Source organism: Bordetella trematum (genome assembly GCF_900078335.1).
GTDB classification, from domain to species: domain Bacteria; phylum Pseudomonadota; class Gammaproteobacteria; order Burkholderiales; family Burkholderiaceae_B; genus Bordetella; species Bordetella trematum.
Genome location: NZ_FKBR01000046.1, coordinates 219828 through 272983, shown reverse-complemented (window position 1 = coordinate 272983; position 53156 = coordinate 219828). Strand labels below are relative to the sequence as shown.

At 67.6% G+C, this 53156-nt stretch carries 61 protein-coding genes and 1 riboswitch (2 of these 62 cut by a window edge); of the genes, 42 read left to right on the top strand and 19 right to left on the bottom strand.

All coding sequences use genetic code 11. The features are described from left to right. The 6 genes from A7V84_RS18375 to clsB form a co-directional block, all read left to right on the top strand. Positions 1-406: the end of a putative Na+/H+ antiporter gene (locus A7V84_RS18375; protein WP_025514205.1), read on the top strand. Its footprint begins 863 nt before the window's first position; only the last 406 of its 1269 coding nucleotides appear in the window; the start codon falls outside the window, past its left edge; its stop codon occupies positions 404-406. A 167-nt stretch (positions 407-573) separates the two neighbouring features. Further along, positions 574-834, top strand: a complete 261-nt coding sequence (locus A7V84_RS18370) for an FmdB family zinc ribbon protein (RefSeq protein WP_025514203.1) — start codon at positions 574-576, stop codon at positions 832-834. Positions 835-837: 3 nt separating this feature from the next. Further along, positions 838-1473, top strand: coding sequence for a DUF502 domain-containing protein (locus tag A7V84_RS18365; RefSeq protein WP_025514200.1), 636 nt, complete (start codon positions 838-840; stop codon positions 1471-1473). A gap of 40 nt (positions 1474-1513) precedes the next feature. Continuing rightward, the gene (gene aspS, locus A7V84_RS18360; RefSeq protein ID WP_033535194.1) at positions 1514-3304 is read left to right on the top strand and encodes an aspartate--tRNA ligase; all 1791 of its coding nucleotides are present in this window, start codon (positions 1514-1516) and stop codon (positions 3302-3304) included. Between the two features lie 113 nt (positions 3305-3417). After that, complete coding sequence (locus A7V84_RS18355; protein WP_025514194.1) at positions 3418-4278, top strand: endonuclease/exonuclease/phosphatase family protein; 861 nt, start codon at positions 3418-3420, stop codon at positions 4276-4278. Continuing rightward, positions 4275-5462: a cardiolipin synthase ClsB gene (gene clsB / locus A7V84_RS18350; protein ID WP_033535193.1), complete on the top strand. Its 1188-nt coding sequence runs from the start codon at positions 4275-4277 to the stop codon at positions 5460-5462. Before A7V84_RS18355 ends, clsB begins: the two co-directional genes overlap by 4 nt. Here clsB and A7V84_RS18345 read toward each other — a convergent pair. From A7V84_RS18345 to A7V84_RS18330, 4 genes are all read right to left on the bottom strand, one after another. Beyond that, on the bottom strand, positions 5456-6334 hold the full coding sequence (locus tag A7V84_RS18345) for a DMT family transporter (protein WP_025514191.1): 879 nt from the start codon (positions 6332-6334) through the stop codon (positions 5456-5458). The two genes, clsB and A7V84_RS18345, sit on opposite strands and share 7 nt — an antisense overlap. 1 nt (position 6335) lies before the next feature. Further along, positions 6336-7772, bottom strand: a complete 1437-nt coding sequence (locus A7V84_RS18340; RefSeq protein ID WP_257792251.1) for an MFS transporter — start codon at positions 7770-7772, stop codon at positions 6336-6338. Positions 7773-7790: 18 nt separating this feature from the next. Next, entirely contained in the window at positions 7791-8360 is a 570-nt protein-coding gene (locus A7V84_RS18335; RefSeq protein ID WP_025514187.1) for an SRPBCC family protein, read from the bottom strand. A gap of 138 nt (positions 8361-8498) precedes the next feature. Continuing rightward, positions 8499-9749 (bottom strand): O-antigen ligase family protein, encoded by a 1251-nt coding sequence (locus A7V84_RS18330; RefSeq protein ID WP_033535224.1) that lies wholly within the window; start codon positions 9747-9749, stop codon positions 8499-8501. A 187-nt stretch (positions 9750-9936) separates the two neighbouring features. Here A7V84_RS18330 and rfbB point away from each other — a divergent pair, with 187 nt between their 5' ends. The 6 genes from rfbB to A7V84_RS18300 all read left to right on the top strand — a co-directional run bounded on the left by rfbB (position 9937) and on the right by A7V84_RS18300 (position 15743). Further along, positions 9937-10992: a dTDP-glucose 4,6-dehydratase gene (gene rfbB, locus A7V84_RS18325; protein WP_025514183.1), complete on the top strand. Its 1056-nt coding sequence runs from the start codon at positions 9937-9939 to the stop codon at positions 10990-10992. Further along, positions 10989-11894 carry a dTDP-4-dehydrorhamnose reductase gene (gene rfbD / locus A7V84_RS18320; protein ID WP_033535191.1) on the top strand — a complete coding sequence of 302 codons (906 nt, stop codon included), beginning with the start codon at positions 10989-10991 and terminating at the stop codon, positions 11892-11894. The genes rfbB and rfbD overlap by 4 nt, the downstream gene beginning before the upstream one ends. Next, entirely contained in the window at positions 11891-12772 is an 882-nt protein-coding gene (gene rfbA, locus A7V84_RS18315; protein WP_025514179.1) for a glucose-1-phosphate thymidylyltransferase RfbA, read from the top strand. The genes rfbD and rfbA overlap by 4 nt, the downstream gene beginning before the upstream one ends. Then, the gene (rfbC, locus tag A7V84_RS18310) at positions 12769-13371 is read left to right on the top strand and encodes a dTDP-4-dehydrorhamnose 3,5-epimerase (RefSeq protein ID WP_025514177.1); all 603 of its coding nucleotides are present in this window, start codon (positions 12769-12771) and stop codon (positions 13369-13371) included. Before rfbA ends, rfbC begins: the two co-directional genes overlap by 4 nt. A 63-nt stretch (positions 13372-13434) precedes the next feature. Then, positions 13435-14445, top strand: coding sequence for a lipopolysaccharide heptosyltransferase I (waaC, locus tag A7V84_RS18305; RefSeq protein ID WP_025514176.1), 1011 nt, complete (start codon positions 13435-13437; stop codon positions 14443-14445). Positions 14446-14459: 14 nt separating this feature from the next. Further along, a complete protein-coding gene (locus tag A7V84_RS18300) occupies positions 14460-15743 on the top strand; it encodes a 3-deoxy-D-manno-octulosonic acid transferase (protein ID WP_170283351.1) in 1284 nt (427 codons plus the stop codon). Here the strand turns inward: A7V84_RS18300 and A7V84_RS21535 are convergent. From A7V84_RS21535 to A7V84_RS18290, 3 genes are read right to left on the bottom strand one after another with little or no spacing between them, the layout of a single operon-like run. Further along, a complete protein-coding gene (locus A7V84_RS21535; RefSeq protein WP_162835208.1) occupies positions 15740-15898 on the bottom strand; it encodes a hypothetical protein in 159 nt (52 codons plus the stop codon). The two genes, A7V84_RS18300 and A7V84_RS21535, sit on opposite strands and share 4 nt — an antisense overlap. Positions 15899-15918: 20 nt before the next feature. After that, a complete protein-coding gene (locus A7V84_RS18295) occupies positions 15919-16710 on the bottom strand; it encodes a type III pantothenate kinase (RefSeq protein WP_025514172.1) in 792 nt (263 codons plus the stop codon). Beyond that, complete coding sequence (locus A7V84_RS18290; RefSeq protein ID WP_101604482.1) at positions 16707-17546, bottom strand: biotin--[acetyl-CoA-carboxylase] ligase; 840 nt, start codon at positions 17544-17546, stop codon at positions 16707-16709. The genes A7V84_RS18295 and A7V84_RS18290 overlap by 4 nt, the downstream gene beginning before the upstream one ends. 99 nt (positions 17547-17645) lie before the next feature. Here A7V84_RS18290 and A7V84_RS18285 point away from each other — a divergent pair, with 99 nt between their 5' ends. The 10 genes from A7V84_RS18285 to lipA all read left to right on the top strand — a co-directional run bounded on the left by A7V84_RS18285 (position 17646) and on the right by lipA (position 26230). Continuing rightward, positions 17646-18779, top strand: a complete 1134-nt coding sequence (locus tag A7V84_RS18285) for an MlaE family ABC transporter permease (protein ID WP_025514170.1) — start codon at positions 17646-17648, stop codon at positions 18777-18779. After that, on the top strand, positions 18779-19606 hold the full coding sequence (locus A7V84_RS18280) for an ABC transporter ATP-binding protein (protein WP_025514168.1): 828 nt from the start codon (positions 18779-18781) through the stop codon (positions 19604-19606). The genes A7V84_RS18285 and A7V84_RS18280 overlap by 1 nt, the downstream gene beginning before the upstream one ends. Further along, the gene (locus A7V84_RS18275; protein WP_025514166.1) at positions 19593-20519 is read left to right on the top strand and encodes an MlaD family protein; all 927 of its coding nucleotides are present in this window, start codon (positions 19593-19595) and stop codon (positions 20517-20519) included. Before A7V84_RS18280 ends, A7V84_RS18275 begins: the two co-directional genes overlap by 14 nt. Beyond that, positions 20516-21112, top strand: coding sequence for an ABC-type transport auxiliary lipoprotein family protein (locus tag A7V84_RS18270; RefSeq protein ID WP_170283353.1), 597 nt, complete (start codon positions 20516-20518; stop codon positions 21110-21112). Before A7V84_RS18275 ends, A7V84_RS18270 begins: the two co-directional genes overlap by 4 nt. Before the next feature lie 32 nt (positions 21113-21144). Beyond that, entirely contained in the window at positions 21145-21792 is a 648-nt protein-coding gene (locus tag A7V84_RS18265; protein ID WP_025514162.1) for an alpha/beta hydrolase, read from the top strand. Positions 21793-21939: 147 nt separating this feature from the next. After that, positions 21940-23202 carry a D-alanyl-D-alanine carboxypeptidase family protein gene (locus A7V84_RS18260; RefSeq protein WP_025514160.1) on the top strand — a complete coding sequence of 421 codons (1263 nt, stop codon included), beginning with the start codon at positions 21940-21942 and terminating at the stop codon, positions 23200-23202. Between the two features lie 106 nt (positions 23203-23308). After that, positions 23309-24175, top strand: a complete 867-nt coding sequence (locus A7V84_RS18255; protein ID WP_025514158.1) for a D-amino acid aminotransferase — start codon at positions 23309-23311, stop codon at positions 24173-24175. A 51-nt stretch (positions 24176-24226) separates the two neighbouring features. Then, complete coding sequence (locus A7V84_RS18250) at positions 24227-24502, top strand: YbeD family protein (RefSeq protein WP_025514156.1); 276 nt, start codon at positions 24227-24229, stop codon at positions 24500-24502. Between the two features lie 9 nt (positions 24503-24511). After that, positions 24512-25174 carry a lipoyl(octanoyl) transferase LipB gene (gene lipB, locus A7V84_RS18245; protein ID WP_063491715.1) on the top strand — a complete coding sequence of 221 codons (663 nt, stop codon included), beginning with the start codon at positions 24512-24514 and terminating at the stop codon, positions 25172-25174. A 57-nt stretch (positions 25175-25231) separates the two neighbouring features. After that, complete coding sequence (gene lipA, locus A7V84_RS18240; protein ID WP_025514153.1) at positions 25232-26230, top strand: lipoyl synthase; 999 nt, start codon at positions 25232-25234, stop codon at positions 26228-26230. A gap of 64 nt (positions 26231-26294) precedes the next feature. On the opposite strand, the gene A7V84_RS18235 is transcribed toward lipA, so the two are convergent. Continuing rightward, a complete protein-coding gene (locus A7V84_RS18235; RefSeq protein WP_025514150.1) occupies positions 26295-26858 on the bottom strand; it encodes a cob(I)yrinic acid a,c-diamide adenosyltransferase in 564 nt (187 codons plus the stop codon). Between the two features lie 201 nt (positions 26859-27059). Here A7V84_RS18235 and A7V84_RS18230 point away from each other — a divergent pair, with 201 nt between their 5' ends. Then, positions 27060-27365, top strand: a complete 306-nt coding sequence (locus A7V84_RS18230; protein ID WP_025514149.1) for a copper-binding protein — start codon at positions 27060-27062, stop codon at positions 27363-27365. Between the two features lie 67 nt (positions 27366-27432). On the opposite strand, the gene hslU is transcribed toward A7V84_RS18230, so the two are convergent. The 5 genes from hslU to A7V84_RS18205 form a co-directional block, all read right to left on the bottom strand. After that, positions 27433-28767, bottom strand: coding sequence for an ATP-dependent protease ATPase subunit HslU (gene hslU, locus A7V84_RS18225; protein ID WP_025514148.1), 1335 nt, complete (start codon positions 28765-28767; stop codon positions 27433-27435). 31 nt (positions 28768-28798) lie between these two features. Then, a complete protein-coding gene (gene hslV / locus A7V84_RS18220) occupies positions 28799-29338 on the bottom strand; it encodes an ATP-dependent protease subunit HslV (RefSeq protein ID WP_025514146.1) in 540 nt (179 codons plus the stop codon). 120 nt (positions 29339-29458) lie between these two features. After that, complete coding sequence (gene dksA / locus A7V84_RS18215) at positions 29459-29923, bottom strand: RNA polymerase-binding protein DksA (protein WP_025514143.1); 465 nt, start codon at positions 29921-29923, stop codon at positions 29459-29461. Positions 29924-30050: 127 nt separating this feature from the next. Continuing rightward, entirely contained in the window at positions 30051-31160 is a 1110-nt protein-coding gene (locus tag A7V84_RS18210; RefSeq protein ID WP_063491716.1) for a CobW family GTP-binding protein, read from the bottom strand. A 379-nt stretch (positions 31161-31539) separates the two neighbouring features. After that, positions 31540-32034, bottom strand: coding sequence for a Fur family transcriptional regulator (locus A7V84_RS18205; protein ID WP_025514138.1), 495 nt, complete (start codon positions 32032-32034; stop codon positions 31540-31542). A gap of 237 nt (positions 32035-32271) precedes the next feature. On the opposite strand from A7V84_RS18205, the gene A7V84_RS18200 reads away from it, so the two are divergent. The 6 genes from A7V84_RS18200 to A7V84_RS18175 all read left to right on the top strand — a co-directional run bounded on the left by A7V84_RS18200 (position 32272) and on the right by A7V84_RS18175 (position 38545). Then, positions 32272-32949 carry a metal ABC transporter ATP-binding protein gene (locus A7V84_RS18200; RefSeq protein ID WP_025514136.1) on the top strand — a complete coding sequence of 226 codons (678 nt, stop codon included), beginning with the start codon at positions 32272-32274 and terminating at the stop codon, positions 32947-32949. After that, entirely contained in the window at positions 32946-33827 is an 882-nt protein-coding gene (locus tag A7V84_RS18195) for a metal ABC transporter permease (protein ID WP_025514134.1), read from the top strand. Before A7V84_RS18200 ends, A7V84_RS18195 begins: the two co-directional genes overlap by 4 nt. 2 nt (positions 33828-33829) lie before the next feature. Continuing rightward, on the top strand, positions 33830-34828 hold the full coding sequence (locus A7V84_RS18190; RefSeq protein ID WP_063491717.1) for a metal ABC transporter solute-binding protein, Zn/Mn family: 999 nt from the start codon (positions 33830-33832) through the stop codon (positions 34826-34828). Positions 34829-34869: 41 nt separating this feature from the next. Next, the gene (locus tag A7V84_RS18185) at positions 34870-35454 is read left to right on the top strand and encodes a DUF1007 family protein (RefSeq protein WP_231886833.1); all 585 of its coding nucleotides are present in this window, start codon (positions 34870-34872) and stop codon (positions 35452-35454) included. An 11-nt stretch (positions 35455-35465) separates the two neighbouring features. Beyond that, positions 35466-36371, top strand: coding sequence for a nickel/cobalt transporter (locus A7V84_RS18180; protein WP_170283352.1), 906 nt, complete (start codon positions 35466-35468; stop codon positions 36369-36371). 107 nt (positions 36372-36478) lie between these two features. Next, the gene (locus A7V84_RS18175; protein ID WP_025514125.1) at positions 36479-38545 is read left to right on the top strand and encodes a TonB-dependent receptor domain-containing protein; all 2067 of its coding nucleotides are present in this window, start codon (positions 36479-36481) and stop codon (positions 38543-38545) included. A gap of 8 nt (positions 38546-38553) precedes the next feature. On the opposite strand, the gene xerC is transcribed toward A7V84_RS18175, so the two are convergent. From xerC to A7V84_RS18150, 5 genes are read right to left on the bottom strand one after another with little or no spacing between them, the layout of a single operon-like run. Then, positions 38554-39528: a tyrosine recombinase XerC gene (gene xerC, locus A7V84_RS18170; protein WP_025514123.1), complete on the bottom strand. Its 975-nt coding sequence runs from the start codon at positions 39526-39528 to the stop codon at positions 38554-38556. A 7-nt stretch (positions 39529-39535) separates the two neighbouring features. Continuing rightward, positions 39536-40201 carry a DUF484 family protein gene (locus A7V84_RS18165; RefSeq protein ID WP_033535179.1) on the bottom strand — a complete coding sequence of 222 codons (666 nt, stop codon included), beginning with the start codon at positions 40199-40201 and terminating at the stop codon, positions 39536-39538. A gap of 43 nt (positions 40202-40244) precedes the next feature. Further along, positions 40245-41141 carry a diaminopimelate epimerase gene (gene dapF / locus A7V84_RS18160; RefSeq protein WP_063491719.1) on the bottom strand — a complete coding sequence of 299 codons (897 nt, stop codon included), beginning with the start codon at positions 41139-41141 and terminating at the stop codon, positions 40245-40247. A 33-nt stretch (positions 41142-41174) separates the two neighbouring features. Then, on the bottom strand, positions 41175-42068 hold the full coding sequence (locus tag A7V84_RS18155) for a lysophospholipid acyltransferase family protein (RefSeq protein WP_025514120.1): 894 nt from the start codon (positions 42066-42068) through the stop codon (positions 41175-41177). Further along, the gene (locus A7V84_RS18150; RefSeq protein WP_063491720.1) at positions 42065-42913 is read right to left on the bottom strand and encodes a lysophospholipid acyltransferase family protein; all 849 of its coding nucleotides are present in this window, start codon (positions 42911-42913) and stop codon (positions 42065-42067) included. The genes A7V84_RS18155 and A7V84_RS18150 overlap by 4 nt, the downstream gene beginning before the upstream one ends. Before the next feature lie 279 nt (positions 42914-43192). On the opposite strand from A7V84_RS18150, the gene metK reads away from it, so the two are divergent. The 12 genes from metK (at position 43193) to A7V84_RS18090 (ending at position 51501) form a co-directional block, all read left to right on the top strand. Beyond that, the gene (gene metK, locus A7V84_RS18145) at positions 43193-44356 is read left to right on the top strand and encodes a methionine adenosyltransferase (protein ID WP_063491721.1); all 1164 of its coding nucleotides are present in this window, start codon (positions 43193-43195) and stop codon (positions 44354-44356) included. Positions 44357-44528: 172 nt separating this feature from the next. Then, entirely contained in the window at positions 44529-44753 is a 225-nt protein-coding gene (locus A7V84_RS18140; RefSeq protein WP_025514116.1) for a DUF1289 domain-containing protein, read from the top strand. Positions 44754-44820: 67 nt separating this feature from the next. After that, positions 44821-45864, top strand: a complete 1044-nt coding sequence (locus tag A7V84_RS18135) for a glycosyltransferase family 4 protein (protein WP_025514115.1) — start codon at positions 44821-44823, stop codon at positions 45862-45864. A 50-nt stretch (positions 45865-45914) separates the two neighbouring features. Continuing rightward, positions 45915-46023: riboswitch (S-adenosyl-L-homocysteine riboswitch) on the top strand. Positions 46024-46111: 88 nt separating this feature from the next. Further along, on the top strand, positions 46112-47533 hold the full coding sequence (gene ahcY, locus A7V84_RS18130) for an adenosylhomocysteinase (protein WP_063491722.1): 1422 nt from the start codon (positions 46112-46114) through the stop codon (positions 47531-47533). A gap of 54 nt (positions 47534-47587) precedes the next feature. Then, entirely contained in the window at positions 47588-47923 is a 336-nt protein-coding gene (locus tag A7V84_RS18125) for a phage holin family protein (protein ID WP_025514111.1), read from the top strand. Beyond that, a complete protein-coding gene (metF, locus tag A7V84_RS18120) occupies positions 47923-48765 on the top strand; it encodes a methylenetetrahydrofolate reductase [NAD(P)H] (protein WP_025514108.1) in 843 nt (280 codons plus the stop codon). The genes A7V84_RS18125 and metF overlap by 1 nt, the downstream gene beginning before the upstream one ends. A 199-nt stretch (positions 48766-48964) precedes the next feature. Further along, positions 48965-49276 carry a hypothetical protein gene (locus A7V84_RS21240; RefSeq protein WP_063491723.1) on the top strand — a complete coding sequence of 104 codons (312 nt, stop codon included), beginning with the start codon at positions 48965-48967 and terminating at the stop codon, positions 49274-49276. Beyond that, positions 49249-50055: an MbnB/TglH/ChrH family RiPP precursor modification enzyme gene (locus A7V84_RS18110; RefSeq protein ID WP_082832950.1), complete on the top strand. Its 807-nt coding sequence runs from the start codon at positions 49249-49251 to the stop codon at positions 50053-50055. The genes A7V84_RS21240 and A7V84_RS18110 overlap by 28 nt, the downstream gene beginning before the upstream one ends. Beyond that, positions 50028-50300, top strand: coding sequence for an HvfC/BufC N-terminal domain-containing protein (locus A7V84_RS18105; RefSeq protein WP_025514103.1), 273 nt, complete (start codon positions 50028-50030; stop codon positions 50298-50300). Before A7V84_RS18110 ends, A7V84_RS18105 begins: the two co-directional genes overlap by 28 nt. Beyond that, on the top strand, positions 50263-50739 hold the full coding sequence (locus A7V84_RS18100; protein WP_025514101.1) for a DoxX family protein: 477 nt from the start codon (positions 50263-50265) through the stop codon (positions 50737-50739). The genes A7V84_RS18105 and A7V84_RS18100 overlap by 38 nt, the downstream gene beginning before the upstream one ends. Then, positions 50732-51295 (top strand): sigma-70 family RNA polymerase sigma factor, encoded by a 564-nt coding sequence (locus A7V84_RS18095; RefSeq protein ID WP_063491724.1) that lies wholly within the window; start codon positions 50732-50734, stop codon positions 51293-51295. Before A7V84_RS18100 ends, A7V84_RS18095 begins: the two co-directional genes overlap by 8 nt. Beyond that, a complete protein-coding gene (locus A7V84_RS18090; RefSeq protein WP_025514097.1) occupies positions 51292-51501 on the top strand; it encodes a hypothetical protein in 210 nt (69 codons plus the stop codon). Before A7V84_RS18095 ends, A7V84_RS18090 begins: the two co-directional genes overlap by 4 nt. Here the strand turns inward: A7V84_RS18090 and A7V84_RS18085 are convergent. Then, entirely contained in the window at positions 51498-52178 is a 681-nt protein-coding gene (locus A7V84_RS18085; RefSeq protein ID WP_025514095.1) for a 5-formyltetrahydrofolate cyclo-ligase, read from the bottom strand. The genes A7V84_RS18090 and A7V84_RS18085 overlap by 4 nt on opposite strands. Positions 52179-52220: 42 nt before the next feature. Here A7V84_RS18085 and A7V84_RS18080 point away from each other — a divergent pair, with 42 nt between their 5' ends. Then, positions 52221-53156: the beginning of a lytic transglycosylase domain-containing protein gene (locus A7V84_RS18080; protein ID WP_115638916.1), read on the top strand. The gene runs 1182 nt beyond the window's last position; only the first 936 of its 2118 coding nucleotides appear in the window; it begins with the start codon at positions 52221-52223; the stop codon falls past the right edge of the window.

Sequence of the window (53156 nt, the reverse complement as noted above, 5' to 3'; positions counted from 1 at the left end):
CCAGAGTCGCCTGATGATCAAGGAAGGACTGATGGTGGGCTTCTTTCTGGCTGGCCTGGTGGTGCTGGGAGGCCTGCAGAAATGGTGGTTGCAGGATCTGCTGGGCGGTCTGCAGCCCATGGTGTTGTTCTGGGGCGCCACGGCGCTCACGGCCATTACCGACAATGCCGCGCTCACCTACCTGGGTTCGCTGGTCGAGGGCACCAGCGAAACATGGCGCTACATGCTGGTGGCCGGGGCCGTGACGGGCGGCGGTCTGACCGTCATCGCCAATGCTCCCAACCCGGCCGGATTCGCCATTCTCAAGAACCATTTCCCCGATGGCAGCATTTCGTCGGGCAGGCTGTTTCTGGCCGCGCTTGCGCCCACCCTGGTGGCCGCCACGCTGTTCCTGTTGCCGGGCTGAGGCGTCAGGCCGGGCGCTGCCCGGCCGCGCACGGCGGAGGCGGAGCAAAAAACCGCTAGAATTCAGTACTTTCCCGTAGTTTCCAGCTGTGCCCGACGGGTTTTCCGCACGTTGCGGGGGGCGCTCGGGCCGGTAGTACTGCCAGTCAGGCAGGGAGTTCTGATTTCATGCCTATTTACGCTTACAAGTGCGGCAGCTGTGGCCATGCCCAGGACGTGCTGCAAAAAATCTCCGATGCCCCGCTGACCGACTGTCCGGAATGCGGCAAGAGCACCTACAGCAAGCAGGTGACCGCCGCGGGCTTTCAGCTCAAGGGTTCGGGCTGGTATGTGACCGATTTCCGCAATAACGGCGGGGCCGCCGCCAAGCCGGCAGCCGAGCCGGCGCCGGCCAGCCCGGCGCCGGCGGCGCCTTCTACGCCTTCCTGATCCATGTTCAAGCGGTACTTCATCGCCGGCCTGCTGATCTGGGCGCCCCTGGCCATCACGGTCTGGGTCCTGGGTCTGCTGGTGACCACGTTCGAAGGATTCGTCCCCGGTTTTCTCTCGTCCGAAGCGCTGTTCGGCGTCGAGATCCCGGGATTCCGCTTCGTGCTGGTCATCGCGGTGGTGCTGCTGACCGGGGTGCTGGCCGCCAATCTGCTGGGCCGCAGCCTGATCGAACAATGGGAGCGCATCCTCGGACGTATCCCCCTGGTGCGCTCGATTTACAATTCAGTCAAACAGGTCAGCGATACGGTCCTGGCGCCCAACGGCCGGGCCTTCCGCCAGGCCGTGCTGATCCAGTATCCGCGCGTCGGCTCCTGGACCATCGCCTTCCTGACCGGAGCGCCGAACGGCGAAGTCGCGTCGTATCTGCCGGGTGAACACCTGAGCGTCTACGTCCCGACCACGCCCAATCCGACCTCGGGCTTTTTCCTGATGTTGCCGCGTGACCAGGTGATCAACCTGGACATGTCCGTCGACACGGCATTGAAGTACATCGTTTCCATGGGAGTGGTGACGCCGCCGGAGCAATCCGCGATGCGCCGCGACCCATCGCAAGCGGCGCCTCGCGCCGAACCGTAATTTTTAGACGCTCATAAGCCAAACAACGGAGTTATCCCGCATGCGTACCTGCTACACCGGCCAGGTTTGCCGTGACCATCTCGGCCAGACTGTCACCCTGTACGGCTGGGTGAACCGCCGCCGCGACCACGGCGGGGTGATTTTCATCGACCTGCGCGACCGCGCCGGCCTTGCCCAGATCGTCTTCGATCCGGACAATGCCCCGGCCTTCGCCACGGCCGAGCGTCTGCGCAACGAATTCTGCGTGCGCGTGACCGGTCTGGTGCGCGAGCGCCCGGCAGGCACCACCAACGCCGAGCTGGCCTCGGGCGAAATCGAAGTGCTGTGCCGCGAAGTCGAGATCCTGAACGCCTCGGTCACGCCGCCCTTCCAGCTGGATGATGACAACCTGTCGGAAACCACCCGCCTGACGCACCGCGTGCTGGACCTGCGCCGCCCGCAGATGCAGCGCAACCTCATGCTGCGCTACCGCGTCTCGATCGAGGTGCGCAAGTTCCTCGACGAGCTGGGCTTCATCGACATCGAAACCCCCATGCTCACCAAGAGCACGCCCGAAGGCGCGCGCGACTATCTCGTGCCCTCGCGCGTGAACGCCGGGCATTTCTTCGCGCTGCCGCAGTCGCCGCAGCTGTTCAAGCAGATGCTGATGGTGTCGGGCTTTGACCGCTACTACCAGATCACCAAGTGCTTCCGCGACGAAGACCTGCGCGCCGATCGCCAGCCGGAGTTCACCCAGATCGACTGCGAAACCTCCTTCCTGACCGAAGAAGAGATCCGCGCCGTCTTCGAGAGCATGATCCGCCACGTGTTCAAGGTGGTGCAGGACGTCGATCTCGACGAGACCTTCCCCATCATGAGCTGGACCGAAGCCATGGCGCGCTACGGCTCGGACAAGCCCGATCTGCGCGTGAACCTGGAGTTCACCGACGTGACCGACGTCATGCGCGACGTGGACTTCAAGGTGTTCGCCTCGGCCGCGACCACGCCGGGCAGCCGTGTGGTGGCCCTGCGCGTGCCGGGCGGCGCCGAGCTCTCGCGCAGCGAGATCGACAGCTATACCCAGTTCGTCGGTATCTATGGCGCCAAGGGGCTGGCCTACATCAAGGTCAACGAGGCCGGCCGCGGCCGCGAGGGCCTGCAGTCGCCCATCGTCAAGAACCTGCATGACGCCGCGCTGGCCGAACTGATCCAGCGCACCGGCGCCCAGGACGGTGACATCATCTTCTTCGGCGCCGACCGCGCCAAGATCGTCAACGACGCCATCGGCGCGCTGCGCGTGAAGATCGGCCACAGCGAATTCGGCAAGAAAGCCGGCCTGTTCACCGGCGGCTGGCGTCCGCTGTGGGTGGTCGACTTCCCGATGTTCGAGTACGACGAAGAAGACGATCGTTACGTTGCCGCCCACCACCCCTTCACCAGCCCCAAGGACGGCCACGAGGACTTCCTCGAAACCGATCCCAGCAAGGCCTATGCCAAGGCCTATGACATGGTGCTCAATGGCTGGGAGATCGGTGGCGGCTCGGTGCGTATCCATCGCGAGGAAGTGCAGAGCAAGGTGTTCCGCGCCCTCAAGATCGGCGCCGAGGAAGCGCGCGAGAAGTTCGGCTTCCTGCTCGATGCCTTGCAGTACGGCGCGCCGCCCCATGGCGGCATTGCCTTCGGTCTGGACCGCATCGTCACCATGATGACCGGCGCCGAGTCGATCCGCGATGTGATCGCCTTCCCCAAGACCCAGCGTGCGCAGTGTCTGCTCACGCAGGCGCCTTCGGCGGTGGACGAAAAGCAATTGCGCGAGCTGCATATCCGCCTGCGCAACGCCGAAGTGAAATGAAGTAAGCTGGGGCGTGGCGCCGCGTGAGGCGGCGCCACGACGGCCCCGGACCGCAGGAGGACCAAAGGCCGTGTCTGCTGGTACTCCTGACCAGATGAGGCGCCATCGGTTTCATGTCGCTTATTCGAGTCGTCAGCTACAACATTCATAAAGGGCGTTCCTCGCTGGGGCGCTACGAGTCCCTGAATGACCTGCGTCTCGGGCTGTATGGCCTGCGTCCGGACCTGGTCTTTCTGCAGGAAGTGCAGGGCCGCAACGAAAGCAGCTCTTTTTTGCATGCCCAGCATGAATCGCTGGGCGCGGCGCTGCGCCTGAATGTGGCCTATGGCCGCAATGCCGTGCGCACCGATACCGATCACGGCAACGCGCTGCTCTCGCGCTACACCATCCTGGACCACTACAACCAGGACATTTCCGATCACCGGCTGGAACAACGCGGTCTGCTGCATGCGCGCATCGACGTCAATGGCACCGAGGTCCATTGCCTGGTCGTGCACCTGGGGCTGTTTGCCAGCAGTCGTCAGCGTCAGATCCAGGCCCTGATCGATCGCATCCGGGAGACCGTGCCCGACGATGCTCCGCTGCTGATTGCGGGCGACTTCAATGACTGGGGCGACAAGCTCGCGCCGCTGTTCGTGCAGCAGCTCAGCCTCTACGAAGTGTTCTCGTATGCGCCACGCAGTTCGGGCGGCGAGTTGCCGCGCCTGCGCGACTCCATGCGCAAGCTCACCAATGTGTTGCGCGGCGTGCCGGGCAACGCGGCGGTCTTCGAGCGCAGCAACCAGCTGGGCATGGGCGGGGCCTATTGCCCGCTGCCGCCGCCGCGCACCTTCCCGGCCGTCTTCCCGTGGTTCCGCCTGGACCGCATCTATCAACGCGGCTTCGCGGTGCGCAGCGCGCGCGTGCTGCGCGGGCGTCAGTGGGCCAAGCTGTCCGACCACGCCCCCTTGCTGACGGAACTGGAGCTGCCGTGAGCGCCACGTCCGGCCGTCTGGCATGGACGGACGGCAATGCCATCGAGTTGCTGCATAACGGGGCGGAATTCTTCCCCGCCCTGTGTGCGGCCATCGAAGGCGCGCAGCACAGCATTCACCTCGAAACTTATATTTTCCGCCTGGATCGCAGCGGCCGGGTCGTGCTGCAGGCGCTGGAGCGGGCCGCACGCCGGGGAGTGCGGTTGCGGCTGGTGCTCGATGGTTTCGGCAGCGCCGCCAGCGCTGAGATGCTGGTGCAGCGTCTGCGCGCCGCCGGTGGCCAGTGCCGTATCTACCGGCCCGAGCCGAGCCGGTTGGGTTGGCTGAAATTCTCGCGCCGGCGGCTGCGCCGCCTGCATCGCAAGGTGGCGGTAGTGGATGGTCGCATCGCCTTCGTGGGCGGCATCAACATCGTCGATGACCACGACGACGCCGATCCGGCCCGGGTCGCGCCCCGGCTGGATTACGCGGTGCGTGTCGAAGGCCCGTTGGTGGCGCAGGCAAGGCAGGCCCAGGCCTCGCTGTGGTTGCGCCTGAACTGGGCGCGTCATCCCGGCCTCTGGCGCCACGGTCTGGGCCGACGCCATGCGGCGTCCGGCCAGGGGCCGTTGCGAGCGGCCCTGGTGCTGCGTGACAACCTGCGTTATCGCCGCACTTTCGAACGCATCTACCTGGCCGGCATCGACAATGCGCAGCGTGAGATCCTGATTGCCAATGCCTATTTCTTCCCCGGCCGGCGCTTTCGCGAGGCGCTGCTGCGGGCGGCCGCGCGCGGTCTGCGGGTGCGCCTGCTGCTGCAGGGCAAGCCGGATTACTACTTGCAGTATTTCGCCACCCGGGCGCTGTACGAGCCGCTATTGCAGGCCGGCATCGAGATCTACGAGTACATGCCGTCGGGCTTGCACGCCAAGGTGGCGGTGATCGACGGCATCGCCACCGTGGGGTCTTCCAACCTGGATCCCTTCAGTCTGCTGTTGGCGCGCGAAGCCAATGTCCTGGTCGACGATGCGGCCTTTGCGCAGCGCCTGCAGACCAGCCTGGAGCAGGTCATCGCCGAAGGCGGGCAGCGTGTGCGGGCCAGCGCCTACCGCCAGCGTGGCTGGTGGCGGCGTGCCGGCGATGCCCTGGCTTACCGGGCGTTGCGCCTGGCGGCGGCCCTGACCGGCCGGCGCGACGACTACTGACGCTTGCGGCGCGGGCCGACCAGACCGAGCGACAGGGCCGTGCCGGCCAGGATGACGGCCGCGCCCAGCAGCATATTGCGGCTGACCGACTCGCCCAGCAGGGTGGCGCCCCAGAAAACCCCGAAGATGGGCACCAGGAAGGTCACGCTCACGGCCGCCGTGGGGCCGATGGAGGCGATCAGGCGGAAAAAGGACACATACGCGATGCCGGTGCACAGCACGGCCAGCAGGATGGTGGCGCTCCAGGCCTGCCAGGACACCGGCTCAGCGGGCCAGCTCAGGATGGCCAGCGGCAGCAGCACGGCCGCCGCACCCAGCATGCTGCCGGTGGCGTTGGCCAGCGCATCCACCCCGGTCAGGTAGCGCTTGGTCCAGTTGGCCGCAATGCCGTAGCAAAGCGGCGCAGCGATGGCGGCCAGCACCGCCGGGCCGGTGCCGCCCTGCTGGAAATCCAGCTTGTTCCAGACCAGCACCACGATGCCCGAGAAGGCGATCATCAGACCCGCCGTGCGCAAGGCCGGCAGGCGATCGCGCAGCCACAGCCAGCCGATCACGGCGCCCCACACCGGGGTGACGGCGTTGGCCACCGACAGAAAGCCCGCGCCCAGCGACTGGGCCGCATAGGCATAGAGCAGAAAGGGCAGGGCGCTGTTGAAAACGCCCACACCCAGGATCGCCTTCCAGTGGCGCGCCATGACGCCCAGACGCCGGCGCGCGATGGCCAGCGGCAGCAGCACCAGGGCGGCCAGGCCCACGCGCAGCTCCATCAGCGCGGCCGGGCCGAACTCGGGTACGGCCAGGCGCATGAAAATGAAGGAGGCCCCCCACACGGCGGCCAGGCCCAGCAGTTCGAGCAGATCGCGACGTTGCATATCAGTTGCGGCGCGCCCGCCGGGTGACGACGTTCTTCATCTTGACCCGGTGGGCGATCACGGCCGCCGCCAGCGACAGGGCCACGCACAGCCCCAGGCCGATGCGTACGCCATGCAGCACCGAGGTGTGCGAGATGGCGATGCCCACCAGCGCGGTGCCGGCGGCGCTGCCGATGGCGCGCGTGGTCTGCACCAGGGCCGAGGCCACGCCCAGATCGCGCTGCTCGCTCAGCATCTGCATGAACAGCGTGAGGTTGGGCAGCAGAAAGCCCAGCGCCGTGCCATTGACGGCAAAGGCGAGCAAAATCCAGTACACCGAGGTGCCTTCGCCGATGGCCAGCACCATCAGCGAGCCCACCGCCAGCATCAGGCCGCCGAACACCATGAGACGCTGGGGCTCGGATTGTTTGGGGAAAAGCCGGCCGTTGATGATGCTGCCCAGGGAAATCGCGGCCACCAGGGGCGTGAGCAACAGGCCCGCCTCGCTGGGGCTGTAGTGCAGAACTTTCTGCAGCAGCAGCGGCGCGTAGAAAATCTGGATGAACATGGTCGCGCCGACCGCCACCGCCGCCAGGTTGAGCAGGCGGGGTTCGGCGCCGGACAGCACCCGCAGCGGGAAAATCGGCGAGGAGACGCGGCGCTCATAGGGCAGCAGACAGGCGATGGCGACCAGGCCGGCCAGCGCCAGCCCGGCGGCCAGCATGGGCTGGGCACGGTCGCCCGGCGCAAAGGCCAGCTCCATGGCGGCCAGCGGCGCGCCCACCACCACGATGAGCAGCAGCCCGCCCAGCCAGTCGATCTTGCGCCCCTGTGTATGCATGGGCCGGATGCGGGGGAAGTAACGCGCCAGCAGAAACAGCGCCACCAGGGCAGCGATGGGGGCGATGAAGAAGGCCGCGCGCCAGCCCAGCGCCTGTGTGGCTGCGCCACCCAGCACCGGGCCGATGCCGCTGGCCATGGCGAAGGCCGCCGACACCAGCGCCATCCAGCGCACCCGCTCGCGCGCATCCGGGAACAGGTCGGCCGGCGCAGCAAAGGCGGTCGCGGTCATCATGCCGCCGCCGATGCCCTGCAGGGTCCGGAAGGCGATCAACTGCTCCATGGATTGCGACAGGCCACAGGCGATCGAGCCCAGCGCCACCACGGATACCGAGATCAGCATGAGGGGTTTGCGGCCGAACAGGTCGCCCAGCCGGCCGAAGATTATGATGGAGGCGGCCATGGCCAGCAGGTAGCCGGTGCCGACCCAGGCATACAGCGGCATGCCGTTCAGGGCGACCGCCACGCGCGGCAAGGTGGTGCTGACGATGGTGGAGTCAAAGGCCACCAGGACGACGGTGGATGCGACACCGGCCATCGCCATCAGAAGATCGCGGCGAGACCGGCCAGTATCGTTTGATTCGTTTGTAGGAGATTCCTGGCTCATGCCGCGAAGAATATCATCGTCTGGCAGTGCTCATTTGAACAGTAGGTGATAGCTCACCAGCAGCGCAAGGACCAGCACCACCACCACCCATGACCAGCGCGAGGCGGCCAGGCCCTTGGCGGGCGGCTCGGGCGGCGGCGGAGGCGGAGCCTGGCGGGGCTGACGCGCCATGTGCTCGATGAAGCGGGAGAAGAACTTCTCGATGAGGCGTTGGCCGGCCTTGGTCAGGGCGGCCTCGCCGAGTGCGGCCAGCGGGCCGCCGGTCATCACGGCCAGGGTATAGGCCAGGCGCGTACCGTGGTCCTTGGGGGTCAGTTGCAATTGGGCGGTGCCGATGGCCATGCCGGCGGCGGCACCCTTGCCTTCGAACGCCAGGGCCAGGCTTTCGCCGGGCCGCAGATCCGAGAGCAGCACCTCGCCCTCGTATTCGGCCTCCAGGCCGGCGACCGTGGCGCGCACGGCGATCTCGTATTCGCGTTCGGCGATCTGGGTGACACGGACACAGCCCGGCAGGCAATCCTGCAGGACGGCTGGGTCAAGCAGGGCGTCCCAGGTCTGCTGCGGCGAGGACGGAATCCATTGGGCATCGGCAGTACGCATCGCGGTCTCCGGGCGATCCGTGCCCGCCGCCCCGTTCTGCGCGGGTGTGGCGCGGGCCGTGGAAGGCCGTGGCAAGGCCTGGCTGGCCTGCTTTCTGGCCTGTTTCCCGGCCTATTGTGCGCCCAAACCCGGTGGGTGTCACGGCATGGGCTGTTGCGCGGCGGCGGACCTGGGGTTGGACAGCGCGGCAAACAGGGCGATCAGCATGGCGTACAGGCCGACCGTGCGCATGCCCCGGAACATGTGTTCGCTCAGCCCGAAGATGGCGAAACCCAGGCAGACGCACAGGCCCATGGCGGCAGCGGCGCGCACCGGCTGGGGCCAGCGACGGTGCAGGCGGCGTGCAAATACCAGGCAGGGCAGCAGATAGAGCAGCAGCAGCGCCAGCCCGCCGGGCACGCCGTACTGGGCCAGCGCGTCGAGCATGTCGTTGTGAGGTTCGCCGAAGTTCTCGGCTACGTAGGCCGAGACCTGCCCTTCGGCGCTGCGTGCCTGGAGATGGGCAGGGAAACCGGTGGGCCAGCCCCCGGCGACCGGATGTTCGGCCAGCATGGCCCAGGCCGAACGCCAGAGCTGCAGGCGGATGCAGATCGACGTATCGGCCACGGGGTCGCGTTCGCATTCCTGGTACTGGGTCACGCCATCCTGGACGCGGTCGCGCAGGGCCGGGCTGAGCGAGCCCAGCGCCAGCAGACCCGCCAGGATCACGGTCAGCGCGCCGACCAGGCGCAGCGGCCGGCGGCTGGCGGCATAGACCACCAGCCCCAGCAGCACGAAGACCGGCAGGGCCAGCCAGCCGCTGCGGGTCTGGGTCAGGATGAAGGCCGCGAAGGTGATCAGCAGCGTCAGGCTCTTGAAGAGCGCTTCGGCGCGCCGGTAGGGCGTCAGGCGCCAGCTGAAGGAAAACAGGCTGATCATGGCGAACAGCAGCAGCAGGTTGCCGTAGCCGACCGCGTTGTACTCGGTGGTGACCGGACGCTCGCCCGGGTGGCGGATGATGAGGCTCACCAGCACGGCGGCACCGGCCCAGCCGGCAGCCAGCAGGCCCCACAGGGCATGTCGCAGGCGCTCGATGCCGCAGGCATGCAGCGCGGCCAGCAGCAGCGGCAGGCCCAGGGCCAGGCGCAGGCCGCGTTCGGCGCCGCTGCCGGGCCAGTCGCCATGCAGGGCCGCGCTCAGCAGCGTGGCCGCCAGCGGCAGGCTGGCCGCGATCCACAGGAGCCGGAAATCAGCCGGCCGTGGGCCGGGTTCGCGCGTGGCCAGCACGACGATGCTGCTGAGCAGCGCAAGATAGAAAGCCGCGCTGCCGCCGTTGGCGGTGGTCAGCAGCAGGGGAGGCATGGCGATGACCGACAGGATCAGCAGCCAGGAGCAGGCACGGTTCAACATGACGCGGGAGGAGGATTCGGAAAGGCGGGCAGGCGGCGCTGGCCAGCGGCCGCGCTGCCGCATTATAGGGAATCCGCCCCCCGTGGCGGGGCTGTCTTGGGGCCGTCCGGGGCCGGGCGGCCCGGCCGGACTGGCTACAATGTCTGGCGGCGGCCGCCCCGGTTGCCGCGTTGCGGTTCCTGCACTCATGAATATCCTGATCACTGGCGGCGCCGGCTTTATCGGTTCGGCCCTGGTGCGCCACCTCATCCGCGACACCTCGCATCGCGTGGTCAACGTCGACAAACTGACCTACGCCGGCAACCTGGCTTCCCTGGCCGAGTGTGCCGCGGATCCGCGCCATGTCCTGGAACCGATCGATATCTGCGATGCCGCCGCTTTGCAGGACGTTTTCGCACGCCACCGCCCTGACGCGGTCATCCACCTGGCGGCCGAGTCGCATGTGGATCGCTCGATCGACAACCCGCAGGCCTTCATTCAGACCAATCTGGTCGGCAGCTATACCGTGCTGGAAACCGCGCGCGCCTATTGGGCCGCATTGCCGCAGCAGGCCCAGGCGGCTTTCCGCCTGTTGCAGGTCTCGACCGACGAGGTGTTCGGCGACCTGGGCGAGCAGCCCGGGTGTTTCCACGAAACCAGCCCCTACGCGCCCAGTTCGCCATACGCCGCCAGCAAGGCCGGCGCCGATCATCTGGCGCGCGCCTGGCATCGCACCTATGGCCTGCCGGTCTTGCTCAGCCATGCGGGCAACAACTACGGTCCCTGTCAGTTTCCCGAGAAGCTGATTCCGCTGTCATTGCTGTCGGCGTTGCGCGGCCAACCCATCACGCTGTATGGCGCGGGCGATCAGGTGCGTGACTGGCTCTACGTGGAAGACCACGCCCGGGCCTTGTATCTCCTGCTGCGGCAAGGCCGGCCTGGCCAGCACTACAACGTGGGTGGCAATGCGCCGCTGCGCAATCTGGACGTGGTGGAGCAGCTGTGCGACATCCTGCAGCGTCTGCGGCCGGCCGCAAGCGGGCAGTACCGTGCGCTCATCACTCACGTGCCGGATCGCCCCGGGCATGACCGCCGTTATGCGCTGGACACCGCCAAGCTGGCCGGCGAACTGGGCTGGCGTGCCGCCGAGGACTTCGCCAGCGGGCTGGAGAAAACCGTGCGCTGGTATCTGGCGCATCCGCAGTGGGTGGCCGATGTGGAAAGCGGCGCCTATCGAGCCCGCTGGCTGGGGGCGGCCCCATGAAGCTGTTGTTGCTGGGCGCCCAGGGTCAGCTGGGTCAGGCCCTGGGCCGGGCCCTGGCGCCGCTGGGCGAGGTGGTGGCCCTGGGCCGCCAGCCCTGGCGGGGCCTGAGCGGCGACCTGGCCGACCCGGCTGCGCTGCAACGCACGGTGCGCGCCGTCGCGCCCGACGTGATCGTCAACGCCGCAGCCTATACCGCCGTGGATCGCGCCGAGCAGGAGCCTGAATCGGCCTGGCAGGTCAACGCCGAGGCGCCCGGGCTGCTGGCCCGCGAAATGCGCGCCAGCCGGGGGTGGCTGGTGCATTACTCGAGCGACTACGTCTTCGACGGCCAGGAAGGCGCGCCCTATGCCGAGGACAGTCCGGCCGCGCCGCTCAATCAGTATGGCCGCAGCAAGCTTGCCGGCGACGAGGCGGTGGCCGCCTCGGGGGCGCACCATCTGGTGCTGCGCAGCGGCTGGGTCTATGGCCTGCAAGGCGAGAATTTTCCGCGGACGGTGTTGCGCCTGGCTGCCAGCCAGCCCGTGTTGCGCATGGTCGACGATCAGGTGGGTGCGCCGACCGGCGCCGACCTGATCGCCGATGTGACGGCGCACGCCTTGCGCCGCCTGAGGCCCGGGCGGTCGGGCCTGTACCATCTGGCCGCCGGGGGGGCGGTATCGCGCCTTGACTATGCGCGCCATGTGGTCGCGCAGGCGCGCGCCCTGGGCCGGCCGCTGGGGCTGCGCGAGATCACGGCGGTGTCCAGCGCGTGCTATCCGACACCGGCCGTGCGCCCGCTGGACACCCGCCTGGATTGCGCGCGGCTGCAGGCCGTCTTCGGCCTGCGCCTGCCGCCCTGGCGCGAGGGCATCGACCGTTTGCTGCGCCAGTGGTGCGCCAGCCCTTGGGCGGACGCGCCATGACGCGCAAAGGCATCGTGCTGGCCGGGGGCAGCGGCAGCCGGCTCTACCCGGTGACGCTGGGCGTGTCCAAACAACTGCTGCCGGTGCATGACAAGCCCATGATTTATTACCCCCTGTCGGTGCTCATGCTGGCAGGCATCCGCGACATCCTGCTGATCTCCACGCCCGAAGATCTGCCGGCCTTTCGTCGCCTGCTGGGCGACGGTTCGGCGTTCGGGCTGGCCCTGAGCTATGCCGAGCAGCCGCAGCCGGACGGGCTGGCGCAGGCATTCCTGATCGGCCGCTCCTTCATCGGCGCCGACGATGTCTGCCTGATTCTGGGCGACAACCTGTTCTATGGCCAGCATTTCACCCCCCATCTGCAGGCCGCCATGCGGCGCCGCGAGGGCGCGACGGTGTTCGGCTACCGGGTGAGCGATCCGCAGCGTTACGGCGTGGTGGCCTTCGACGATTGCGGCCGCGCCATCGACATCGAGGAGAAACCCCGCCAGCCGCGCTCGAACTACGCGGTGACGGGGCTGTATTTCTATGACAACCAGGTGCTGGATATCGCGCGCGGGCTCAGGCCGTCGGCACGCGGCGAACTGGAGATCACCGACATCAATCGCCATTACCTGGCGCGCGGCGCGCTGACCGTCGAGCGTCTGGGGCGCGGCTTTGCCTGGCTTGATACCGGCACCCACGAAGCCTTGCTGGAGGCCGGACATTTCGTCAGCACCATCGAACAGCGCCAGGGTCTGAAGATCGCCTGTCTGGAAGAGATCGCCTACCACGCGGGCTGGATCGACGCTGCCCAGGTGGCCCGCCAGGCTGCCCGCCTGGCCCAGACCGGCTACGGCCAGTATCTGCTGCAACTGCTGCAGGAGCCTCTGCCATGAAATGCTTTGCCACTGATTTGCCCGGCGTGGTGCGCCTGGAACCCGAGGTGCTGGGTGACGCGCGGGGCTGGTTCATGGAGCGTTTTCGCCAGGACCGCTTCGAAGCGGGCCTGCGTGCCCTGGGTCTGCCGCCACCGCCGCCCTTCGTGCAGGACAATCATTCGCGTTCGGCCGCCGGCGTGCTGCGCGGCCTGCATTACCAGCTGCCGCCCCATGAGCAGGGCAAGCTGGTGAGCGTGCTGGCTGGCGCGATCTTCGATGTGGCGGTGGATATCCGTGCGGCCTCGCCCACCTTCGGGCAATGGACCGGCGTGCTGCTGTCGGCGGCCAACCGGCACAGCCTGTGGGTCCCGCCAGGCTTTGCGCATGGTTTCCTGGCCCTGGAAGAGGGCAGCGAGGTGCTCTACAAAGTCACTTCCTACTATGCCCCCGCCAGCGAGCGCTGCCTGCGCTGGGATGACCCGCAGTTGGCCATCGGCTGGCCGGCGCCTGCGCAGGAGATGTCGCCGCGTGACCGCCAGGCGCCCGGGCTGGCGCAGGCGCTGGCCGCCGGGCAGCTGCCCGGCCAGCGCGCCGATCCTCCGACTGCCGGGAGTTAAATGTTGTAAATTCCGGGGGTTTACACGAACCCGCGCCCGACATCCCGGGCGCCACCCGTTTTGATGCCTACACGCATATTGATCGTTCGCACGTCCTCGCTGGGTGATCTGGTGCACATGCTGCCCGCCATTTCGGATATCGCCCGCCATGTGCCGGACGCCGAGATCGATTGGATAGCGGAAGAAGCGTTCGCCGAGATCCCCGGCTGGCACCCGGCCGTGCGAAACGTCATCAAGGTGGCGCATCGCCGCTGGCGCAAGGCCTGGTGGTCCGAGTCCGTGCGCAAGGAACGTCACGCGCTGGCCGAGCGCTTGCGCAGCGAACCCTACGATATCGTGCTGGACATGCAGGGCCTGATGAAGTCGGCCTGGCTGGTGCGTCAGACGCGCGGGGTGCGCCACGGGCTGGACTGGCGTTCGGCGCGTGAACCGCTGGCCTCGCTGTTCTACAACGTGCGTCACCGGGTCGAGTTCTGGCAGCCGGCGGTCATCCGCCAGCGCAAGCTGGCCGCGCTGACCTTCGGCTACACCTATGCCGGCGCCCCCGATTTCGGCCTGCAGGCTTTCGCGCGGGCGGCCCAGGCCGATGCCTCGGCCTTGCCCGAGGAAGGGCGTCGCCTGCATCATCTGGCCAGCGACCGGGGCTATGCCGTGATCATGCCGTCGGCCAGCCGCGACGACAAACTCTGGCCCGAGGAGGACTGGCGCGCCGTGTTCCGGCGTCTGCAGGACGCCGGGTGCACCCTGCGGCTGCTGGCCGGCAATGAACAGGAGGCCGAGCGTGCCCGTCTGCTGGTGGCCGGCATGGAGGGCGTCGAAGTGCTGCCGCGCATGGATCTGAGCGCGGTGGCCCGCGTGTTGGCCGGTGCGCGCATGATGGTTGGCCTGGACAGCGGGCTGACCCATCTGTCGGCGGCGCTGGGTCGCCCGACCATCGGCATCTATCGCGCCTCCACGCCCGTACGCACGCCGCTGGTGGGGCCGAATTACACCGCCAGCCTGGGCGATCGCGGCGCTTCGCCTTCGCGCGAAGCCGTCATGGCCGCCGTCGAACAGGCGCTGGCCGCCTCCTGAGGTCGGGCCCGGCGATGCGGCGCGGCCTCTATACCGGATTGTTCTACGCGCTGGCGCCGCTGTTCTGGCTGGGCATGTGGCGGCGTTCGCGCCGGGTCCCCGGGCAATGGGAGGTGCTGGGCCGCGCGCGGTTCGGCCATCCTGACGGGCAGACCGGCGCCCCGGGCGCGGTCTGGGTCCATGCGGTCAGTCTGGGCGAGACACGGGCCGCCCAGCCCCTGGTCGATGCCCTGCTGGCCCGAGGTCTGCCGGTGCTGCTGACTCACATGACGGCCACCGGGCGCGCCGAAGGCGCACGCCTGTTTGCCGCCGCGCTGGCGCGCGGCCAGTTGCGCCAGGCCTGGTTGCCCTACGATTTTCCCGGCGCCGTGCGGCGCTTTCTGGACACCCATGCGCCGGCCTGCGGGCTGATCATCGAACGTGAGATCTGGCCCAATCTGCTGGCTGCCGCGCGTGCGCGCGGCCTGCCGATGGCATTGGTGAGCGCGCGCTTTTCGGCTGGTTCGTTGCGATTGTCGCTGCGCCTGGGACGTGTCATGCGCGAAGCGCTGGCCGGCCTGGACCGGGTGCTGGCCCAGACCGGGCGCGATGCCGTGCGTTTGCGCGAGGGCGGCGCGCAGGCGGTGCAGGTCACGGGCAATCTCAAATTCGACATCAGTCTGCCGCCGGCCTTGCTGGCGCAGGGGCGCGCCTGGCGCGCGGCGCTTGGCCGTCCGGTGGTGGCGATTGCCAGTACCCGGGAAGGCGAGGATGCCCTGTTTGCGCAGGCCATGCGGCAGCGGCCCGGCCCCCGCCCCCTGTATCTGCTGATCCCGCGTCATCCCCAGCGTTTCGAGTCGGCCTGCGAGCAGGTGCGCGACGCCGGGCTGCGGCTGGCCCGCCGCAGCGATTCCGTGGCGCAGGATCTGGCCGAGGTCGATGTGCTGGTGGGCGATACGCTGGGAGAGATGGCCTTCTATTACGCCGCTGCCGACGTCGCCATCATCGGCGGCAGCTTTGCGCCGCTGGGCGGGCAGAACCTGATCGAGGCCTGCGTGGCGGGCACGCCGGTCATCACCGGCCCGCACACCTTCAACTTTGAGCAAGCCACCCAGGATGCCATCGCCGCTGGCGCGGCCGAACGGGTGCAGAACGCCGAGCAGGCCCTGGCGCTGGCCGACCAATGGCTGGCCGATGCGGCCTTGCTCGATCAGCGCGCCCGGGCCGCGCTGGCCTGGACGGCGGATCATGCCGGCGCGGTCGAGCGCAGCCTGGATGCCCTGCAGGATTGGCTCGGCCCCTTGCGGCCGGGTGTCTAGGGCCGACCCGGCAGGGTGATGCGATCGGCCTGCAGGGTCTGCGCCAGGCGTTGCGTCTGGCGGCCCTCATCGACCGGACGCGGGCCCAGCCAGCCCTGGCCCAGGGCGTAGACCCACACATTGGCCAGTACGATCACCAGGAAGAGAATGCGCATCGGGAGTCTCGCTCGCGTTTTCAGGCCAACCCGCCGGCGGCCAGGGCGGCCAGTCCGTCGAGCACGGGGGAGTGCAGCGCCTGCGGCAGCGGCGCGGCGCGGCCGCCATCGGCCAGCCGGGGCAACAGCTGTTCGACCTCGGCGCGCACTTCGTGCCAGCCGCCGCCACAGACATACAGCGCGGGCGGTTGGCCGTAGCGTTCGCGCCCGGCCAGCCACTGGCGCACCAGGGCGCCGGCCTGGGCGGCGGCCACGCCACTGGTGATGGCTTCATGGGTGCCGGTCGGGAAGTCGGCCAGCGGCCCTTCGGCCAGGGGCAGGTTGGCGGTGCCGCGCGCCAGGGAGGCGCGCATCAGCGCCGCGCCGGGCAGGATCAGGCCGCCGATGAAGCAGTCGTCCGGCCCCAGCGTATCGAGCGTGGTGGCGGTGCCGAAGGAGGCCAGCAGGGCGGGTCCGTGGCCCTGGGGCAGGCGCGCCTTCAGGCCCAGCATGGCGGCCCAGCGGTCGGCGCCCAGCTGGGCCGGATCGCGGTAGGCGCAGGTCATGCCCAGGGCGTCGCGTTGCGGCTGGACCCAGTGCATCGGGCAGCCACTGGCCGCCAGGATGGCGGCGATGTCTTGGCCGCGCGCCTGGCCTGCTACATTGACGCCCAGCGCGCGGACCGGTTTGACGGCCAGCGTGGGCAGCCAGCGCGCCAGCGCCTGCAGATCGAGGTTGTCGAACGCCTCGGCCTGCGCCTCGCGGTGGCCGCTGAGCGGATCCAGCCAGCCGACTTTCAGGCGGCTGTTGCCGGAGTCGATGAGCAGAATCATGCCTGGGCCCGCACCGAGATCTCGCCGGCCGTGATGGCCACTGCGCCTTGCGGCCCCAGGACCTGCAGGCGGCCGAAGGCATCGACGCCGGCGGCCTGGCCGCTCAGGGTGATGGTGCCCCGGTCGATCACGTTGACGTTGCGTGCGGCCAGTGCGTCGGCCTGGGCATAGCGCTCGATAAAGGCGCCGAAGCCTGCGCTTTCGAGGTCGCTCATGGCCTGCTGCCAGGCCAGCGCCGAGGCCTGCACGATGTCGGCCACGTTGCTGACGTGCGCGCCGGGGTCCACCTGGGTCCAGTCGGCGATGTCGCGCTCCAGCGCGGCCGACAGCATGACGGCATCGCACAGGTTCACGCCCATGCCGATCACCACGGTATGCCCGTCGCCGTCCGGATTGCGGGTGGTCTCGGCCAGCACGCCGGCCAGCTTGGCGTCGCGCCATTGCACATCGTTGGGCCACTTCACGCCGATCCCGTCATTGCCGCTCAGGCGGCGCAGCGCCTCGCAGGCGGTCAGGCCGGCCAGGGGCGAGATGGCCGGCAGCTGGGCCGGCGGCAGGCGCACATCGAAGGCGCAGGAAAACATCAGGGCGGCCCCGCTTCGGTTCTTCCAGGGACGTCCGGCGCGTCCGCGGCCAGCTTCCTGCAGGTGCGCGCCCAGCAGCCAGGGTTTGGGCGTTCGTGTCTGGCGTACGCGCGCCAGCAGGTCGGCGTTGGTCGAACCGGTGCTCTCGACCCACTGGACATGGGTGAAGCCGGGCAAGCGATCCTGCAGGGCGCGCGCAAGGTCGGCGGGCGCGGGCAGATCGAGGGAAGCGGGGCGGGGCAGGGCGGACATGGGGCGAATTGTAGGGCACGGCTGCGGCAGGGCTTGTCGTGCGCGGCTCGTTTATGATGTACGGGCGCCGGATTGCGGCGTTTCCGTTTTTATCACCTTATGCATCAGCAATCACTGCCGGAGCGCGACTGCCAGGCGCCCGCCCTGCGCAGGGACGGCGAGGTGGTCAGCCTGGCCGGCGACTGGAGCCTGCAGGCCCTGGCGCTGCCGGGCGAGGTGCAGACCCGCCGGCGCGCCCTGGGGCAGGCGGGCGCTCAGGCTACCTGGGACCTGCGCAGCATTGAACGGCTCGACACCATTGGCGCCAATCTGCTGTGGCATGCCTGGGGAGAACAGCTGCCCGAGCGGCTGCGCCTGACCGACGGCCAGCGCGAGGTATTCCAGACGTTGCAGGCCAATGCCGGCGAAGCCCCGCCTGCGCCGCCGGCCAGGGATCTGCTGGGCCCGGTCCGCGCCATCGGTCAGGCCGTCTTCGATGCTTCCCACCATGGCCTGGCCATGATACGCATGCTGGGTCAGCTCATGCTGGACCTGGTCGGCCTGCTGTTGCGTCCGGCGCGCGGCCCCTGGCGTGAAATCTCGGCCCAGATCTATCGCAGCGGGGCGCAGGCGCTGGGCATCACTGCCCTGGTGGGTTTTCTGATCGGCGTGGTGCTGTCGTATCTGTCGGCCCAGCAGTTGCAGATCTTCGGGGCCGACCGTTTCATCGTGCGTCTGCTGGGCGTGTCCATCGTGCGCGAGCTGGGGCCGGTGCTGGCCGCCATCCTGGTGGCGGGCCGTTCCGGTTCGGCCATCACGGCCCAGATCGGCGTGATGCGCGTCACCCAGGAGCTCGATGCCATGGAAGTCATGGGCATCTCGCACAGTCAGCGGCTGATTCTGCCGCGCGTGCTGGCGCTGGCCGTGACCATGCCGCTGCTGGTGCTCTGGACCGACGCCATGGCGCTGATGGGCGGCATGCTGGCCGCCCAGATGCAGCTGGGCGTGTCCGCGCAATGGTTCATCGAGTCGCTGCCATCGGCCATCACGCTGACCAACTACTGGATAGGCCTGCTCAAGGGCATGACCTTCGGCGTGCTGATCGCACTGGTGGCCTGCCACTTCGGCCTGCGCATCAAGCCCGACACCGAAAGCCTGGGCCGCGGCACCACCACGTCGGTCGTGACGGCCATCACCGGCGTGATCCTGGTCGATGCCCTGTACGCGGTCATCTTCAGCCAGATGGGGATCTGATGACTCCGGACTCTTCCCCCGTCGAGACGCTGACCGTGCCGCCCGTCATTTCGGTGACCGGCCTGCGCACGGCTTTCGGCGACCACGTCGTGCATGACAATCTCAACCTGACCGTCTATCCCGGCGAAATTCTGGTGCTGGTGGGCGGCTCGGGCTCGGGCAAGACCGTGCTGCTGCGCCAGATCATCGGCCTGGCGCGCCCGGCGCGCGGCCAGGTGCGCATCCTGGGCCACGACCTGACCCAGCTGTCGATCCGCGAGCGCCAGCGCCTGTCCGAGCGCTGGGGCATGCTGTTTCAGGCCGGCGCGCTGTTCTCGGCGCTGACGGTGTTCGACAACGTGGCGTTGCCGCTGCGCGAGCTGCGCACCCTGCCCGAAGACCTCATCCAGGAGGTCGTCATGTGTCGCCTGGCCATGGTGGGCCTGAGCGCTCAGGATGCGCTCAAAAGCCCCTCCGACCTGTCGGGCGGCATGATCAAGCGGGTGGCGCTGGCGCGCGCCCTGGCGCTCGACCCGGAACTGCTGTTCCTGGACGAACCCACGGCCGGGCTGGATCCGGTGCGCTCGGATGAGTTCGTCGAGCTCATCCAGAGCCTGCACCGCCAGCTGGGCTTTACCGTCGTCATGGTCACCCATGACCTGGATACCCTGCTGGCGCTGGCCACCCGTGTGGCCGTGCTGGCCGAGAAACGCGTGATTGCCTGCGATACGGTCGAACATATTCTCAAGATCGACCACCCCTTCATTCATAGCTTTTTCCTTGGCGAGCGGGGCAGGCGCGCGCTGGGGGATCTCGCACCCAAGGAAACGGGTAATGGAAAATCGTAGTCATGCCTTGTTGGCGGGCCTCTTTACGCTGGTGCTGCTGGCGGCGGCCGCCCTGGTCGCCATCTGGGTGGGCCGCGACCGCGTGCCTTTGAAGCCCTATGTCATCGTCTCTTCCACGCCGGTCAGCGGCCTGACGGCGCAGTCTTCTGTGCGCTATCAGGGCGTGCCGGTGGGCAAGGTGCAGTCGCTGTCGCTCAACCCGGCGCGTCCGGGCGAGGTGCGCATCCGCATCGGCGTGGCGCCGGACACCCCGATTACCGCCTCCACCTGGGCGGAACTGGGCGTGCAGGGCGTCACCGGGCTGTCCAATATCGAATTGCGCGACGACGGCAGTTCGCGGCAGTTGCTGGTGGCCAGCAATGGCGAGCCCCCCGACATTCCCCTGCGCCCGGGGCTGTTCGATCGCCTGCAGGAGCGCGGCAACGCCCTGATCGAGAAATTCGAGTCCACCGCGAGCGAGTTGCATGCGCTGATGAGCCCGGCCAACGTCCAGGCGCTCAGCACCACCCTGCAGAACACCGCCGAGATCAGCGCCCAGCTCAAGGCCACCAGCGAGGCGCTTGGGCCGGCGCTGCGCAAGGTGGGGCCGCTGGTCGATTCGCTGGTGCAGAACTCCAACGACGTGTCGGTGCTGATGCGTTCGGCGCAGCAATCGCTGGCGCGTCTGAACGCCCCGGACGGCCCGCTGGCCACGGCGGGCGCCAGCCTGCAGGAAATCGCCCGCGCGGCCGCGCGTCTGGGCAGTGACACGCTGCCTGCCGTCAGCGGCATGGCGCACTCGGTCGATGAGGCCGCGCGCAGCGCGCAGTCGGTGCTGCGCCGCTTTGGCGAGACGCCGCAATCGGTTCTGTTTGGGCCTGCGCCGGTCGAGCCCGGCCCGGGCGAGCCCGGCTTTGCCGGCTTTAGGAGATAAGCATGAAGAAACTCTGCCTTGCGGCCGTGCTGGCCGTGGCTTTGGCGGGTTGCAGCGTGGGCCGGGTGGCGCCGCAGGCCGCGCGCTTTGATCTGGGCCCGGAGGCCGCCAGCAGTCAGACGCTGCCGGCGCGCGCGCCCATCGCACTGGTTTTCCGCGCCGCGCCCTCGCTGAGCGACACGGGCGTGATCTGGCGTCTGGCCGACAGCCCTGCGCCCAAGGCCTATGCCGGCTACCGCTGGAGCGAGCCCCCCGCCGCGCTGGTCGACCAGCGCCTGCAAGAACGCCTGTCGCGCGAAGGCGCCGTGCTCGCCAGCGCCGGCAGCGTGGCGCAAGCGCCCCAGCTGCAGGTCACGCTCAGCCGCTTCGAGCAGGTGTTCTCGCCCGATGGCGCGAGCAGCCAGGGGCAGGTAGTGCTGCAGGCCGTGTTGCTGCACGATGGCAAGGTGCTGGCCCAGCGGCGTTTTGCGCAGCAGGCCGATGCACCCAGCCAGGATGCCGCCGGCGGCGTGCAGGCGCTGCGCCGTGCCACGGACGCCGCCGCCGACGAGATCGCGGCCTGGCTGGCGACCGTCCTGCCGACAGGCGGTTAACATCGGGGTTTCGCGTTTTTCCAGGTAGGGTCATGTCCGCAAGCACTGAAGTCCAGGTTTTCTCCGGCGCCGCCGGCCGCATCGAATGCGCGCTGGACTATCCCGACGGTTCGCCGCGCGGCTGGGCGCTGCTGCTGCACCCGCATCCCCTGCATGGCGGGGCGCGCGACAACAAGGTGGTCACCACCATGGCGCGTGCCTGCGTGAATGCCGGCCTGGTGGCCGTGCGCCCCGACTTCCGTGGCGTGGGGGCTTCCGAGGGCGAATTCGACCGTGGTGTGGGTGAAACCGCCGATATGCTGGGCCTGATCCCGCAGTTGCGCGAGGCCTTGCCCGAACTGGCCGGCGCACCCTGGGTGCTGGGCGGCTTTTCCTTCGGCACGGCCGTGGCCGCGCAGGTCTACGCCACGCTGGCAGAGCAGCACGCCCAGCCCGATGCGCTCATGCTCATGGGCCCGGCGGTAGGGCGTTTCCAGTTCCGCGAGGTGGAGTTGCCCGAGAGCACCCTCATGGTCCATGGCGAGGTCGACGAGGTCGTCCCCCTGGCCGAGGCGCTTGACTGGGCGCGTCCGCGCGGCTTGCCCGTGGTGGTCATCCCGGGCGCGTCGCACTTCTTCCATGGCAAGCTGCTGACGCTGCGCGAACTGGTCAGCCAGCGGCTGGCGCTGACCCTGGCCTGAGCGCCGGGGTTGCATCGGGTTGCATGTTCGGCATCATCTGGGAACGATTGATGGCGGGCCCTGTCGGATACGCTGCCTATAATCTTTGACGAGCGCCGCGCGGGGGCCGTGCCCGCGGCCCACCGGCGCCTTTCTGAACTCTCGCCGATGAAACTCCTGCCTCCCTCCTCTCTTCCCGTCTCCTTTGTCGCGCCGCGCCGCGTGCTCTCCCATGCCGTGCTGGCGGCCATGCTGGCCTGGTCCTTGCCGGCCGCAGCACAGACGCCGGCTGCCGTGTCGCCTGCCACATCCATGGCCGCCGCGGGCAGTGCGGCGCCGGCGGTCGTGACGGTCGGCGAGCTGTCGTCGGTGCCGGCGCCCACCATTGCGGCGCGCGCCTGGATGACCATCGATGTCAACAGCGGCCAGGTACTGGCCGCATCGAATCCCGACCAGAAGGTCGAGCCGGCTTCGCTCACCAAGATCATGACCGCCTACGTGGTCTTCAACGCGCTGGACGAAAAGCGCCTGACCCTGGAGCAGCAGGTGCCGGTGTCGGAAACCGCCTGGCGCACGGGCGGCTCGCGCATGTTCATCGAGCCGCGCAAGCCCGTGACGGTCGACGAACTGATCCAGGGCATGATCGTGCAGTCCGGCAACGACGCCTCGGTGGCCCTGGCCGAAGCCGTGGGCGGCAGCGAAGCCTCGTTTGCCGCGCTCATGAACGAGCAGGCGCAGCGCCTGGGCATGAAGGACACGCACTTCATGAACGCCACCGGGTTGCCCAACCCGCAGCACGTGACCACGGTGCGCGATCTGGCGACGCTGGCGACCCACCTGGTCAGCGACCACCCCGAGTACTACCACTACTACAAGCAGAAAGAGTTCACCTACAACAAGATCACGCAGCCGAACCGCAATCGTCTGCTGTGGGCCGATCCCTCCGTGGACGGCATGAAGACCGGTCATACCGATTCGGCCGGCTATTGCCTGGTGTCCACCGGCCTGCGCGGCGATCGCCGCATCCTTACCGTGCTGGTGGGGGCCGACAGCGAAGCCACGCGCGCCGAAGAGAGCCTCAAGTTGCTGAACTGGAGCTTCCAGAACTTCGATACCGTCAAGCTCTACGATCAGAGCCAGCCGGGCCTGGAGGCGCGCGTCTGGGAAGGCACGATCGATAACGTCAAGCTGGGCCCGCCCAACCCCATCTGGCTGACCGTGCCGCGCGGCAAGGCGGCCGAGATCAAGCCGGTGGCCCAACGTACCGATCCGCTGGTCGCGCCGCTGGTCAAGGGCCAGCAGGTCGGCACCTTGTCGCTGACGCTGGACGGCAAGGTGCTGCGCACCGAGCCGCTGGTGGTGCTGGAAGACGTCGAGCGCGCCGGTTTCTTCGGTCGCATGGCCGATACGGTCAAGCGCTGGTTCGACTAAGGCGCGGGCCGCGGGTGTAAGCTATTGTCCGGCATGATGCGGCGCGGGCGTCGTCCGCGCCATCAGCCCATGCGGCAGGGGCCGCATGCGACTCGAGGAGCTGTGCATGATTCCGGGCATGCCGGGCGATAGCCTGGTGTATCTCAATGGTGAGTTCACCCGCGCCGACCAGGCCAAGATTTCGGTTCTGGACCGCGGTTTTATCTTTGGCGACGGCATCTATGAAGTCGTTCCCGTGTACCGGGGCAAGGCCTTTCGCATGGCCGAGCACCTGGACCGCCTGGAGCGCAGTCTGGCCGCCATCCGCATCGCGGCGCCGATGCCGCGCGCCGAACTGATCGCGATCATCGAGCGGCTGGTGGCGGCTTCGTCCTCGCCCACCTGCATGGTCTATCTGCAGATCACGCGCGGTGTCTACAAGCGCGACCACGCCTTCCCCGCCGAAGCCATCGCGCCGACCGTGTTCGCCATGGTCACGCCCATGGTGCCGCCCACGGAAAAACAGCGCGAAGAAGGCCTGGGCCTGGTGTCCATTCCCGATGAGCGCTGGCTGCATTGCGAAATCAAATCGGTGTCGCTGCTGGGCAATGTGCTGGCGCGTCAGCAGGCTGTCGATGCCGGCGTCGACGAAGTGGCCCAGTTCCGCGATGGCTTCCTGACCGAAGGCTCTTCGAGCAACGTCTGGGTGGTGCGCGACGGCAAACTGCTGGCGCCGCCCAAGAACCACCTTATCCTCGAAGGCATCCGCTATGGCCTGATGGCCGAACTGGCCCAGGCTGCCGGCGTGGCCTTTGAGTCGCGTCCGATTGCGCGCGCCGAGGTCGAAAGCGCCGACGAGATCATGATCACCTCGGCCACCAAGGAGGTGCTGCCGGTGACCCGTCTGGATGGCAAGCCGGTGGGCGATGGCCGCCCGGGGCCGGTGTATCGCAAGCTGCGCGCGGGTTATGATGCCCGCATTGCCGCGCTCTGATCGCGGCCTGACGCCGGATGGCGCGTTGCGCCATCCGGCAGCGAGATCGACATGACCACTATCCCCCCCGAAGAATCCCTCATCGAGTATCCCTCGGACTTTCCCATCAAAGTGATGGGCAAGCACCACCCGGAGCTCGCACAGACCCTGACCGATGTCGTGCTGCAATTCGACCCCGAGTTCGATGCGGCCACGGTCGAGATGCGGCCCAGCAAGGGCGGCAACTATCTGGGCCTGACCTTCACCGTGCGCGCCACCTCGCGCGAACAGCTCGATGCCCTGTACCGTGCCCTGCACGGGCACCCCATGGTGTCCATCGTCCTGTAGCGTGTCTTCATGGATGTGAATGTGGCCTGGCTTGCGCGCCAGGCCGGCTATACCGAAGTCTGGCAGGCCATGCAGGCGTTCACCGCCAGCCGTGGGCCGGCCACGCCTGACGAGATCTGGCTGTGCGAGCATGCGCCGGTCTATACCCTTGGCCAGGCGGGGCGTGAAAGCCATATCCTGAATCCTGGCGGAATCGAGGTGGTGCGCTGCGACCGGGGCGGGCAGGTGACCTATCACGGCCCGGGTCAGGTGGTCGCCTACAGCCTGTTCGACCTGCGCCGCGCCGGCTTGTATGTGCGCGATTACGTGGCGCTGCTCGAAGACGCGGCGCTGGCCATGCTGGCGGGCTTCGGCCTGGCCGCCGAGCGCCAGCCCGGCGCCCCCGGCGTCTATGTGCGCCAGGCCGACGGCGCGCTGGCCAAGATCGCCGCGCTCGGCATCAAGATTCGCAACGGATGCGCCTACCATGGCCTGGCCCTGAACGTGGCCATGGACCTGGCGCCGTTTTCCGGCATCAACCCCTGCGGCTATGAGGGCCTGCGCACGACCGATATGGCCGCTTGCGGAGTCTCCTGCAGCCTGCACGATGCGGGTCAGGCGCTGGCGGCCCAGATGGTTCGCCGGCTGTCCCGCATTCCATCGGCCGCGGGCGCGGCGGTGGCGGGGGAGTAGAATGCCATTTTTGGTTCCGACTGCCTGACGCGTCCGGGGCGGTCCAGAAGGTGTCTCATGTCCACGCAGCCCGATGCTAATCCGCCCGCGAACGGCGTCCCGGCCGCCACCGCGGCCTACGATCCTACCCAGAAACAGAAGTCGCAGGCCAAGACCGCCCGGATCCCGATCAAGATCATTCCGGCAGAGCGCCTGAAGAAGCCCGAATGGATCCGCGTGCGTGCCGCCGCGCCCGGCTCGCGCTTCTACGACATCAAGCGCATCCTGCGCGAGCACAATCTGCACACGGTCTGTGAAGAGGCCTCCTGCCCGAACATCGGCGAATGCTTCGGCAAGGGCACGGCCACCTTCATGATCATGGGCGACAAATGCACGCGCCGCTGCCCCTTCTGTGATGTCGGCCACGGTCGCCCGGATCCGCTCGACGTCAACGAGCCGGAGAACCTCGCGCGCACCATCGCCGCTCTGAAGCTGTCCTATGTGGTCATCACGTCGGTCGACCGCGACGACCTGCGCGACGGCGGTGCGGCCCACTTCGTGGAGTGCATCACGCGCATCCGCGAGCTGTCGCCCACGACCCGCATCGAAGTCCTGGTGCCCGACTTCCGTGGCCGCCTGGATCGCGCCTTGGGCATCCTGAACGCCGGCCCGCCCGACGTCATGAACCACAACCTGGAAACCGTGCCGCGCCTCTACAAGCAGGCCCGCCCGGGTTCGGACTACCATCATTCGCTCAAGCTGCTGGCCGAGTTCAAGGCGCTGCATCCCGAAGTCCCGACCAAGTCCGGCCTGATGCTGGGCCTGGGCGAGACCGACGAAGAAATCCTGCAGGTCATGCGCGACATGCGCGAGCACAATGTCGACATGCTGACCATCGGCCAGTACCTGCAGCCTTCCGAGCACCACCTGCCGGTGCTGCGCTACGTCCATCCCGACACCTTCGCGATGTTCGAGCGCGAAGCCTACGCCATGGGTTTCTCCCATGCGGCGGTGGGGGCGATGGTGCGGTCCTCGTACCACGCCGACGAGCAGGCCCACGCCGCTGGCGTCAACTGAGGCGCCACGGCCAAGAAAAACCCACCCGCTTGCGGGTGGGTTTTGTCTTTCTGGCGCGGGCCGCTCAGCCCGATGTGATGCGCGAGTGGCGGCTGCTCCAGTGCACATCGGGGTGTCCGGCCGCCTGGTTCAGGTAGCGTGCCAGCACGAACATGAGGTCGGAGCTGCGGTTCAGGTACTGGCGCAGCGGCGCATTGACCGGCGCCTGCGTGGCCAGCGTGATCACCGCGCGCTCGGCGCGGCGCGCCACTGTGCGGGCCACGTGGGCCAGCGCTGCCGCGCGCGAGCCGCCGGGCAGGATGAACTCGCGCAGGGGCGGGAGCACGCCGTTGTAGAACGCCAGGCGGGCATCCAGGTGGGCCACCTGTTCGCGGCTCAGGGCGACGTGGCCGGGGATGCAGAGTTCGGCGCCCATGTCGAAGAGATCATGCTGCATGGTGAGCAGGTCGGCCGACACTTCCTCAGGCAGGGGCTCGCAGCGCAACACCCCGAGCAGGCTGTTGAATTCGTCGACATCGCCCATGGCCATCACGCGTGCATCGTCCTTGGCCACGCGGCTGCCGTCGCCCAGGCCGGTGGAGCCGTCGTCGCCCGTGCGGGTGACGATGACCGAGAGGCGGTTACCCATGTCGAATCCTTGTGTTGAAGCGGGCGAAACGCCCCTGGGTCGCTATTCTAGGGGATACACCGCTGGCCGCACGGACAGGGGGGTCTGTAGCCAATCGCAGCATCTGGCAGCGCTTGGCTGCCAATACGGGCTGCGGGGCAGGGCGGGATCGCGGTATTCTTGATGCATGGTGGCCGCATGGCCACGCAGGAGGAATGAATCATGGGCTTTTCCCGCAAGTACACCGCTTCGCTGGCCCTGGGGGCCGCCGTGGCGGTGGTTTCTCTGGCCAGCCCGCAGGCGCTGGCGCAGTCCGCTCAGGCCAGCGGCGAAGTGCGCCGGGTCGATGCCTCGGCTGGTACGGTCACGCTCAAGCACGGCGCCATTTCGGCGCTGGATCTGCCGGCCATGACGCTGGTCTATCAGGCCGCACCCGCGCTGCTGACCTCGCTCAAACCGGGCGACAAGGTCCGTTTCACGGCCACGCGCAAGGACGGCAAGTACGTCGTGACCGAGATCTCCAAGTAAGTCCGGGCTTCATCCATGCAAAAGGCCCGCGCTGACGCGCGGGCCTTTCGTTATCCCGATCCGGGCCTTACAGCACGTAGCGGGCCAGATCCTGGCTGGCAGCGGCTTCGGACAACTGGGCGTCCACATAGGCTGCATCGATGCGCACGGCCTGGCCACCCTGGGCATTGGCGTCGAAAGACAGCTCTTCGAGCAGTTTTTCCATCACCGTGTAGAGACGGCGCGCGCCGATGTTCTCGGTGCGCTCGTTGACCGAGAAAGCCAGTTCGGCCAGGCGCTGGATGCCTTCGTCGGTGAACTCGAGCGTGACGTCTTCGGTGCCCAGCAGGGCCGAGTATTGCTTGACCAGCGAGGCATCGGTCTGCGAGAGAATGCGCACGAAGTCTTCGGCCGTCAGCGAATCCAGTTCGACGCGGATGGGAAAGCGGCCCTGCAGCTCGGGGATCAGGTCCGAGGGGCGCGACAGGTGGAAAGCGCCCGAGGCGATGAACAGGATGTGATCCGTGCGCACCATGCCATAGCGGGTGTTGACCGTGGTGCCCTCGACCAGCGGCAGCAGGTCGCGCTGCACGCCCTGGCGCGAGACGTCGGCGCCGCCGCTTTCCTGGCGTGCCGCGATCTTGTCGATCTCATCGAGGAACACGATGCCGTTCTGCTCCACGTTGGCGATGGCCGCGGCGCGCAGATCATCTTCGTTGACGCGCTTGGCCGCTTCTTCGTCGATGATGAGCTTGAAGGCTTCCTTGACCTTGATCTTCTTGGGCTTGGTCTTGTCGCGCGACAGGCCGGCGAACATGCCGCGCAGCTGTTCGGCCATTTCTTCCATGCCGGGGGGCGTCATGACGTCCATCTGCGGCATGGGCTGGGCCACGTCGATCTCGATTTCGAGGTCGTCGAGCTGGCCTTCGCGCAGGCGCTTGCGGAAGGTCTGGCGCGTGGTGTTGGCTTCGTCGCGCTGCGGCTCGCCCATCGCATTGCGGGCCGGCGGCACCAGCACATCGAGGATGCGGTCTTCTGCGGCGTCCTGGGCGTGGCTGCGCACGCGGCGCATTTCCTGTTCGCGGGTCTGCTTGATGGAGTATTCCGTCAGGTCGCGGATGATGGTGTCGACATCACGGCCCACGTAACCCACTTCGGTGAACTTGGTGGCCTCGATCTTGATGAAAGGCGCGTTGGCCAGCTTCGCCAGGCGGCGCGCGATCTCGGTCTTGCCCACGCCGGTCGGGCCGATCATGAGGATGTTCTTGGGGTGGATCTCGTTGCGCAGCGGCTCGGCGACCTGCTGGCGACGCCAGCGGTTGCGCAGGGCCACGGCGACCGCGCGCTTGGCGCGGTTCTGGCCGATGATGAACTTGTCGAGTTCGGAGACGATCTCTCCGGGCGTCATGGTCGAGGCGGACATGATGGCTGAATCCTTGCGGCTCTGTGCGGCCTTAGCCGCCCAGCGTTTCGATCACGTGGTTCTGGTTGGTGTAGATGCACAGGTCGCCGGCGATGGTCAGGGCTTGCTTGACCACGTCTTCGGGCGGCAGTTCGGTGTTGTGCAGCAGTGCCAGGGCGGCGGCTTGCGCGTAGGCCCCGCCGGAGCCGATGGCGGCCAGGCCGTGCTCGGGTTCGAGCACATCGCCGTTGCCGGTCAGCACCAGGGTGTGCTCGGCATCGGCCACGATCAGCATGGCCTCCAGGCGGCGCAGCACGCGGTCGGTGCGCCAGTCGCGCGTGAGCTCGACGGCGGCGCGCATCAGGTGGCCCTGGTGTTTTTCGAGCTTGGCTTCGAAGCGCTCCTGGAGCGTGAAAGCGTCGGCGGTGGCGCCCGCGAAGCCGGCGAGCACCTTGTCATGGTAGAGGCGGCGGATCTTGCGCGCCGTGCCCTTGATGACGATATTGCCCAGGGTGACCTGGCCGTCGCCGCCCAGGGCGACGCGGTTGCCGCGGCGGACACACACGATGGTGGTGGCGTGAAATTGTTCCATGCTTTCCTTCCTATGAAGGATTGATGTGGGGGCGTCGTCGCGCATTTCAAGGCATAAAAAAGGGCTATGCCGATTGCTCAGCATAGCCCTTTCCGGCTGGCGGCCCGTCAGGCGGGCAACTCAGTCGCCGTACAGCTTCTGGCGCATTTCGCGGCGCTCCTGGGCTTCCAGGGAGAGCGTGGCGGTGGGCCGGGCCAGCAGGCGCGGGATGCCGATGGGTTCGCCGGTTTCCTCGCACCAGCCGTATTCGCCGCTGTCGATGCTGGCAATGGCCTGTTGCACTTTTTTCAGCAGCTTGCGTTCGCGGTCACGGGTGCGCAGTTCCAGGGCGTGTTCTTCCTCGATCGTGGCGCGGTCGGCCGGATCGGGCACGAACTGGGTCTCGCGCAGGTGCTCGGTGGTTTCGCCGGCGTTGGCCAGAATGTCCTGCTCGAGCTGTCTGAGCCGTTCCTTGAAGAACGCCAGCTGGCGGTCGTTCATGTAGTCGGCCTCGGGCATGGCCAGCAATTCCTCTTCGCTGGGCAGATCAATCGCCGTATCGTTCGCCGACTTGCTTGATTTTTTGGTTGCTGCCTTCGTAGCCATGAAAACACTCCACTATGAATCAATCCAGAGGGCATCCGAAGACGCCGCCTGGGTGGCCGTATAACCTATCTGACTGGCGCTAAAGAGTCCTTGCAGTACGGTTCTACTCGGGTCTGCCGGGGTGGGTTCAACCCACCAGGCACTGTTCAAGGCCGCGGGTGAGAATCTCCTGCGGCAGTTTGCGGCCGATGAACACCATCTTGGTGGACGGTTTCTCGGCCGAGGTCCAGGCTTTGCCGGGTTCGGCGCCCATCATCATGTGCACGCCCTGGAACAGCATGCGACGGTTGATGCCCTTCATGTAGAGGATGCCCTTGTAGCGCATCAGGTCCGGGCCATACACCTGCACCACGCCCCCGAGGAATTCCTCCAGGCGGGCCGGATCGAAGGGCTTGTCGGAACGGAACACGAAGGCGCCGATCTCGTCATCGTGCGCGGGATGGTGATGATGGTCGTGATTGCAATGCGCGCCGCACTCATGGTCATGGTCATGGTCATGGTCATGATCGTGGCCGTGGCCATGCCCGTGGTCATGGTCGTGCTTGGCGTCCGGATGTTCATCGGCCAGGAATTCCGGGTCGATGTCCAGGATGGAATTCAGGTTGAAGCCGCTGATGTCGATGATCGACTTCAGCTCGACTTCGCCGAAATGCACCGGCGTGATCGGGGCGCGCGGGTTGATGCGCACCAGACGCGCACGCAGCGCCTCGTAATCGGCATCGTTGACCAGGTCGCGCTTGGAAACCAGGATGCGGTCGGCGAAGCCGACCTGCTTCTGGGCTTCCGGCTGGGCGTCCAGCGTGGCCATGCCGTGCTTGGCGTCGACCACCGTCACGACCGCATCCAGGCGGTAGTACTCGGCGATGTCGTCGTCCATGAAGAAGGTCTGGCACACCGGGCCGGGGTTGGCCATGCCGGTGGTTTCGATGATGACCCGCTCGAATGTCAGCTCGCCGGCCTGGCGCTTGGTACGCAGCTCATTGAGCGTGCGCATCAGGTCGCCGCGCACGGTGCAGCACACGCAGCCGTTGGACAGCTCGATGATCTCCTCGTCGCTATCCTGGACCAGCAGGTCGTTGTCGATGCTTTCCGGCCCGAACTCGTTTTCGATCACGGCCACGCGGCGGCCGTGGAACTCGGTCAGGATGCGCTTGAGCAGGGTCGTCTTGCCGGCACCGAGAAAGCCGGTGAGGATGGTGACGGGAACCATTTTGTCCAAATTGCGCGGGGTAGTCATGACGATGCTGGGTGCGTAAATCGGCTACGGGTGTGAGCAAACGCTGAACCGACAGGGGGTGCCTGTCGTTAAGCCATCGCCAGCGGCTGACGTGCCTGGGGAAAGCGCCCCGACGCACGCCAGCCTGTGCCGGCGACGTGAATGCGACAACTCGCGGCTCGAGTTGGGGCTGTCGAGACTGGGGGTTCCCTGGGGCGGTCGATGCGCCCTCGGGGGTTGCCAATCGCGACCGGACGCAGGATTACAGCACAGTCGGCTGTCAGGGGCAAACCCCGCTTTCTGCGCGCGCTGCATTTTGATGCAGATCGCCGCCCTTAGGCGGCCAATATCGGGGTAATCCCTGCAAATGGGGGCAAAACCCGCCAAACCTCGCCGGGCGTCAGTGGGGATGGGTATGCGCCGGGGGGGCTTTTTTCTGGCATTGCGGACAGAGCGCGCGGATTTCGGTTTCGTGTGTCGCCAGGGCGAAACCCGTCAGGGCCACACGCTCGGCCAGTTGCTGGCTCATGGCCGGATCGCTGATCTCGGCCACGGCGCCACAACCGGTGCATACCACCAGCAGGTCATGCGGCGCGCCGGCCGCGTCATGACAGGCTGTCCAGGCATTGACGGCGTCCAGACGGTGAATCAGTCCTTCGTCCATCAGAAAATCCAGGGCGCGGTAGACGGTGGGGGGAGCCGCGCCCGGATGCACTTCGCGCATCGCCTCCAGCAGCTCATAGGCCTTGAGGCTGCGTCCATGGGTGAGCAGCAGCTCCAGAACCTTGCGGCGGATCGGCGTGAGCCGGCGCCCGCGCTCGGCGCAGAGGGATTCGGCGAGATGGAGTTGTTCGCCGATGGTGTCGGCGCGGCTGGAGCGGTCAGGGGCAGACATGGCGCGGGAACAGACGGTTCAGGAATGAGGCGAAGGTATCAGAAAACACCTGGCTCCGGGGATCCGCCCCACGATTGTTATGATATAACATAATAAAACTTGGAAATCGGCCGTAATGGCCCGGATTGTGATGGTTTCGTTTTCTTCTTCCGTGCTGCGGCAGGGGCTGGGCTGGCGACTGGGTTGGGCGCTTGCGGCCTGCCTGTGCGTCTGGGGTTTGCTTGGCTGGGCCCTGGCATGACCCCGGCCCCCCTCGTTCTGGAACAGGCCAGCTTCGGCTGGCGCGGGCAGCCGGTGCTGCAGGCGGTGAGCGGCTGCTTCGCTCCCGGCAGCATGACGGCCATCGTCGGCGCCAATGGCGCCGGCAAGTCGACCCTGGTCAAGGGGCTGGCCGGCGTGCTCGCGCCCTTGGCGGGGCGCCTGCGAGGGGGCGGGGCCCAGGTGGCCTGGCTGCCGCAGGCCGCCGAGCTCGAGCGCGATTTCCCGATCACGGTGCTCGACGCCGTGGTGATGGGCGGCTGGCGGCGGGTCGGCGCCTGGCGCGCCGTGTCCGCCGGGCAGACGCAGCAGGCCTGGCAGGCGCTGGCCCGGGTTGGCCTGCAGGATTGCGCCGACCGCCGGTTGCAGGCCCTGTCCGGCGGCCAGCTGCAGCGCGTGCTGTTTGCCCGTCTGTTGATGCAGGAGGCGCCGGTGCTGGTGCTCGACGAACCTTTCGCAGCGGTCGATGCGTCGACCACTGCCGCCCTGATGCGGCTGTTGTGCGCCTGCCATGCCGAGGGCCGCACGGTGATCGCCGTGCTGCACGATGAGGCGCTGGTGCGGGCCCACTTTCCGCACACCCTGCTGTTGGCAGGCCGTGTGCTGGCCTGGGGGCCGACGGCGCAGGTGCTGGCCCGACGGGAGCAGGCGGCATGAGCGTATGGCAGGCCTTGCTGGCGCCGTTTGCGGACTTCGGTTTCATGCGGCGCGCCCTGGCCGGCGCGGTCGCGCTGGCCTTCGGCGCCGCGCCCCTGGGCGTCTTTCTGGTGTTGCGCCGCATGAGCCTGATGGGCGACGCCATGTCGCACGCCATCCTGCCCGGGGTGGCCGCCGGCTACCTGCTGGCTGGCCTGTCGCTGGGTGCGATGCTGGTCGGCGGCATCCTCACCGGGCTGACCGTGGCCTTGCTGTCGGGGCTGGTCACGCGGCTGACCCCCCTGCGCGAAGACGCCAGCTTTGCGGCGTTTTACCTGATCTCGCTGGCGCTGGGCGTGCTGCTGGTGTCGCTGCGCGGCTCCAACGTCGATCTGCTGCATGTGCTGTTCGGCACGGTGCTGGGCCTGGACGATGGCGCGCTCTGGCTGGCCGGCGTGGTGAGCTCCCTGACCCTCGTGTGCCTGGCGCTCATCTACCGCCTGCTGGTGATGGAGTGCTTTGATCCGGGCTTCTTGCGTGCCGTCGGGGCGCGAGGCTGGCTGGCCCATTTTGTTTTTCTGGCGCTGGTGGTGATCAATCTGGTGGCGGGTTTTCAGGTGCTGGGCACGCTGATGGTGGTGGGCATGATGATGTTGCCGGCCCTGGCCGCGCGCTTCTGGGCCAGCAGCATCGCCAGCCAGATGCTGCTGGCCATCGCGCTGGCCAGCCTGGCGTGCTGGGCGGGCTTGCTGGCCTCGTTTCATGCCGATCTGCCGGCCTCGCCGTCCATCATCCTGGCCGCCGGCGCGCTGTATCTCTTCTCCATGGTGGCGGGGCCGCAGGATGGCCTGCGCACGCTGTTGCGCCGGCCCCGGCCGGTTTTCCCTCGCGAGGTATGAACATGAACATGCATTGGGCGCGTCGCCTGGGCCTGGTGGCCCTGGCTTTGGTGCCGGCCTTGGGCGCCTGGGCGGCGCCGGTCAAGGTGGTGACCAGTTTTTCCATCCTGGAGGACCTCGTCAAGGAAGTGGGCGGGCCGCAGGTCGAGGTGCAAAGCCTGGTGGGACGCGACGGCGATGCGCATGGCTTTGAGCCCGGCGCAGCGGATTCGCGCAAGCTCGCCGATGCGCAGCTGCTGGTGGTCAACGGCCTGGGATTCGAACCCTGGCTGCCGCGTCTGACCCGGGCGTCGGGCTTCAAGGGGCAGACGGTGGTGGCTTCGCAGGGCGTCAAGGCGCGCGCCTTCAGCGAGGCGGGCGAAGGACATGATCATGACGACCACGACCACGACCACGACCACGACCACGATCATGATCATGATCATGATCATGGGCACGAACACGGTCATGGCCATCACGGTCACTCCCACGGGCCGCAGGACCCTCATGCCTGGCAGGACCTGCGCAACGGCATGATCTATGCGCGCAATATCGGCCGGGCGCTGGAGGCGGCGGATCCGGCGCATGCCGGGCAATACCGTGCGCGCACCGACGCCTATGTCGCCCGTCTGCAGGCGCTGCAGTCGCGCACCGAGGCGGATTTCGCCGCGATTCCTGCGGCGCGTCGCAAGGTGGCCAGCTCGCATGAGGCTTTCGGCTACTTTGGCGATGCCTATGGCATCCGCTTCATTCCCGTCGCTGGGCTGTCCACGATGTCGGAACCGTCGGCCTCCGGCTTTGCCGCCATCGTGGCGCAGATGCGCGAGGAGCAGGTGCCGGCCATTTTTGTCGAGAACATCGGCAACACCCGCCTGGCCGAGCAACTGGCACGCGAAACCGGTGCCAAACTGGGCGGTACGCTGTATTCCGACGCTCTGGCTCAGGCGGGCGAGCCGGGCGCAAGCTATCTGGGGATGTTCGAGTGGAACGTAAAACAATTGCTCAAAGCCTTGCAGCCTTGACGCTGGCCGCCGCGCCGGCCCTGGCGCCAGCGCATCCGCATATGTGGATCGACGCCCGGGCCGAGGTGGCTTTCGATGCCGAAGGCAGGGTGACGGCGGTGCGCCAGCAATGGCAGTTCGATGAGATGTTCGGCGCCTACGCCATGCAGGGACTGGCGCGCGAGGCCGATGGCGGGCTGGCTGCCGAAACCCGCGAGCGCATGGCGCGTGACTGGATGACGGCACTGGGTGAACCGGTGTCGCACTACTTCACGCGGCTGACCCACGGCGGACGCACGCTGGCCTTCGGCACGCCGCAGGATGCCGACGTGCAATGGGATGGCGAGCGCCTGCGCCTGTCGTTCACGCTGCCGCTTGCCGAGCCGGTCGCGCCGGGCGCCGAGGGCATCGCCGTCGACATCTTCGACCCGACCTATTTCGTGGCCTATGCTTTCGATGCGCCGCAAGCCTGGACCCTGAAAGACGCGCCCGCCGCGTGCCGGCAGCACTATCGCGCCCCGCAGGCGCTGGACTGGAAAACCATGCAGCAACTGGCGGCCATCCCGGCCGATATCGATACCCTGCCCGATGAGCTGTTCGCCATCACCAAGGGCTTGACCCACCACAATCTGTTGCGCTGTCCATGAGGCGGCGGTGGATGCCAGCGGCCGCAGGCCTGCTGTTGCTGGTGCTGGCCGGGCAGGCCCTGGCCCAGGCTCATCCCTTTGCCGTGCCCGAGGCGGGGGCGGCGGGGCCATCCTGGTTGAGTCAGATCACGGCCTGGCAATCTCACTTCTATCGTCAGTTGACGGGCGCGGTGCGAGCCTGGCGCGAGGAGGGCGCCGGGTTGCTGATCGGTCTGTCCTTTGTCTATGGCGTGTTGCATGCGCTTGGGCCGGGCCACGGCAAGGCGGTGATATCGGCCTTTGTGCTGGCCAATCACCAGAGCGCGCGCAATGGTGCCGTGCTGGCCCTGCTGTCGGCCCTGTTGCAGGCGTTCGTGGCCATCGCGCTGGTGGCGGTGCTGGCGGGCGTTTTCAATGTCACCGCGCAGGTGATGAACACCGGCACGCGCTGGCTGGAGTCCGCGTCTGCGGCGCTGGTGGTGGCGCTGGGGGGATGGTTGGTGTGGACCAAGACGCTGCGGCCCTGGCTGCGCGCCGTGCCATCCGGACATCGTCATCATGAGGGCTGTGGCTGCGGTCATGTGCCCCCGCTGGCGCTCATGAGTGGCCGGCTGGACTGGCGGCGCGCCTGGACCGCCATTGCCGCCGTCGGCCTGCGGCCCTGCAGCGGGGCCCTCATCGTGCTGGTGTTCGCCTTGTCGCAGAAGCTGTTCGGCGCCGGCGTGGCCGCTGCGCTGGCCATGGGGCTGGGGACCGGACTGACGGTGGCCGCGCTGGCCATGGCGGCGGTGTGGTCCAAGGATACGCTGGCTCGGCGCAGCGCCCGTATTTCAGAGCGCGCCGCCGCCCGCCTGCGTTATGCCATCGAGGCCGTGGCGTCGCTGGCGGTGTTGCTGCTGGGCCTGCTGCTGCTGGCGGGCCATCTCGCCGACGGCTAAGCGTCGTCCGAGTTGCCCGCCCGGATGCAAGCGGGCATGGTTGATAGAAAAGATATGTTATATCATTCTATTCCGTATTTGTAATGTTATAACGTTTTGGATAAATCATGCCGCTTGTCCTGCCTTCGCCTCTGAAGCCGCATTACGCCGCGCTCGCCCTGGTTTTCGCCACCCCCTTGAGTTGGGCCCAATCGTCGCCCTCGCCACAGGCGGTGGAGCTGGCCCCCATCCGGGTGTCGGCCGATCCGCTTGGCCAGGAGGCCGATCGCAGCGCTCTGCCGACGACCGTGCTGCAGGGTGAGGAGCTGGTGCTGCGCCGTCAGGGCACCCTGGGCGATACCTTGCAAGGTCTGCCGGGCATTCACTCGGATACGTTCGGGGGCGGGGCCAGCCGCCCGGTCATTCGCGGGCAGACGGCGCCGCGCGTGACGGTGCTATCCGATGGCTCGCAGCTGATGGATGCCTCGGCGATTTCGCCTGACCATGCCATTACCGTTGAACCGCTTCTGGCCGATCGCATCGAGGTACTGCGCGGGCCGGCCACGTTGCGTTATGGCGGCGGCGCGATCGGCGGGGTGGTCAACGTGCTGGACAAGCGTATTCCCACGGAGGCGCCGGCTGGCGGGCTGGAAGCCGAAGCGGAGTTGCGCGCGGCAACGGGCACCAGGGAGCGCGCCGGCGCCATCGGCATCACGGCGGGCAGCGACAGCTTCGTGGTGCGCGTCGAAGGCCTGAAGCGGCGCAGCAGCGACTACCGGGTGCCCGACTGGGAGCACGGCAAGCTGGCCGGTTCGTACAGCGAGTCATCGCAAGGGTCGGTGGGGATGTCCTGGATCGGTCCGCGCGGCTATCTTGGCGTGGCCTTCACCCATATCGAAAGCAAGTACGGCCTGCCCGGACACAGCCACGAGTATGCGGATTGCCATCCGCACGGCGATCACCTGCATTGCGGCGGCCATGGGCATGACCACGGGCACGGCCATGCGCACGATCATGACCATGACCACGAACACGGCGGGCTGCCTTATGTGCGCTTGCGCAGCAACCGGGGCGACTTGCGCGCCGAGTATCTCGACCCCTTGCCCGGCTTTGCCAGGCTGCGCTTGCGCGGCGGCGTCACCGACTATCGCCACGACGAGATCGAGGGCGACGAAGTCGCCACGCGCTTCAAGAACCGAGGCTATGACGCGCGTCTGGAACTGGAGCACAAGCCCTGGGGCGGCCTGCGCGGGGTGATCGGCCTGCAGACCGCCTACAGCGACTTTCGCGCCGATGGCGAGGAGGCCTTCCTGCCGCGCAGCAAGACGCGCGCCCACGGGCTGTTCCTGATCGAGGAGTACCGCCTGAACGACTGGCGCTTCGAGGCCGGCGCGCGCCAGGACTGGCAGCGTGTCTCGCCGGCCGATGGCCTGCAGGCTTCGCGGCTGTCGGGCACGTCGCTGTCTGCCTCGGCCACCTGGGACTTCGCGCCGCAATATTCACTGGCGCTGTCGGTGTCGCGTTCGCAGCGCATGCCCAGCGCCCAGGAACTGTATGCCGACGGCGTGCACCTAGCCACCAATACCTATGAGATCGGCGATGCCAGGCTGGGCCGGGAAACGTCGCGCAATATCGATCTGACGCTACGCAAGCACGAGGGCGCGACGACCTTCACCGTGAGCGCCTTCCATAATCGGGTCAACAACTACATCTACGGCAAGACGCTTGATCGCCATGAAGATTTCCGTCTGATCGCCTATACCCAGCAGGATGCGGAATTCACCGGGGTGGAAGGCGAGATCCGGCAGCAGTTCACGCCGGTCTGGTCGGGCGCGGTGTTCGGCGATTATGTGCGCGGCAAACTGACCGCAGGCCAGGGCAATCTGCCGCGCATTCCGGCCGGCCGGATCGGGGTGCGCGCCAATGCGCAATGGCAGCAGTGGGCCGGCGGCCTGGAATATGCCTATGTATTCCGCCAGAAGGACATTGCTGCCTATGAGAGCGAAACCCCGGGCTATGGCATGGTCAATGCCAATCTGAGCTACCGCTTCGCGGCGGCCGGCGGCCAATACGAGGTCTACCTGCGCGGCCACAACCTGCTGGACAAGCTGGCCTACAACCACGCCTCCTTCCTGGCGCGGGTTGCGCCCCTGCCGGGCCGCTCGGTGATGCTTGGGGTGCGCATGACCTACTGAGGCCGGCCTCAGTCCTTGGCGCCGCCCTTGCGGGTGGCGCGGGGATGCGCCTGGTCATAGACCTTGGCCAGATGCTGGAAGTCCAGCCGGGTGTAGATCTGGGTGGTGGTGATGTTGGCGTGGCCCAGCAGTTCCTGCACTGCGCGCAGGTCCTGCGCCGATTGCAGAAGGTGGCTGGCGAAGCTGTGGCGCAGCACGTGAGGATGCACATGGGCCGGCACGCCGGCGGCCTGCGCCAGCCGCGCGAGCTGCAGCTGCACCACGCGCGGGGCCACGCGCGCGCCGCGCGCGCCCAGGAACAGGGCATGCCGGTCGGCCGCTGGCGTGGCGGGCTTGAGCAATGCGCCACGCACGGCCAGCCAGGCATCCAGGGCCTGCAGGGCGGCGCGTCCGATCGGCACGCTGCGCTGTTTGCCGCCCTTGCCGAGCACGACCACTTCGGCCTCGCCGCGATTGAGCCAGCCGCGCGGTTCGGCGCCTGCCTCGCGGTGATAGTGCGTGTCCAGGCCCACCAGCTCCGACAGCCGCAGACCGCTGGAATAGAACAGTTCGAACATCGCCAGGTCGCGCAGGCCGGGCGGCTCCTGATTCAGGCGCGCGGGCGCATGATCCAGCAGGGCCTGAGCCTGGTCGACCGCCAGCGCCTTGGGCAGCGAGCGTGGCGCCTTGGGCGCGCGCAGGCCGGCGACCGGATTGGCCGCGAGCCCTTGTTGCGGGGCCCACCAGTGATAGAAGCCGCGCCAGGCCGCCAGGCGGCGCGCCAGGCTGCGCGGCCCCAGGCCCTGCGCATGCAGCTGCGCCACTGCCTGGCGGATGTGGCCGGCCGACAGATCCTGCAGCGGCAGGCCGGTGCGTTGCGCCAGATCGGCCAGCGACAGCAGGTCGCGCCGGTAGGCCGACAGGGTATGTGGCGAGTAACGCCGCTGGGTCTGCAGATGCCGCAGCCAGTCCGCCAGCGGGCCGGTCAGGGCGGCGTCGTCCATGGCTGGCTCAGGCGGCGGCCAGCCGTTGCAGCGCGGCTGAGGCCAGGCGGCCGATGGCATCCAGAAAGGCCGTGCCTTTATCGGGACTGAAGCGCGCGGCATCCTCTGAGCCCAGGATCAGCAGCCCGATGCTGGGCGCCTGCGGCTGCAGCCGCAGTGCCACCAGCGCCAGCGACTTGGGCGTGCCGCCCAGCCAGCGCACCGCCTCGAAGCCGGTCTCGTGGCCGCAATAAGGGGTCTGCAGGCTGTCGGCGAACGCGCGCGCATCGGCGCTCTCGGACAGCGCATCGCTGTCGTCGGGCAGGCCGGGCAGGTTCCACAGACGCAAGGCCGCATGCTCCAGCCCGAACTCGGCGGCCAGTCCGCCGCTGATGGCAGTGGGCAGGTCGGCGGCCTGGACGGTGCCCAGCAGAGTCTGGGTCCAGCGCGCGATCTGCTGGCTGATCTTTTCGTTGGTGGCGGCGTTGTGGGCCAGCTCGTTCAGCTTCCACTCCAGGCCGCGCACACGCTCGCGCAGGGTCTGGATCTGGCGCTCGGCCAGCGAGATGGCGCGTCCGCCGTGCGGGTTGGGCACGTGCAGACTGGCGAAAATTTCGGCATGTTCCTCGAAGAACGAAGGCTGTTCCTGGAGAAAGCGCGCAATCTCGTGCGCGTTCGGGGTCATCGTGGTCATGGGGGCGGGCTTATTCGGGAAAGGGGCGTTCTCGGGGGCGCGCTCAGCGGCGCGTCGCCAGGGATAGAACCAGCCTGTCGATATCGACCTGGCCATGGAAAACGGATTCGGCCGGGCCGGTCATGCGCAACTGCTGGCCGTTCCAGGCCACGGTGAGCATGCCGCCGCGGGTCTGTACCTGCACCGGGCTGTCCAGCAGGCCGCGGCGGATGCCGGCGGCCACGGCCGCGCAGGCGCCGGTGCCGCAGGCCAGCGTTTCGCCGGCGCCGCGTTCGTACACGCGCAGGCGGATGTGGCGGCGGTCGACGATCTGCATGAAGCCGGCGTTCACGCGGCGTGCAAAACGCGGGTGCGACTCGATCTGCGGGCCCTGGCCGGCGACGTCGGCCAGCGCGATGTCCTCGACCACCTGCACGGCGTGCGGGTTGGAGATCGCTACGATCGACAGATCGACAGCGGCCTCGCGCAGAGGCAGGCGGTAAAGGGTGTCTTCGCCTTGCGGCAGGGTGTCCAGACCGCTGGCGTCAAAGGGCAGGGCGGCCGGCTCGAAACGCGTCACGCCCATGTCCACCGTCACTTCGCCTGCAGGGGTCTCGTCCAGCACGATGATGCCGGTGGCGATCTCGGCGCGCAGCGGGTTCTTGTCCGACAGGCCCTGTTCGTGGACGAAGCGCACGAAGCAGCGCGCGCCGTTGCCGCAGTGCTCGACTTCGCTGCCGTCGGCATTGAAGATGCGATAGCGGAAATCGGCATCGGGCCGGGTGGCGGGCTCGACCAGCAGGATCTGGTCGGCGCCGATGCCGAAATGACGGTCGCCCAGCGCGCGGGCGCGTTCGGGCGTCATTTCGATGGTTTGGCGCACGCCGTCGAGCACGACGAAGTCGTTGCCCGCACCCTGCATTTTGGTGAAGTTCCAGGTCATGGCGGGATTATCGCCCATTCGTCCGGGTTCGGGCAGGCGCGGGCGACGGGCTCAGTAGAGCTTGGGCGTGCCGGGCGGGCGGGTCTTGAAGCGGCGGTGCACCCAGTAGTACTGGCTGGGGCAGCGGCGCACCCAGCCCTCCAGTTCGCGATTCAGGCGCGCGGTGGCGTCTTCCAGGGAGTCATCGCCGGGGAAGTCGGCCAGGGGCGGCAGCACCTCGATCTGGTAGCGGCCGGTGTGCGGATCCCAGAAATCGAGGATGGGCAGCACGGCGGCGTTCCATTTGCGCGCCAGCTGCGCGGTCGCCACCAGCGTGGCTGCCGGCACATCGAAGAAGGGCACGAACACCGAGCCTTTGGGGCCGAAGTCCATGTCGGGCAGGTAGTAGACCGGGCGCGCCTCGCGGAAATGGCGGATCAGGTCGCGTACACCGTCCTTGCGGCTGACCAGGAACACCTCGTTGAAGCGCGCGCGGCCCCGGCGCACGACCTCGTCGACGGCCGGATCGCTTTGCGGCGTATACATGGTGGCCGCGGTGGGCAGCCGCCGGCTCAGCAGGGTGGCCGCGACATCCAGGGCGATGAAGTGCGGCGCCAGCAGGATCACCGGGCGACCGGCCTGGGTGAGTGCGTGGATCTGTTCGGCGCCGCTGACCGAGGCCATGGCCTCGATGGCCTGCGGCGTGCCGTACCAGAGCACGCCCCGGTCCACGATGGACTGGCCCAGCGCGCGGAAGTGTTCCTGTACCCAGCGCTCGCGCGTCTCGGCGCTTTCGGCGGGGAAACAGATTTCCAGGTTGCGCCGCACGATGCGCACGCGTGACTTGGCCAGCCGCATGGCCAGCCAGGACACGAAAGCGCCGGCGCGCTGGCGCGCGCGCGGACTCATGCGGCCGAACCAGCCAAACAAACCGTCCAGAAGGCGGATCTTGAAACGGGTGCTCATGTGTCAGGCATGGCGGGCGCGCCACGCGGCGTCTTGTAGCGGTTGTAGCCCCAGAGATACTGGTCGGGGAAACGTCGTATCAGCGTTTCCATGCACTGGTTGAACAGTGCGGCCTGAGCCTGGGGATCCTCGGGCAGCGGTTCGGGCACACGTACGTAGTGCAGGCGCCAGCCCCGGCCGCGTGGCAGCCGTTCGGCCGCGCACAGGATGACCGGCACGCCGGTCTGGGCGGCCAGCTTGCCGGTCAGCGTCACGGTGTAGGCCATGCGGCCGAAGAACGGCGCCCACACGCCTTCACCCACGCCCGGCGCCTGATCGGGCAGCAGGCCCACCGCTTCGCCGCGCCGCAGCGCCCGCACGAACTCGCGCACGCCTTGCATATTGGCCGGCACGGCGCGCACCGCCGAGTTGTTGCGTGCACTTTCGAGCAAGGGCGCCAGCACGGCCTTGCGCGGTGGGCGGAACATCACCGTCAGCGGCACCTTGTGCGCCATGTGACGGGCGGTGATTTCGAAACAGCCCAGGTGCGGCGTGAGAAACAGAATGCCGCGCCGCTCGGCGATGGCTTGCTCGACGATCTTGAAGTCTTCGCCGACCTGGGCACGCGCCAGGCTGTCGGCCTCGCGGAACCAGATCTTGGGCATCTCCAGGATCATGGCGCCGACCTGGCCGGCCGCGCGCCGCGCGAAGGCGGCTTCGGGATAGCCGGCCTGGGTGGCGTTGGCGCGCAGGCGCTGGCGATACTTGCCCGGCCAGGCGTAGGCCAGCCTGCCCAGGCCCCGGCCCAGACACTGCAGCAGGGGCAGCGGCAGTGCGGCAAGAAAGCGGAAAAAGGCGAGCAGCATGTGTCTGAAAATTAGGGCAAGCGGGCCGGGGTTGGTAAAAAACGGCAGGATGGCGCCTCACAACGGTTCCCCGCCAGGCCGCCTATTTTGGCCTAAAATGACATCAGTCGCCGAGTTAACCGACAACTTGCGGGGCGACGGTGCGCTTTCGGGCGCGCCAAATCCGCTAAAGCGTCGCGCCCAGATTTCCTGAAGTGCTTGAAGGACGATCCGGGGCGCAGCGCGCCTCGTTCAACCCGAATCCGGCATGGTGCCGGGTATGCATGTAAGGACGCATCCGTGGCAAACAACGATTTTCTCTTCACCTCCGAATCGGTTTCCGAAGGCCACCCCGACAAGGTCGCCGACCAGATTTCCGACGCCATTCTCGACGCTATCTTCACGCAGGATCCCAACGCCCGCGTGGCCGCCGAGACGCTGTGCAACACCGGGCTGGTGGTGCTGGCCGGTGAGATCACCACCACCGCCAACGTCGATTACATCCAGGTTGCGCGCGACACCATCCGTCGCATCGGTTACGACAACACCGATTACGGCATCGACTACAAGGGCTGCGCCGTGCTGGTCGGCTACGACAAGCAGTCGCCCGACATCGCCCAGGGTGTGGATCGCAAATCCGAGGACTACCTCAACCAGGGCGCCGGCGACCAGGGTCTGATGTTCGGCTACGCCTGCGACGAAACCCCCGATCTGATGCCCGCGCCGATCTGGTACGCCCACCGCCTGGTGCAGCGCCAGAGCGAGCTGCGCAAGGACGGCCGCCTGCCGTGGCTGCGTCCGGACGCCAAGTCGCAGGTGACCTTCCGCTACGTCGACGGTCGTCCGGTCGAGGTCGACACTGTGGTGCTGTCGACCCAGCACGCGGCCGAGGTCTCGCAGTCCACCATCCACGAAGCCGTCATCGAAGACATCATCAAGCCTTGCTTTCCCGATGGCCTGATCACCGCCAAGACGCGCTTTCTGGTCAACCCGACCGGTCGCTTCGTGATTGGCGGCCCGCAGGGCGATTGCGGCCTGACCGGCCGCAAGATCATCGTCGACACCTATGGTGGCGCATGCCCGCACGGCGGCGGCGCCTTCTCGGGCAAGGATCCGTCCAAGGTGGACCGCTCGGCTGCCTACGCCGCCCGCTACGTGGCCAAGAATATCGTGGCCGCCGGCCTGGCGCGCCAGTGCCAGGTGCAGGTCAGCTACGCCATCGGCGTGGCCGAACCCATCAACATCACGGTCTACACCGAAGGCACGGGCGTCGTTCCCGACGAGCAGATCGCCAAGCTGGTGCGCGAGTATTTCGACCTGCGTCCCAAGGGCATCGTGAACATGCTGGACCTGTTGCGCCCGATCTACACCAAGACGGCCGCCTATGGTCACTTCGGCCGCTCCGAGCCCGAGTTCACCTGGGAAGCCACCGACAAGGTCCAGGCGCTCAAGCAAGCCGTCTGATTGCCGGTTTGCGGGCCCGCGCCCGCCTCGCACGACCCTGCAGCGCCGCCCTCCCGGGGGGGCGCTGTTTTTTTTGAAAGGCAGGCCAGTCCTGCCGGGCTGTCAAGTAATCGCCAGTCGGCAATAGGGCTAAAAAATAAGGGTCGCAGGGCGGGTGCTAAGCTTGCGCCCCATGAGCCGTTCTGAAGAATCCTCCCCTGCGCTTGCCGCCGGCGCTTTCGCCGCCACGGACTCGCCCTGCGTGGCCGTGTGCTCCACCCTGTTCGACGATATCTGCCGTGGCTGCGGCCGCACGGCCATGGAAGTGGCTAACTGGGTGTTCATGGACGAGGAAGAAAAGCGCGCCGTCTGGATCCGGATCCGCGCCCAGGGCTATCCGCGCCGCAACAACCCCTGACGCCCTGTCTTGGCCCTGTCACACGGGGCGGGCCTAATCGAGCTTATCGTCTCGCCGGGGCCCAGACATGCGTATTGCTCTCGTCACGGATGCATGGCATCCGCAAGTCAATGGCGTGGTCCGTACCTGGACCACCATGCAGCGCCTGCTGACCAGCTGGGGGCATGAGCTGCGCGTGGTCAGCCCCGAGGGCGGGCCTACCGTGCCTGCGCCTTCCGAGCCCGAGCTGCGGCTCAGCCTCAGGCCGGGACGGCAGGTCAAACGGGTGCTGGGCGACTGGGTGCCCGATGCCCTGCACATTGCCACCGAAGGGCCGCTGGGGCTGGCGGCGCGGCGGCTGGCGCTGCGCCGCGGCTGGCCTTTCACGACCTCCTTCCATACGATGTTCCCGGATTATCTGCAGGCTCGCATGGGCATTCCGGCCGGCCTGCCCTGGCGTTATCTGCGCTGGTTCCACCGCCCGTCGCAACGGGTGCTGGTGCCTACGCCCACCGTGGCCTCGGTGCTGACCGGCCGCGGGCTGGGCAACTTGCAGATCTGGTCGCGCGGGGTGGATACCGAGCGCTTTCAGCCGGTGGCCTCCGAGGTGCTGTCGCATTTGCCGCGCCCGATCTGGCTATCGGTTGGCCGGGTGGCGCGCGAGAAGAATCTGGACGCCTTCCTGAGTCTCGATCTGCCCGGCAGCAAGGTGGTGGCAGGCGCCGGGCCAGATCTGGCGCGCCTGCGCCGCAGTTTCCCGGAGGCCCACTTCCTGGGCGCGCAGGGCGATGCGCAATTGCCGGCCCTCTATAGCGCAGCCGATGTTTTCGTCTTCCCCAGCCTGACCGACACCTTCGGTCTGGTGATGCTGGAGGCGATGGCCTGCGGCACGCCGGTGGCGGCATTCCGCAGTGAGGCCCCGCTGGCCGTGGTGCGCGCGGGCGAGACCGGTATGCTGGACGATGACCTGGGGCGCGCCTGCGTGGCTGCGCGTCGCCTGGATCGTCGTGCGGTGCGTGCCTGGGCGCAGACGCGTGGCTGGGAGGCCATCGCCCAGGACCTGCTGGCCGCGCTGGCGCCCATCGGCGGCATGGCGCAGGACAGCGCGCCGTCACGCGTGATGCAGGCCTGAAGTGGCTGCGGGGCTTTTCGGGCCGGGGCCTGAACCGCTACAATGCCGCTGTCCCTGAGGAGCGCTGCGACGATAGCCGGCCAAGCCGGTTCGCCAGGCTCAGGAATCCTTGTCCAGGCCGCGCCTTGCGCGCGGCCTTTGCAACGGCGCTCACCTTTGCCGCCAGGCCGGCGAGGGCGAGCGCCTGCTTCATGGTTCTCTCTCCGGCCGCGTGCGCGCCGTCCGTTTACACGTGGAGAGCAACACCATGAATGCAGTGTCTGACAAAGCCCTTTCCGAATCCATCGTCGCCGACATGAGCCTGGCGGGCTGGGGCCGCCGCGAGCTGGCCATCGCCGAGACCGAAATGCCGGGCCTGATGGCCATTCGCGAAGAGTACGCCGCCACCCAGCCGCTCAAGGGCGCGCGCATCGCGGGCAGCCTGCACATGACCATCCAGACCGGGGTGCTGATCGAAACCCTGGTGGCCCTGGGCGCGGAAGTGCGCTGGGCGTCGTGCAACATTTTCTCGACCCAGGATCACGCTGCCGCCGCCATTGCCGCCACGGGCACGCCGGTGTTCGCCGTCAAGGGCGAGACGCTGGAAGAATACTGGCAGTACACCCACAAGATCTTCGAGTGGCCGCAAGACCGTCATGCCAACATGATCCTGGACGACGGCGGCGATGCCACGCTGCTGCTGCACCTGGGCGCCAAGGCCGAGCAGGACATCTCCGTGCTCGACAACCCGGGCAGCGAAGAAGAGCGCGTGCTCTTTGCCGCCATCAAGACTACGCTGGCGCGCGATCCCAAGTGGTACTCGACCCGCCTGGCGCAGATCAAGGGCGTGACCGAGGAAACCACCACCGGCGTGCACCGCCTCTACCAGATGTCGCAGAAGGGCGAACTGGCCTTCGCGGCCATCAACGTCAACGACTCGGTCACCAAGTCCAAGTTCGACAACCTCTATGGTTGCCGCGAATCGCTGGTCGACGGCATCAAGCGCGCCACCGACGTCATGGTGGCCGGCAAGATCGCGGTGGTGTGCGGCTACGGCGACGTGGGCAAGGGCTGCGCCCAGGCGCTGGTCGCGCTGCGCGCTCAGGTGTGGGTCACCGAGATCGACCCGATCTGCGCCCTGCAGGCCGCGATGGAGGGATTCAAGGTCGTGACCATGGAAGAAGCGGCCGCCCACGCCGACATCTTCGTCACGGCCACCGGCAACTACCATGTCATCACGCGTGAGCACATGGAGGCCATGAAGGACCAGGCCATCGTTTGCAATATCGGCCACTTCGACAACGAGATCGACGTCGCCTCGATCGAGAAAGATTGCCAGTGGGAAGAGATCAAGCCGCAGGTCGATCACGTCATCTTCCCCGATGGCAAGCGCATCATCCTGCTGGCCAAGGGCCGTCTGGTGAACCTGGGCTGCGCCACCGGCCACCCGTCGTTCGTCATGTCGTCGTCGTTCGCCAACCAGACCATTGCGCAGATCGAGCTGTTCACGCGTAACGAGGCCTACACCAGCGGCCAGGTCTACGTGCTGCCCAAGCACCTCGACGAGAAGGTCGCCCGCCTGCATCTCAAGAAGCTGGGCGTGCAGCTGTCGACGCTGTCGCCGGCCCAGGCGCAGTACATCGGCGTGCCGGTCGAAGGCCCCTTCAAACCGGCCCACTATCGCTACTGATGGATGTAGCATAGGGGTGGTCTGAGGGCCGCCCCTTTTTCACAGGAGATCGATATGGCATTGCTTCTGGTCTGGATCCTGAATGCTGTGGCGCTGCTTGCCGTGGCCTACCTCTTGCCCGGCATCGTGGTGGCAAGTTTTGGTTCGGCGCTGATCGCCGCGCTGGTGCTGGGCTTGCTGAACATGCTGGTCAAGCCCGTGCTGGTGGTGCTGACCCTGCCCATTACCGTCGTCACGCTCGGTCTCTTCCTGATCGTCCTGAATGCGCTGTTGTTCTGGCTGGCGGGCTCCATCCTGCGCGGCTTCCAGGTCAATGGCTTCTGGTGGGCCGTGGCGGGCGCGATTCTGTACAGCATCATCGCCGGCCTGCTTTCCAAACTCATACCTTGATGACCCAATCCTCTTCCCCTGCGTTCAGCCTGGAGTTCTTCCCGCCGCGTGACATCGCGGCGCAGGAGCGGCTGGTGCGCGCGGCCAAGCAGATGCTGGCCATTCAGCCGCGCTATGTCAGCGTAACGTTCGGCGCGGGCGGATCCACCCGCGCCGGCACGGCCGAAACGGTGCGTACGCTGGCCAATATGGGCTGCGATGCTGCGCCCCACCTGTCGTGCATCGGCGCTTCGCGCGATCAGCTGCGCGACATCCTGGCGCAATACCGCGAGGCGGGCGTGCGCCGCGTCGTGGCGCTGCGCGGCGATCTGCCTTCGGGCATGGGCGGCGATGCCGGCGAATTGCGCCATGCGGTCGAACTGGTGCGTTTCATCCGCGAGGAAACCGGCGACTGGTTCCACATCGAAGTGGCCGCCTATCCCGAAATGCACCCGCAGGCCATCAGCCCGACGGCTGATCTGAACCACTTCGTGGCCAAGGTCCAGGCCGGCGCCGATGCGGCCATCACGCAGTACTTCTTCAATCCCGATGCCTATTTCGATTTCGTCGAACGGGCCCGGGCGCGCGGCGTGACCATCCCCATCGTGCCGGGCATCATGCCCATCACCAACTACAGCCAGCTGTCACGCTTTTCGGAGATGTGCGGAGCCGAGCTGCCGCGCTGGATCCGCCTGCGTCTGGCCGAGTTTGGCGATGACAAGGCCTCTATCCGTGCTTTCGGCCAGGATGTGGTGACCGACCTGTGCCAGAACCTGCTGGACAACGGCGCGCCCGGGCTGCACTTCTATACGCTCAACCAGTCGGAAGCGACCATGGGCATCTGGAAGAATCTGCAGCGCTGACGGTCCGCTGGCCTGAAGCCGGCGCATTCCTGACGGCCACCCTTGCGGGTGGCCGTTCTCGTTGGACGAGCGCCGGATGGCGGACCGTCTGATTGCGGCAGGATGCGGATGGTTTTTCGTCGCCGGCTGTCAGGAATGAGTGGCCGCCGACGACTCTGGAGGTAACGCCGATGGCGGCGTCCTTTTCCGGAGTCTTTCCATGTCCCGTTCCTCTCCCATCCTGTCCCTGCAGACCGTTGCGGCCCTGGCTGCCGGCCTGCTCGCTGCGGCGAACGCCACGGCCAACGCCGCCGATCAGCGCTGCGGCGCTGGCACCTGCGGCAAGAAAACCGTCCAGGGCGATGCCTCCAAGACGGCCCCTCAAGGCAAGAAGAAAAAAGACGAGAAAAAGGCCGAGCAGGCCGCCCCGGCCGCTGAGGCTGCCAGCATGCCCGATGCCAGTTGCGGGTCCAAGGACGCCAGCTGCGGCAAGAAAGATGCCGCATGCAGCAAGAAACCGGATGCCTCGTGATCGGCCTGGGTTACCGGCGCGAGATGGCAGACTGGAATCTGTCTGCCATCGAAGCGGATTTCTTCGAGGTCGCGCCCGAGAACTGGTTGAGGCGTGACCGCGCGCCTTTGCATCGCCTGCGCGCGCGGGGGTGTCCGATCGCCTTGCACGGGGTGTCGCTGAGCCTGGGGGGCGCGCGTGCCGTCGATGCCGCCTTTCTGAAGGCGGTGCGCGCCCTGATGGACGAGTTGCAGGCCGAGCACTATTCCGACCACCTGGCCGCCAGCGGCGACGCCCATCAACTCTATGACCTGTTTCCGATTCCCTTCACGCGGGCCCAGGCGCTGCGTGTAGCCGGGCGCATCAGGCAGGCTCAGGACATCCTGGGGCGGCGCATGGCGATCGAAAACACCACCTGGTACACGAACATCGGCGACATGTGCGAGGCTGACTTCCTTTCCGAAGTCGCCGAGCGCGCCGACTGCCGCATCCTGCTGGATCTCAACAACATCGATGTCAACCACAAGAACCATGGCGTGCACGACATCGAGGCGTTCCTGGCGCGCATCGATCTCGCGCGCGTCAGTTATCTGCATGTGGCGGGCCATGAGTTCGACGCGCGCTTCGGCCTGTTCATCGATACCCACAGCCGGCCGGTGGCGCCGGCCACGCTGCAGCAGGCGCGTCGCCTGAACCAGGACCACGGCCTGCCCGTGTTGCTGGAGTGGGATCACGATCTGCCCGGGCCGCAGGCCCTCAACCGGGAGCTGGCATGTCTGCGGGCTTTTTCGACTACGTGAGGGGGCGCAGCGAGATCATGCCGGCCGGCTATGACCCGGCCGGCATGAGGGTCTACCGCCACCTGGTCTATGTGGGCGTCAGCCAGATGCTCGATGGCGCCTTTCCTGCCCTGCGCGGCGGGCTGGGCGAGGTCGCCTGGCGGCTTTTGATCAAGGCGTTCATCCGGCAGTCCGCCTGGAGCTCGCCCTACTACGGAGATTTATGCGATGCGTTTCTTGAGTTCGTGGCGCGCGAAAGTCGATGAGGCAGGCCTGGGCCTGCTGTTGTTGCGGCTGTGGGTCGGCATGGAGTTTTTGCGTGCGGGCTGGGTCAAGCTTGGGGGTGGCTGGCAGGCGCCGCAATGGTTTCGCGAATTATCCTTTCCCTGGCCGCAATCCTGGCTGGCGGCCGATTTCAACTGGGTGGCGGCCGGAGGCCTGGAAATCGTATTCGGTCTGGCCCTGATCCTGGGCGTGGGCGTGCGCTGGGCCTCGGCCGTGTTGCTCTACGTGGTGTACGTGGCAGTGGCGGCGGTCCATTTCGACCTTGGCTGGGCTGGCTGGAACCAGATCGAAACGGAGGATGGCCAGGGGTTCAAGGTGCCGCTCATGCTGGCCCTGATGCTGCTGGTGTTGTTGACGCAGGGTGGCGGGCGCTACGGTCTTGGCCGCTTGTGCTGCGCCCGCTGCAAGCGCGATGGATAGTGCCGGCCTCTGGGAGGCCGAGGCGCTGGCACGCTGGCGCGAGCCGATGCTGCGTTTTGCCCGTCTGCATCTGCCCTCGCAAGAGGAAGCCGAAGACGCGGTCCATGACACGCTGCTGGCCGTGCTGGCCGGCCACCCGGCCGTCGGCGATCCGCGCCGCTATCTGTTCGGCGTGTTGCGGCACAAGATCGTCGATCGCTTGCGAGCGCGTTACCGGGCGCCGGTGGCCCTGCCCGATGACGAGGCGCTGGATATCTTGCTGTTCAGCGCGGCCGGCCAGTGGGCGCCGGGGATGGCCCCGGCGTTGTGGCGCGGGCCCGAAGACGACGCCCGCACGCGCGAGTTCTTCGACCTGCTGGATGCCTGTGTGCATCGCCTGTCGCCGCACCATGCACAGGTGTTCAGCATGCGCATGTTCCTGGAGTGCGAGGCGCCCGAGATCTGCCGCGTGCTGGGGCTTTCGCGCAGTGCCTACTGGCAGTGCCTCAGCCGGGCGCGCAAGCAGTTGCAGGCCTGTCTGAGCGAGCACGGGCTGAGAGGGGAGGGGCGTTCATGAAATGCCGCGACTATGTGTTCGGCCTGACATCGGGCCAATGGGAAGACGCCGCCTGGCCGACGCGTCTGGCAAGCGGCCTGCATCGTGCGATGTGCGTGCGCTGCCGGCGTTTCAGCGCCAATGACGCGCGCCTGCTGGCGCTGGCCGCCCGCTACCGCGGCTGGTTGACCGGCGAGGATGCCTCGCCGCCAGCCGACCCGGATTAACGCAGGGTGTGCGAGAACACCTTGGCGCTGCCGGCGGCGGCGCCGCCGGTCTCCAGCGGTGCGGTAGGCACCCAGCCGGCCGGCGTGAGCACGGCGGCCAGCTGCACGTCGTGCGGCGCCGGTTGGTAGTCTTCGGGCAGCAGGCCCTCTTCCCAGGCGATGCCGATGGCGATATAGGGGTGGCCGGCCTGGTTCAGTGCAGCCAGCGTGCGGTCATAGTAGCCCCCGCCGTAACCCAGGCGGTCAGCCTCGGGGGTGTAGCCCAGGGTGGGCACGAGCACCACGTCGGGCACCACTTCGGTGTCGCCGGTGGGCGCCTCGATGCCGTAGGCGCCGGGTTCCATGGGCGTGTCAGGCGTCCAGGGGCGGAACACCAGCGCCGCGTCGCGTTCGCGCACGACCGGCAGGCAGACCGTCAGGCCGGCTTCCTCGACCCACTGTTCCAGTAGCGGGCGCAGATCGGGCTCATCGTTCATGGGCCAGTAGGCGGCGATGGTCTGCAGGCGGCGGCCCTGCGCCTGGGCGCGCTCGCGCGCAACATTCAGCCAGGTGAACAGACGGCCGCGCATCAGCAATGCGCCCCGGCTGCGTTGGCTCAAGGGCAATTCGCCGCGTTCTTGGCGCAATCGCGCCCGCAGCGCGACTGCGGTATTCTCTTCAGTATTTCTGGTCTGCATGCAGGCTGGCCGATAGAGCGGTAAGGAATGAAGGGGCGGACGATGAAGCCGACGACTTTTGCGGGGCGTCAATCCCAACGGTATCAGAATTCCGGCGGCTTGGCCGGGGCAGGGGGCAGCAGGGTGCCGTGGCGCGGCCTGTCGCCTTTGCTGGCCTTGCTGGTGGCGGCCTGTGCGCCGGTCGATGCGCAGCAGCGCGCCGCCGTGGCCGCGCCGGCCGCCACGGCTTCGCTCTCGCCGGTGCATCGCGCCGACCCGGTGGCGCGCGAGGCGTTGCCGGCTGCGGCTCCCAGCGCGGCGCGGGTGGCGGTGGTCGAGGCCCGCGAGGCCATGAACCGCAAGCAGTGGTCGGCGCTGGGCCTGCTTGCGCCCCAGGCGCAAGGCGACGTGCTGGGCGCCTACCCCGAGTACTGGCTGTTGCGCTATCAGCTGACGCAACCCAAGACGCAGCGCCCCGACAAGGCCTTGCAACGCTTTCTGTCGGCCAATGCCGGCAGCTATCTCGAAAACCGTTTGCGCACCGATTGGATGCTGGCTGCGGCGCGCAGCGGCGATTTCGACACCGTGCGCCGGCTTGGCAACGTGAAATCGCCCAGCGCCCAGGTGCAGTGCGCCCAGCTCAACGGGCGTCACATGAGCGGGCGGCGCGCCCAGGCTGGCGAGGCGCTGGCGGTATTTGCGCCCGGGGCAGCCTGCTGGGCGCTGTTCGACCAGCTGGTGGCCGATCACGTGCTGGGTTGGAACGAACTGCTGCCGTTCTTGCGCGACGCCATCGAGGCCAATCGCACGACCGATGCGCGCAAGCTGGTGCAGTATCTGTTCGAGCCGGCCGACGTCAAGAACTATGACCTGATGATGCGCGACCCCATGAAGTGGCTGGTGCGCCAGGACAAGTCGCCGGTGGGGCGCAACGAGAAAGAGCTGGTGACGCTGGCCCTGGCCAGACTGGCCCGCAATGATGTCAATGTGGCCGACTCC

Excerpts from the sequence above, each read along its gene's own strand:
- A7V84_RS18370 (WP_025514203.1), top strand. The coding sequence starts at position 574 with ATGCCTATTTACGCTTACAAGTGCGGCAGCTGTGGCCATGCCCAGGAC.
- A7V84_RS18365 (WP_025514200.1), top strand. The coding sequence starts at position 838 with ATGTTCAAGCGGTACTTCATCGCCGGCCTGCTGATCTGGGCGCCCCTG.
- aspS (WP_033535194.1), top strand. The coding sequence starts at position 1,514 with ATGCGTACCTGCTACACCGGCCAGGTTTGCCGTGACCATCTCGGCCAG.
- A7V84_RS18355 (WP_025514194.1), top strand. The coding sequence starts at position 3,418 with ATGTCGCTTATTCGAGTCGTCAGCTACAACATTCATAAAGGGCGTTCC.
- A7V84_RS18345 (WP_025514191.1), bottom strand. The coding sequence starts at position 6,334 with ATGCAACGTCGCGATCTGCTCGAACTGCTGGGCCTGGCCGCCGTGTGG.
- A7V84_RS18335 (WP_025514187.1), bottom strand. The coding sequence starts at position 8,360 with ATGCGTACTGCCGATGCCCAATGGATTCCGTCCTCGCCGCAGCAGACC.
- A7V84_RS18330 (WP_033535224.1), bottom strand. The coding sequence starts at position 9,749 with ATGTTGAACCGTGCCTGCTCCTGGCTGCTGATCCTGTCGGTCATCGCC.
- rfbB (WP_025514183.1), top strand. The coding sequence starts at position 9,937 with ATGAATATCCTGATCACTGGCGGCGCCGGCTTTATCGGTTCGGCCCTG.
- rfbD (WP_033535191.1), top strand. The coding sequence starts at position 10,989 with ATGAAGCTGTTGTTGCTGGGCGCCCAGGGTCAGCTGGGTCAGGCCCTG.
- rfbA (WP_025514179.1), top strand. The coding sequence starts at position 11,891 with ATGACGCGCAAAGGCATCGTGCTGGCCGGGGGCAGCGGCAGCCGGCTC.
- rfbC (WP_025514177.1), top strand. The coding sequence starts at position 12,769 with ATGAAATGCTTTGCCACTGATTTGCCCGGCGTGGTGCGCCTGGAACCC.
- waaC (WP_025514176.1), top strand. The coding sequence starts at position 13,435 with ATGCCTACACGCATATTGATCGTTCGCACGTCCTCGCTGGGTGATCTG.
- A7V84_RS18300 (WP_170283351.1), top strand. The coding sequence starts at position 14,460 with ATGCGGCGCGGCCTCTATACCGGATTGTTCTACGCGCTGGCGCCGCTG.
- A7V84_RS21535 (WP_162835208.1), bottom strand. The coding sequence starts at position 15,898 with ATGCGCATTCTCTTCCTGGTGATCGTACTGGCCAATGTGTGGGTCTAC.
- A7V84_RS18295 (WP_025514172.1), bottom strand. The coding sequence starts at position 16,710 with ATGATTCTGCTCATCGACTCCGGCAACAGCCGCCTGAAAGTCGGCTGG.
- A7V84_RS18290 (WP_101604482.1), bottom strand. The coding sequence starts at position 17,546 with ATGTCCGCCCTGCCCCGCCCCGCTTCCCTCGATCTGCCCGCGCCCGCC.
- A7V84_RS18285 (WP_025514170.1), top strand. The coding sequence starts at position 17,646 with ATGCATCAGCAATCACTGCCGGAGCGCGACTGCCAGGCGCCCGCCCTG.
- A7V84_RS18280 (WP_025514168.1), top strand. The coding sequence starts at position 18,779 with ATGACTCCGGACTCTTCCCCCGTCGAGACGCTGACCGTGCCGCCCGTC.
- A7V84_RS18275 (WP_025514166.1), top strand. The coding sequence starts at position 19,593 with ATGGAAAATCGTAGTCATGCCTTGTTGGCGGGCCTCTTTACGCTGGTG.
- A7V84_RS18265 (WP_025514162.1), top strand. The coding sequence starts at position 21,145 with ATGTCCGCAAGCACTGAAGTCCAGGTTTTCTCCGGCGCCGCCGGCCGC.
- A7V84_RS18260 (WP_025514160.1), top strand. The coding sequence starts at position 21,940 with ATGAAACTCCTGCCTCCCTCCTCTCTTCCCGTCTCCTTTGTCGCGCCG.
- A7V84_RS18255 (WP_025514158.1), top strand. The coding sequence starts at position 23,309 with ATGATTCCGGGCATGCCGGGCGATAGCCTGGTGTATCTCAATGGTGAG.
- A7V84_RS18250 (WP_025514156.1), top strand. The coding sequence starts at position 24,227 with ATGACCACTATCCCCCCCGAAGAATCCCTCATCGAGTATCCCTCGGAC.
- lipB (WP_063491715.1), top strand. The coding sequence starts at position 24,512 with ATGGATGTGAATGTGGCCTGGCTTGCGCGCCAGGCCGGCTATACCGAA.
- lipA (WP_025514153.1), top strand. The coding sequence starts at position 25,232 with ATGTCCACGCAGCCCGATGCTAATCCGCCCGCGAACGGCGTCCCGGCC.
- A7V84_RS18235 (WP_025514150.1), bottom strand. The coding sequence starts at position 26,858 with ATGGGTAACCGCCTCTCGGTCATCGTCACCCGCACGGGCGACGACGGC.
- A7V84_RS18230 (WP_025514149.1), top strand. The coding sequence starts at position 27,060 with ATGGGCTTTTCCCGCAAGTACACCGCTTCGCTGGCCCTGGGGGCCGCC.
- hslU (WP_025514148.1), bottom strand. The coding sequence starts at position 28,767 with ATGTCCGCCTCGACCATGACGCCCGGAGAGATCGTCTCCGAACTCGAC.
- hslV (WP_025514146.1), bottom strand. The coding sequence starts at position 29,338 with ATGGAACAATTTCACGCCACCACCATCGTGTGTGTCCGCCGCGGCAAC.
- dksA (WP_025514143.1), bottom strand. The coding sequence starts at position 29,923 with ATGGCTACGAAGGCAGCAACCAAAAAATCAAGCAAGTCGGCGAACGAT.
- A7V84_RS18210 (WP_063491716.1), bottom strand. The coding sequence starts at position 31,160 with ATGACTACCCCGCGCAATTTGGACAAAATGGTTCCCGTCACCATCCTC.
- A7V84_RS18205 (WP_025514138.1), bottom strand. The coding sequence starts at position 32,034 with ATGTCTGCCCCTGACCGCTCCAGCCGCGCCGACACCATCGGCGAACAA.
- A7V84_RS18200 (WP_025514136.1), top strand. The coding sequence starts at position 32,272 with ATGACCCCGGCCCCCCTCGTTCTGGAACAGGCCAGCTTCGGCTGGCGC.
- A7V84_RS18195 (WP_025514134.1), top strand. The coding sequence starts at position 32,946 with ATGAGCGTATGGCAGGCCTTGCTGGCGCCGTTTGCGGACTTCGGTTTC.
- A7V84_RS18190 (WP_063491717.1), top strand. The coding sequence starts at position 33,830 with ATGAACATGCATTGGGCGCGTCGCCTGGGCCTGGTGGCCCTGGCTTTG.
- A7V84_RS18185 (WP_231886833.1), top strand. The coding sequence starts at position 34,870 with ATGTGGATCGACGCCCGGGCCGAGGTGGCTTTCGATGCCGAAGGCAGG.
- A7V84_RS18180 (WP_170283352.1), top strand. The coding sequence starts at position 35,466 with ATGCCAGCGGCCGCAGGCCTGCTGTTGCTGGTGCTGGCCGGGCAGGCC.
- A7V84_RS18175 (WP_025514125.1), top strand. The coding sequence starts at position 36,479 with ATGCCGCTTGTCCTGCCTTCGCCTCTGAAGCCGCATTACGCCGCGCTC.
- xerC (WP_025514123.1), bottom strand. The coding sequence starts at position 39,528 with ATGGACGACGCCGCCCTGACCGGCCCGCTGGCGGACTGGCTGCGGCAT.
- A7V84_RS18165 (WP_033535179.1), bottom strand. The coding sequence starts at position 40,201 with ATGACCACGATGACCCCGAACGCGCACGAGATTGCGCGCTTTCTCCAG.
- dapF (WP_063491719.1), bottom strand. The coding sequence starts at position 41,141 with ATGGGCGATAATCCCGCCATGACCTGGAACTTCACCAAAATGCAGGGT.
- A7V84_RS18155 (WP_025514120.1), bottom strand. The coding sequence starts at position 42,068 with ATGAGCACCCGTTTCAAGATCCGCCTTCTGGACGGTTTGTTTGGCTGG.
- A7V84_RS18150 (WP_063491720.1), bottom strand. The coding sequence starts at position 42,913 with ATGCTGCTCGCCTTTTTCCGCTTTCTTGCCGCACTGCCGCTGCCCCTG.
- A7V84_RS18140 (WP_025514116.1), top strand. The coding sequence starts at position 44,529 with ATGAGCCGTTCTGAAGAATCCTCCCCTGCGCTTGCCGCCGGCGCTTTC.
- A7V84_RS18135 (WP_025514115.1), top strand. The coding sequence starts at position 44,821 with ATGCGTATTGCTCTCGTCACGGATGCATGGCATCCGCAAGTCAATGGC.
- ahcY (WP_063491722.1), top strand. The coding sequence starts at position 46,112 with ATGAATGCAGTGTCTGACAAAGCCCTTTCCGAATCCATCGTCGCCGAC.
- A7V84_RS18125 (WP_025514111.1), top strand. The coding sequence starts at position 47,588 with ATGGCATTGCTTCTGGTCTGGATCCTGAATGCTGTGGCGCTGCTTGCC.
- metF (WP_025514108.1), top strand. The coding sequence starts at position 47,923 with ATGACCCAATCCTCTTCCCCTGCGTTCAGCCTGGAGTTCTTCCCGCCG.
- A7V84_RS21240 (WP_063491723.1), top strand. The coding sequence starts at position 48,965 with ATGTCCCGTTCCTCTCCCATCCTGTCCCTGCAGACCGTTGCGGCCCTG.
- A7V84_RS18110 (WP_082832950.1), top strand. The coding sequence starts at position 49,249 with ATGCAGCAAGAAACCGGATGCCTCGTGATCGGCCTGGGTTACCGGCGC.
- A7V84_RS18105 (WP_025514103.1), top strand. The coding sequence starts at position 50,028 with ATGTCTGCGGGCTTTTTCGACTACGTGAGGGGGCGCAGCGAGATCATG.
- A7V84_RS18100 (WP_025514101.1), top strand. The coding sequence starts at position 50,263 with ATGCGTTTCTTGAGTTCGTGGCGCGCGAAAGTCGATGAGGCAGGCCTG.
- A7V84_RS18095 (WP_063491724.1), top strand. The coding sequence starts at position 50,732 with ATGGATAGTGCCGGCCTCTGGGAGGCCGAGGCGCTGGCACGCTGGCGC.
- A7V84_RS18090 (WP_025514097.1), top strand. The coding sequence starts at position 51,292 with ATGAAATGCCGCGACTATGTGTTCGGCCTGACATCGGGCCAATGGGAA.
- A7V84_RS18085 (WP_025514095.1), bottom strand. The coding sequence starts at position 52,178 with ATGCAGACCAGAAATACTGAAGAGAATACCGCAGTCGCGCTGCGGGCG.